This window comes from Duganella sp. (assembly GCF_039595735.1).
In the GTDB taxonomy this organism is placed as follows: Bacteria; Pseudomonadota; Gammaproteobacteria; order Burkholderiales; family Burkholderiaceae_D; genus Rugamonas.
Window position 1 is genome coordinate 115,344 of record NZ_JBCNLB010000003.1, and the last position, 54,065, is coordinate 169,408.

61 protein-coding genes and 1 pseudogene (2 of these 62 cut by a window edge) are annotated in these 54,065 nt (G+C 64.0%); 41 read left to right on the plus strand and 21 right to left on the minus strand.

The genetic code is table 11. The features are described 5' to 3' along the window. Positions 1 to 532 carry the beginning of a flavodoxin family protein gene (locus tag ABDW57_RS07950; RefSeq protein ID WP_343729668.1) on the minus strand. The gene continues 539 nt to the left of window position 1, outside the view, so 532 of the gene's 1,071 nt are visible here — the first part of the coding sequence; the start codon lies at positions 530 to 532; its stop codon lies off the left edge, out of view. Positions 533 to 677: 145 nt separating this feature from the next. Between ABDW57_RS07950 and ABDW57_RS07955 the strand changes: the two genes are divergently transcribed. From ABDW57_RS07955 to ABDW57_RS07995, 9 genes are all read left to right on the plus strand, one after another. Beyond that, on the plus strand, positions 678 to 938 hold the full coding sequence (locus tag ABDW57_RS07955; RefSeq protein WP_343729669.1) for a hypothetical protein: 261 nt from the start codon (positions 678 to 680) through the stop codon (positions 936 to 938). A 54-nt stretch (positions 939 to 992) separates the two neighbouring features. Further along, the gene (locus ABDW57_RS07960; protein ID WP_343729670.1) at positions 993 to 1,577 is read left to right on the plus strand and encodes an XRE family transcriptional regulator; all 585 of its coding nucleotides are present in this window, start codon (positions 993 to 995) and stop codon (positions 1,575 to 1,577) included. After that, positions 1,574 to 2,113, plus strand: coding sequence for a GNAT family N-acetyltransferase (locus tag ABDW57_RS07965; RefSeq protein WP_343729671.1), 540 nt, complete (start codon positions 1,574 to 1,576; stop codon positions 2,111 to 2,113). The genes ABDW57_RS07960 and ABDW57_RS07965 overlap by 4 nt, the downstream gene beginning before the upstream one ends. Before the next feature lie 8 nt (positions 2,114 to 2,121). Beyond that, entirely contained in the window at positions 2,122 to 2,763 is a 642-nt protein-coding gene (locus ABDW57_RS07970) for a phosphohydrolase (RefSeq protein WP_343729672.1), read from the plus strand. A 461-nt stretch (positions 2,764 to 3,224) separates the two neighbouring features. Next, the gene (locus ABDW57_RS07975; RefSeq protein ID WP_343729673.1) at positions 3,225 to 3,848 is read left to right on the plus strand and encodes a response regulator transcription factor; all 624 of its coding nucleotides are present in this window, start codon (positions 3,225 to 3,227) and stop codon (positions 3,846 to 3,848) included. A gap of 75 nt (positions 3,849 to 3,923) precedes the next feature. Beyond that, positions 3,924 to 4,856 carry an MBL fold metallo-hydrolase gene (locus ABDW57_RS07980; protein ID WP_343729674.1) on the plus strand — a complete coding sequence of 311 codons (933 nt, stop codon included), beginning with the start codon at positions 3,924 to 3,926 and terminating at the stop codon, positions 4,854 to 4,856. Positions 4,857 to 4,945: 89 nt separating this feature from the next. Next, positions 4,946 to 5,791 carry an alpha/beta hydrolase gene (locus ABDW57_RS07985; RefSeq protein ID WP_343729675.1) on the plus strand — a complete coding sequence of 282 codons (846 nt, stop codon included), beginning with the start codon at positions 4,946 to 4,948 and terminating at the stop codon, positions 5,789 to 5,791. Between the two features lie 108 nt (positions 5,792 to 5,899). Then, a complete protein-coding gene (locus ABDW57_RS07990) occupies positions 5,900 to 6,610 on the plus strand; it encodes an ATP-binding protein (RefSeq protein ID WP_343729676.1) in 711 nt (236 codons plus the stop codon). Further along, positions 6,589 to 7,212: a response regulator transcription factor gene (locus ABDW57_RS07995; protein WP_343729677.1), complete on the plus strand. Its 624-nt coding sequence runs from the start codon at positions 6,589 to 6,591 to the stop codon at positions 7,210 to 7,212. The genes ABDW57_RS07990 and ABDW57_RS07995 overlap by 22 nt, the downstream gene beginning before the upstream one ends. Here ABDW57_RS07995 and ABDW57_RS08000 read toward each other — a convergent pair. Continuing rightward, on the minus strand, positions 7,209 to 7,904 hold the full coding sequence (locus ABDW57_RS08000) for a hydrolase (RefSeq protein ID WP_343729678.1): 696 nt from the start codon (positions 7,902 to 7,904) through the stop codon (positions 7,209 to 7,211). The genes ABDW57_RS07995 and ABDW57_RS08000 overlap by 4 nt on opposite strands. A gap of 113 nt (positions 7,905 to 8,017) precedes the next feature. Between ABDW57_RS08000 and ABDW57_RS08005 the strand changes: the two genes are divergently transcribed. Then, positions 8,018 to 8,392 (plus strand): hypothetical protein, encoded by a 375-nt coding sequence (locus tag ABDW57_RS08005; protein WP_343729679.1) that lies wholly within the window; start codon positions 8,018 to 8,020, stop codon positions 8,390 to 8,392. 17 nt (positions 8,393 to 8,409) lie between these two features. Here ABDW57_RS08005 and ABDW57_RS08010 read toward each other — a convergent pair whose 3' ends face one another. Further along, positions 8,410 to 11,460 (minus strand): two-component regulator propeller domain-containing protein, encoded by a 3,051-nt coding sequence (locus ABDW57_RS08010; RefSeq protein ID WP_343729680.1) that lies wholly within the window; start codon positions 11,458 to 11,460, stop codon positions 8,410 to 8,412. 120 nt (positions 11,461 to 11,580) lie between these two features. Between ABDW57_RS08010 and ABDW57_RS08015 the strand changes: the two genes are divergently transcribed. From ABDW57_RS08015 to ABDW57_RS08025, 3 genes are all read left to right on the plus strand, one after another. Then, entirely contained in the window at positions 11,581 to 11,934 is a 354-nt protein-coding gene (locus tag ABDW57_RS08015) for a hypothetical protein (RefSeq protein ID WP_343729681.1), read from the plus strand. A gap of 41 nt (positions 11,935 to 11,975) precedes the next feature. Then, positions 11,976 to 12,149: a hypothetical protein gene (locus ABDW57_RS08020; protein WP_343729682.1), complete on the plus strand. Its 174-nt coding sequence runs from the start codon at positions 11,976 to 11,978 to the stop codon at positions 12,147 to 12,149. 110 nt (positions 12,150 to 12,259) lie between these two features. Next, complete coding sequence (locus tag ABDW57_RS08025; protein ID WP_343729683.1) at positions 12,260 to 13,156, plus strand: PAS domain-containing protein; 897 nt, start codon at positions 12,260 to 12,262, stop codon at positions 13,154 to 13,156. A gap of 255 nt (positions 13,157 to 13,411) precedes the next feature. Here the strand turns inward: ABDW57_RS08025 and ABDW57_RS08030 are convergent, their stop codons facing one another. Further along, a complete protein-coding gene (locus tag ABDW57_RS08030) occupies positions 13,412 to 13,639 on the minus strand; it encodes a hypothetical protein (RefSeq protein WP_343729684.1) in 228 nt (75 codons plus the stop codon). 115 nt (positions 13,640 to 13,754) lie between these two features. Here ABDW57_RS08030 and ABDW57_RS08035 point away from each other — a divergent pair, with 115 nt between their 5' ends. Both ABDW57_RS08035 and ABDW57_RS08040 read left to right on the plus strand, forming a co-directional pair. Next, positions 13,755 to 14,333 carry a chromate transporter gene (locus ABDW57_RS08035; RefSeq protein ID WP_343729685.1) on the plus strand — a complete coding sequence of 193 codons (579 nt, stop codon included), beginning with the start codon at positions 13,755 to 13,757 and terminating at the stop codon, positions 14,331 to 14,333. Next, positions 14,330 to 14,917, plus strand: coding sequence for a chromate transporter (locus ABDW57_RS08040; protein WP_343729686.1), 588 nt, complete (start codon positions 14,330 to 14,332; stop codon positions 14,915 to 14,917). The genes ABDW57_RS08035 and ABDW57_RS08040 overlap by 4 nt, the downstream gene beginning before the upstream one ends. Positions 14,918 to 14,938: 21 nt before the next feature. Here the strand turns inward: ABDW57_RS08040 and ABDW57_RS08045 are convergent, their stop codons facing one another. The 7 genes from ABDW57_RS08045 to ssuE all read right to left on the minus strand — a co-directional run bounded on the left by ABDW57_RS08045 (position 14,939) and on the right by ssuE (position 22,027). Next, entirely contained in the window at positions 14,939 to 16,705 is a 1,767-nt protein-coding gene (locus tag ABDW57_RS08045; protein ID WP_343729687.1) for an amidohydrolase, read from the minus strand. An 85-nt stretch (positions 16,706 to 16,790) separates the two neighbouring features. Next, entirely contained in the window at positions 16,791 to 17,357 is a 567-nt protein-coding gene (locus ABDW57_RS08050; RefSeq protein ID WP_343729688.1) for a YceI family protein, read from the minus strand. A 365-nt stretch (positions 17,358 to 17,722) separates the two neighbouring features. After that, complete coding sequence (locus ABDW57_RS08055; protein WP_343729689.1) at positions 17,723 to 18,538, minus strand: ATP-binding cassette domain-containing protein; 816 nt, start codon at positions 18,536 to 18,538, stop codon at positions 17,723 to 17,725. A 9-nt stretch (positions 18,539 to 18,547) separates the two neighbouring features. Next, positions 18,548 to 19,309 (minus strand): aliphatic sulfonate ABC transporter permease SsuC, encoded by a 762-nt coding sequence (gene ssuC, locus ABDW57_RS08060; RefSeq protein ID WP_343729690.1) that lies wholly within the window; start codon positions 19,307 to 19,309, stop codon positions 18,548 to 18,550. Position 19,310: 1 nt separating this feature from the next. Next, the gene (gene ssuD / locus ABDW57_RS08065; RefSeq protein WP_343730005.1) at positions 19,311 to 20,456 is read right to left on the minus strand and encodes an FMNH2-dependent alkanesulfonate monooxygenase; all 1,146 of its coding nucleotides are present in this window, start codon (positions 20,454 to 20,456) and stop codon (positions 19,311 to 19,313) included. A 17-nt stretch (positions 20,457 to 20,473) separates the two neighbouring features. Next, positions 20,474 to 21,430, minus strand: a complete 957-nt coding sequence (locus tag ABDW57_RS08070; protein ID WP_343729691.1) for a sulfonate ABC transporter substrate-binding protein — start codon at positions 21,428 to 21,430, stop codon at positions 20,474 to 20,476. A gap of 9 nt (positions 21,431 to 21,439) precedes the next feature. Then, on the minus strand, positions 21,440 to 22,027 hold the full coding sequence (ssuE, locus tag ABDW57_RS08075; protein WP_343729692.1) for an NADPH-dependent FMN reductase: 588 nt from the start codon (positions 22,025 to 22,027) through the stop codon (positions 21,440 to 21,442). Between the two features lie 193 nt (positions 22,028 to 22,220). Here ssuE and ABDW57_RS08080 point away from each other — a divergent pair, with 193 nt between their 5' ends. The 5 genes and pseudogenes from ABDW57_RS08080 to ABDW57_RS08100 form a co-directional block, all read left to right on the plus strand. Continuing rightward, positions 22,221 to 23,417, plus strand: a complete 1,197-nt coding sequence (locus ABDW57_RS08080) for an acyl-CoA dehydrogenase family protein (protein ID WP_343729693.1) — start codon at positions 22,221 to 22,223, stop codon at positions 23,415 to 23,417. Continuing rightward, positions 23,417 to 24,208 carry an ATP-binding cassette domain-containing protein gene (locus tag ABDW57_RS08085; protein WP_343729694.1) on the plus strand — a complete coding sequence of 264 codons (792 nt, stop codon included), beginning with the start codon at positions 23,417 to 23,419 and terminating at the stop codon, positions 24,206 to 24,208. Before ABDW57_RS08080 ends, ABDW57_RS08085 begins: the two co-directional genes overlap by 1 nt. Continuing rightward, a complete protein-coding gene (locus tag ABDW57_RS08090) occupies positions 24,201 to 24,893 on the plus strand; it encodes a methionine ABC transporter permease (RefSeq protein WP_343729695.1) in 693 nt (230 codons plus the stop codon). Before ABDW57_RS08085 ends, ABDW57_RS08090 begins: the two co-directional genes overlap by 8 nt. A 15-nt stretch (positions 24,894 to 24,908) precedes the next feature. Beyond that, positions 24,909 to 25,721 carry a MetQ/NlpA family ABC transporter substrate-binding protein gene (locus ABDW57_RS08095; protein ID WP_343729696.1) on the plus strand — a complete coding sequence of 271 codons (813 nt, stop codon included), beginning with the start codon at positions 24,909 to 24,911 and terminating at the stop codon, positions 25,719 to 25,721. Beyond that, positions 25,721 to 26,932: pseudogene (locus ABDW57_RS08100) on the plus strand (LLM class flavin-dependent oxidoreductase); the annotation flags it as partial. The gene ABDW57_RS08095 and the pseudogene ABDW57_RS08100, both read left to right, overlap by 1 nt. Positions 26,933 to 27,044: 112 nt before the next feature. Here the strand turns inward: ABDW57_RS08100 and epsC are convergent. Continuing rightward, the gene (gene epsC / locus ABDW57_RS08105; protein ID WP_343729697.1) at positions 27,045 to 27,968 is read right to left on the minus strand and encodes a serine O-acetyltransferase EpsC; all 924 of its coding nucleotides are present in this window, start codon (positions 27,966 to 27,968) and stop codon (positions 27,045 to 27,047) included. 52 nt (positions 27,969 to 28,020) lie between these two features. Here epsC and ABDW57_RS08110 point away from each other — a divergent pair, with 52 nt between their 5' ends. Next, positions 28,021 to 29,205, plus strand: a complete 1,185-nt coding sequence (locus ABDW57_RS08110) for a multidrug effflux MFS transporter (protein WP_343729698.1) — start codon at positions 28,021 to 28,023, stop codon at positions 29,203 to 29,205. Here ABDW57_RS08110 and ABDW57_RS08115 read toward each other — a convergent pair whose 3' ends face one another. Beyond that, positions 29,206 to 29,457 carry a hypothetical protein gene (locus ABDW57_RS08115; RefSeq protein WP_343729699.1) on the minus strand — a complete coding sequence of 84 codons (252 nt, stop codon included), beginning with the start codon at positions 29,455 to 29,457 and terminating at the stop codon, positions 29,206 to 29,208. 116 nt (positions 29,458 to 29,573) lie between these two features. Between ABDW57_RS08115 and ABDW57_RS08120 the strand changes: the two genes are divergently transcribed. The 3 genes from ABDW57_RS08120 (at position 29,574) to ABDW57_RS08130 (ending at position 31,792) form a co-directional block, all read left to right on the plus strand. After that, positions 29,574 to 30,026 (plus strand): Rrf2 family transcriptional regulator, encoded by a 453-nt coding sequence (locus tag ABDW57_RS08120; RefSeq protein ID WP_343729700.1) that lies wholly within the window; start codon positions 29,574 to 29,576, stop codon positions 30,024 to 30,026. A gap of 109 nt (positions 30,027 to 30,135) precedes the next feature. Then, positions 30,136 to 31,290 (plus strand): zinc-dependent alcohol dehydrogenase, encoded by a 1,155-nt coding sequence (locus ABDW57_RS08125; protein WP_343729701.1) that lies wholly within the window; start codon positions 30,136 to 30,138, stop codon positions 31,288 to 31,290. A gap of 10 nt (positions 31,291 to 31,300) precedes the next feature. Continuing rightward, positions 31,301 to 31,792, plus strand: a complete 492-nt coding sequence (locus ABDW57_RS08130; protein WP_343729702.1) for a hypothetical protein — start codon at positions 31,301 to 31,303, stop codon at positions 31,790 to 31,792. Here ABDW57_RS08130 and ABDW57_RS08135 read toward each other — a convergent pair whose 3' ends face one another. Further along, positions 31,793 to 32,464, minus strand: a complete 672-nt coding sequence (locus tag ABDW57_RS08135; RefSeq protein WP_343729703.1) for a GntR family transcriptional regulator — start codon at positions 32,462 to 32,464, stop codon at positions 31,793 to 31,795. Between the two features lie 113 nt (positions 32,465 to 32,577). Between ABDW57_RS08135 and dctP the strand changes: the two genes are divergently transcribed. Genes dctP through ABDW57_RS08185 form a run of 10 tightly spaced genes read left to right on the plus strand, consistent with a single transcriptional unit; the run spans position 32,578 to position 41,696 of the window. Then, positions 32,578 to 33,600 carry a TRAP transporter substrate-binding protein DctP gene (gene dctP / locus ABDW57_RS08140; RefSeq protein ID WP_343729704.1) on the plus strand — a complete coding sequence of 341 codons (1,023 nt, stop codon included), beginning with the start codon at positions 32,578 to 32,580 and terminating at the stop codon, positions 33,598 to 33,600. Next, entirely contained in the window at positions 33,597 to 34,154 is a 558-nt protein-coding gene (locus tag ABDW57_RS08145; RefSeq protein WP_343729705.1) for a TRAP transporter small permease, read from the plus strand. The genes dctP and ABDW57_RS08145 overlap by 4 nt, the downstream gene beginning before the upstream one ends. After that, entirely contained in the window at positions 34,151 to 35,500 is a 1,350-nt protein-coding gene (locus ABDW57_RS08150; RefSeq protein WP_343729706.1) for a TRAP transporter large permease, read from the plus strand. The genes ABDW57_RS08145 and ABDW57_RS08150 overlap by 4 nt, the downstream gene beginning before the upstream one ends. A 1-nt stretch (position 35,501) precedes the next feature. Then, a complete protein-coding gene (gene mdcA, locus ABDW57_RS08155) occupies positions 35,502 to 37,154 on the plus strand; it encodes a malonate decarboxylase subunit alpha (RefSeq protein WP_343729707.1) in 1,653 nt (550 codons plus the stop codon). 10 nt (positions 37,155 to 37,164) lie between these two features. Further along, positions 37,165 to 37,479 carry a malonate decarboxylase acyl carrier protein gene (gene mdcC, locus ABDW57_RS08160; RefSeq protein ID WP_343729708.1) on the plus strand — a complete coding sequence of 105 codons (315 nt, stop codon included), beginning with the start codon at positions 37,165 to 37,167 and terminating at the stop codon, positions 37,477 to 37,479. Next, positions 37,476 to 38,378, plus strand: a complete 903-nt coding sequence (locus ABDW57_RS08165; RefSeq protein ID WP_343729709.1) for a biotin-independent malonate decarboxylase subunit beta — start codon at positions 37,476 to 37,478, stop codon at positions 38,376 to 38,378. The genes mdcC and ABDW57_RS08165 overlap by 4 nt, the downstream gene beginning before the upstream one ends. Before the next feature lies 1 nt (position 38,379). Then, positions 38,380 to 39,093 carry a biotin-independent malonate decarboxylase subunit gamma gene (gene mdcE, locus ABDW57_RS08170; RefSeq protein ID WP_343729710.1) on the plus strand — a complete coding sequence of 238 codons (714 nt, stop codon included), beginning with the start codon at positions 38,380 to 38,382 and terminating at the stop codon, positions 39,091 to 39,093. Further along, positions 39,080 to 39,730, plus strand: coding sequence for a malonate decarboxylase holo-[acyl-carrier-protein] synthase (gene mdcG, locus ABDW57_RS08175; RefSeq protein WP_343729711.1), 651 nt, complete (start codon positions 39,080 to 39,082; stop codon positions 39,728 to 39,730). Before mdcE ends, mdcG begins: the two co-directional genes overlap by 14 nt. After that, the gene (locus ABDW57_RS08180) at positions 39,727 to 40,791 is read left to right on the plus strand and encodes a triphosphoribosyl-dephospho-CoA synthase (protein ID WP_343729712.1); all 1,065 of its coding nucleotides are present in this window, start codon (positions 39,727 to 39,729) and stop codon (positions 40,789 to 40,791) included. Before mdcG ends, ABDW57_RS08180 begins: the two co-directional genes overlap by 4 nt. Further along, complete coding sequence (locus ABDW57_RS08185; protein ID WP_343729713.1) at positions 40,788 to 41,696, plus strand: acyltransferase domain-containing protein; 909 nt, start codon at positions 40,788 to 40,790, stop codon at positions 41,694 to 41,696. The genes ABDW57_RS08180 and ABDW57_RS08185 overlap by 4 nt, the downstream gene beginning before the upstream one ends. Here ABDW57_RS08185 and trxC read toward each other — a convergent pair whose 3' ends face one another. Next, a complete protein-coding gene (trxC, locus tag ABDW57_RS08190; protein WP_343730006.1) occupies positions 41,697 to 42,155 on the minus strand; it encodes a thioredoxin TrxC in 459 nt (152 codons plus the stop codon). A gap of 110 nt (positions 42,156 to 42,265) precedes the next feature. Here trxC and ABDW57_RS08195 point away from each other — a divergent pair, with 110 nt between their 5' ends. Further along, positions 42,266 to 43,219, plus strand: coding sequence for a DUF4351 domain-containing protein (locus ABDW57_RS08195; RefSeq protein ID WP_343729714.1), 954 nt, complete (start codon positions 42,266 to 42,268; stop codon positions 43,217 to 43,219). A 61-nt stretch (positions 43,220 to 43,280) separates the two neighbouring features. Here ABDW57_RS08195 and ABDW57_RS08200 read toward each other — a convergent pair whose 3' ends face one another. Both ABDW57_RS08200 and ABDW57_RS08205 read right to left on the minus strand, forming a co-directional pair. Next, positions 43,281 to 43,922 carry a phasin family protein gene (locus tag ABDW57_RS08200; protein ID WP_343729715.1) on the minus strand — a complete coding sequence of 214 codons (642 nt, stop codon included), beginning with the start codon at positions 43,920 to 43,922 and terminating at the stop codon, positions 43,281 to 43,283. A gap of 128 nt (positions 43,923 to 44,050) precedes the next feature. Then, a complete protein-coding gene (locus ABDW57_RS08205; RefSeq protein ID WP_343729716.1) occupies positions 44,051 to 45,682 on the minus strand; it encodes an OFA family MFS transporter in 1,632 nt (543 codons plus the stop codon). Positions 45,683 to 45,947: 265 nt separating this feature from the next. Between ABDW57_RS08205 and ABDW57_RS08210 the strand changes: the two genes are divergently transcribed. The 3 genes from ABDW57_RS08210 (at position 45,948) to ABDW57_RS08220 (ending at position 48,878) form a co-directional block, all read left to right on the plus strand. Next, positions 45,948 to 46,247, plus strand: a complete 300-nt coding sequence (locus ABDW57_RS08210) for a flagellar basal body rod C-terminal domain-containing protein (RefSeq protein WP_343729717.1) — start codon at positions 45,948 to 45,950, stop codon at positions 46,245 to 46,247. A 34-nt stretch (positions 46,248 to 46,281) separates the two neighbouring features. Beyond that, on the plus strand, positions 46,282 to 47,769 hold the full coding sequence (locus tag ABDW57_RS08215) for an AMP-binding protein (RefSeq protein WP_343729718.1): 1,488 nt from the start codon (positions 46,282 to 46,284) through the stop codon (positions 47,767 to 47,769). A 200-nt stretch (positions 47,770 to 47,969) separates the two neighbouring features. Next, entirely contained in the window at positions 47,970 to 48,878 is a 909-nt protein-coding gene (locus tag ABDW57_RS08220) for a LysR family transcriptional regulator (protein ID WP_343729719.1), read from the plus strand. Here the strand turns inward: ABDW57_RS08220 and ABDW57_RS08225 are convergent. Both ABDW57_RS08225 and ABDW57_RS08230 read right to left on the minus strand, forming a co-directional pair. Further along, a complete protein-coding gene (locus tag ABDW57_RS08225) occupies positions 48,853 to 49,317 on the minus strand; it encodes a YetF domain-containing protein (RefSeq protein WP_343729720.1) in 465 nt (154 codons plus the stop codon). The genes ABDW57_RS08220 and ABDW57_RS08225 overlap by 26 nt on opposite strands. Positions 49,318 to 49,388: 71 nt before the next feature. Continuing rightward, positions 49,389 to 49,781, minus strand: coding sequence for a KGG domain-containing protein (locus ABDW57_RS08230; protein ID WP_343729721.1), 393 nt, complete (start codon positions 49,779 to 49,781; stop codon positions 49,389 to 49,391). Positions 49,782 to 50,060: 279 nt separating this feature from the next. Here ABDW57_RS08230 and ABDW57_RS08235 point away from each other — a divergent pair, with 279 nt between their 5' ends. From ABDW57_RS08235 to ABDW57_RS08245, 3 genes are all read left to right on the plus strand, one after another. Further along, entirely contained in the window at positions 50,061 to 50,225 is a 165-nt protein-coding gene (locus tag ABDW57_RS08235; RefSeq protein WP_343729722.1) for a hypothetical protein, read from the plus strand. Positions 50,226 to 50,326: 101 nt separating this feature from the next. After that, positions 50,327 to 51,319 (plus strand): type 1 glutamine amidotransferase, encoded by a 993-nt coding sequence (locus ABDW57_RS08240; protein ID WP_343729723.1) that lies wholly within the window; start codon positions 50,327 to 50,329, stop codon positions 51,317 to 51,319. Positions 51,320 to 51,411: 92 nt separating this feature from the next. Further along, positions 51,412 to 52,140 (plus strand): transporter substrate-binding domain-containing protein, encoded by a 729-nt coding sequence (locus tag ABDW57_RS08245; RefSeq protein WP_343729724.1) that lies wholly within the window; start codon positions 51,412 to 51,414, stop codon positions 52,138 to 52,140. On the opposite strand, the gene ABDW57_RS08250 is transcribed toward ABDW57_RS08245, so the two are convergent. Both ABDW57_RS08250 and ABDW57_RS08255 read right to left on the minus strand, forming a co-directional pair. After that, on the minus strand, positions 52,141 to 53,259 hold the full coding sequence (locus tag ABDW57_RS08250; protein WP_343729725.1) for a YbdK family carboxylate-amine ligase: 1,119 nt from the start codon (positions 53,257 to 53,259) through the stop codon (positions 52,141 to 52,143). It abuts the gene before it with no gap. Continuing rightward, positions 53,259 to 54,065, minus strand: partial view of a cation:proton antiporter gene (locus ABDW57_RS08255; protein WP_343729726.1) — the 3' portion only. It continues 378 nt past the right edge of the window; the window shows 807 of its 1,185 coding nt (coding positions 379-1,185); its start codon lies beyond the right edge, outside the window; its stop codon occupies positions 53,259 to 53,261. The genes ABDW57_RS08250 and ABDW57_RS08255 overlap by 1 nt, the downstream gene beginning before the upstream one ends.

Genomic DNA, 54,065 nt, shown 5'->3' on the forward strand with positions numbered 1-54,065 from the left:
CGTGGTTGGGATAGCAGCTGCACGGCCAGTGGCACAGCGGCATGGCGGTCGAAACGCAGCCCTTGCAGGGATGGATGTGCAGATCGTAGCTGGAGGTGAGCAGGCTCAGATCCAGCACATCGGTCTCGATGCCGGCTTGCGCCAGCGTTTGCTGCGCCCACTGGCTCATGCGCCAGGTCTTGGAGACTTCGCCGGGGCAGCTGCCGTCGTTGCGCGCGGCGCCGATAATCAGCAGCACGCGCGAGCGCGTGGCCGGGTCCTGCTGCCGCTGCTGGGCGGCGGTCAGGCGGTCGCGCGTGGCTTTCCACTCGACCGACAGGTCGTAGTCGGGATCGGCAAATTCCGGCCCGGCCTTTTGCGTGCGCGGGGCCTTGCGGCCGGCATCGTAATTGCGCCACGCGACCTCCTCCACCTGCGCCAGCGCGGCTTGCACCGGCTCGAACGCCGGGTCGGCAAAGGACCGCATGAATTGCAAATGGAATTCTTCGCGCTGCAGCGGCTGCGGCGCCTGACCTGTCCTGACCTCTGCCATATCACCTCCTGTTTGCGCCCAGCTTGACACGCGGCCGGGCTGCGCTCCGTTCGCTGACGCACACTCCTACAAGGCCACGGCGCGTGCTCCTACTCACCCATCCACGGGCCGGGCTTAGCATGACATTTTCGAAAGGAGACCCATCATGAGCCAGCCCAACAAACCAAGCGAAAAAGGCTTCAAACCCGGCGCCAACATGCCGCACCAGGGCTATGATCCCAAGCAGCACGGCATGTCGGAAAGCGGCAACCATGCCAGCGGCGATGCGGCCAACGACACGCCGACCGGCAACCAGCAAAGCGCCGCCAGCGTGGCCAAGCAAGTGACGCACCGCGACCGCCAGGCCGGCGCGCGCGGCGACGACTACAGCGACAGCAATCGCAACAAGGGCAAAGACAAAGGCTGACCCCACGTCAATTTCCAGTTTACCGGACATGGATTTCCTGTAAAATGGAAATCCATGGACATCAATCTTTTGATCGCCCGCCGCGTGCGGGCATTGCGCGACGCCCAGAGCCTGTCGCTGGACGCGCTGGCCGCGCGCAGCGGCGTGGGCCGCTCCACCATCTCGCTGATTGAGCGCGGCGAGAGCAGCCCCACTGCGGCCGTGCTGGACAAGCTGGCCAGCGCACTGGGCGTGGCCTTGGCCGCGCTGTTTGAGGACAAAGCGGCGCCGGATCGGGCGCCATCGCCGGTGGCGCGCGTGGCCGACCAGCCAGTGTGGACCGATCCCGGCTCCGGCTACATGCGGCGCAGCCTGTCGCCGGCGGCGCCGTCGCCGCTGCAGCTGGTGGACGTGGTGTTCCCGGCCGGCCAGCGCGTGGCCTACGACAGCGTGCCGCACAATGCCGACATCTACCAGCAGGTGTGGATGATCGAGGGCGCGATGGACATCAGCCTCGGCGAGCAGCACTGGCGGCTGGAAGCCGGCGACACCCTGGCCATGCGCCTCGACCGCCACATCGTCTACCACAATCCCACCCGCCAGCAGGCACGCTATCTGGTTGCGCTCACCACCCAGCCCCCCGGCAGGAGAACCGCATGAACATCACCGTCCGTCGCATCACTGCCGACGAAGCCCGCACCCGCGCCGACGAACTGGCGGCGGCATTGGCCGATGTCCTGATCGATTGTGTGGAAGGCGGCGCCTCGGTCAGCTTCATGCTGCCGCTGCCGCGCGCCAGGGCGCTGGCGTTCTGGCACGGCGTGCTGGAAGGCGCGGCGCGCCATGAACGCGTGCTGCTGGTGGCGCACAGCGCCGCGGGGCGCATCATCGGCACCGTGCAACTGATCACCGCCCTGCCCGACAATCAGCCGCACCGCGCGGACGTGGCCAAGATGCTGGTGCACCGCGACGCACGCCGGCGCGGCGTGGCAGCGCAGTTGCTGGCCGCGGTCGATCAGGCGGCGCGCGAGGAAGGCAAAAGCGTGCTGGTACTGGACACCGTCACCGGCGGCGACGCCGAGCGCCTGTACCAGCGCGCCGGCTGGCAGGCGGTCGGCAGCGTACCGAATTACGCCCTGATGCCGGACGGCGCATACTGTGGCACCACCTTCTTCCACAAGCAGCTTGCAGTGTAAAATGCCGCATGGCCCGAACACCAAAAGAACACCGCGCCTGGGTGCGCATGCCATCCGGCCGCCGGCTGGATCTGCTCGACCCGACGCCGTTTGACTGGGACGACAGCGACCTGGCGCTGGGCCTGGCGCGCACTTATCGCTGGGGCGGACACTCGGCCTGGCCGCTGCCGCTGTCGGTGGCGCAGCACTCGCTGACCGTGATGCAGGTGCGCGCAGCCGCCTGCGCGGCGGCCGGCCTGCAACTGTCACCGCTTTCCGCGCTGCGCGAACTGCTGCACGATGCCGAGGAAGGCTTGCTCGGTTTCGACTGCGTGTCGCCGCTCAAGCCCTTCATGGGCGAGGCCTTCAAGACCCTGACCCTGAAACTGGAGGCGGCCGTATTCCTGCGCTACGGCCTGCCGCGCTGGACCGCCAGGGAGCACGCGGCCCACAAGCTGGCCGACCGTCTGGCAGCCGCCAGCGAGGCGGTGCACATCGCCGGCTGGTCGGCGCAGGAAGTCCAGCAGACGTTGAAGATCAGCGTGCCGCCACTGAGCGACGATCCACTCCACGCCATCTACGGCGGCACCCCATGGGAGCCATGGCCGCCGGCCCTGGCCGCCGAGCGCTTCCTCGCCGAGCTGGAGCGGCTCAAGGCGCTGGCCGGATAACCAGCTAGTACGCCACATCCTCCAGACGGTAGCGAAACTTGCGACGCTCCGGCAAATCCCATCCTTGCTGGCCGGAGCGCTCCCCTTGCTCAATTTGGCTTGTTCGCGCATCCACAATTCGATCGCGCTGGTAATCGCGGAAGACAAGTCCTGCGCGCCGCCGCGTACTTGCAGTTGAGAAACGAGTCGGAGCAGGACATCGGTGTCTCCCTGCAGATTCATTGTGGATTTCATTCGATTTCTCCTTCTATTTTGTTCTGCTTTCCTCTATTTAGACCTGCTCCGCGGCTAGAAGTTCAACTTGCGAGGAAAATAGGAGGAAATAGAGAAAAATAGAGCCTAAAATCGAAGGAAATACACAAGGAGTCGCGGCGCAATCCCCAGCCTATACCTTCGTATAACTATACGAAACGGCCAAGGTTGACGAGAATGGATTCATCAACCTCATCTGGAGCCCGACCATGAATACTGCATCCGTCGTTATTGCCGATGTCCACCCGCTGATCCGCGCCGGCATGGCTGCTTTGATCGAGTCCGATGGCAAGTTCACGCTGCTGGGCCAGGCCGCCAACGGCAGCCAGGCGGTCGAAATGTGCGAGCGCCTGCAGCCGGACCTGCTGTTGATGGACCTGAACATGCCCGACTGCGACGGCGTCGAAGCCATCGGCCGCATCCGCGCCCACCATCCGGACGCCAAGGTCATCATCCTCAGCGGCCACGACGGCGAGGACGACGCCGACCGCAGCATGCGCGCCGGCGCCCACGCCTACATGCTGAAGAGCGCCCCGCTGGACGACCTGATGACCTGCATCCACGCCGTGCTGCAAGGGCGCAAATTCATGATGCCGGAACTGGCGCTCAAGCTGGCCAGCCGCATCCACGGCAACCAGCTGACGCCGCGCGAGCGCGACATCCTTGGCCACCTGGCCAGCGGCATGAGCAACAAGGTGATTGCGCGCGCGGCCGGCATCGGCGTCGGCACCGTCAAGTTCCATGTCAAGAGCATCATGTCCAAGCTGAACGTGTGCACCCGCACCGAGGCGGCCATGGTGGCGGCCCGGCGCGGGCTGGTGCATCTGAACTAGGCAGCCTATCTTAAGGCGGGCGCGCGCGCTGGCGCCTTCCGCTACCATCGGCGCTTCCGTATTGCGAGGAGCGCCATGAACTGCCTGAAGACCGTATGGCTGGCGTGCGCGCTGGCTGCACCGCTGGCCCACGCCGCCGCGCCGATGGCGCACACGCAGGCGCCCGGCTACTACCGCATCATGCTGGACACGTTTGAAGTGACCGCGCTGTCGGACGGCACCCACCCGTTCCCGGTCGACACGGTGATGACCAACATCAGCCAGCAGCAGGCGCTGCAAGACCTGGCCGAGGCCGAGCTCAAGCTGCCGGTGCAAGGCTCGATCAACGCCTTCCTGATCAACACCGGCAGCAAGCTGATCCTGATCGACACCGGCGCCGGCGCGCTGTACGGCGATTGCTGCGGCAAGCTGGTGCGCCATTTGCGCGCCGCCGGCTACCAGCCCGAGCAAGTCGACGAAATCTACCTCACCCACCTGCACAAAGACCACGCCGGCGGCGTCGCCGCCTTCCCCAACGCGGTGCTGCGGCTGTCGCAAGCCGAGGCCGATTACTGGCTGACGCCGGCCAACAAGGCCACGGCGCCGGATTTCCTGGCCAGCTTCTTCGATGCCGCGCAAGCCGCCGTCGCGCCCTACCAGGCCGCCGGCCGCTTCCAGCCCTACCGCGACTTCGGCCCGCTGGAAGCCGGCATCGCCGCCCTGCCCGCGCCCGGCCACACGCCCGGCCACGCCAGCTACCTGATCCAGAACAAACTGCTGGTGTGGGGCGACATCGTCCACGTCGCGCCGATCCAGCTGCCGCATCCGGCCGCCACGGTCAAGTACGACAGCAGCGCGGCCAGCGCCCAGGCCACGCGCAGCCAGCTGCTGCAACAGGCGGCCGGGCAACACTGGATCATCGGCGCCGCCCACATCGCCTTCCCCGGGCTGGGCCACATCCGCCGCCAGCAGGGCGCCTACCAGTGGCTGCCGCTTAACTACGACGAGGCACCGGCAGCTCAGCCCTAAGTCGGAGCCAGACTTTTGGCAGGGGTGTTTCAAGCGCGCGCTGCTTACACTGCAAGCGCAGTTCTTAACCACTCACACAGGAGCACCTTATGTCGAACAGCAAACTGGCGGTCGATCACGTCATCACCGAAGATGGCACCCGCATTCACTTCAAGGACTGGGGCACCGGCCCGGCCGTGGTCTTCAGCCACGGCTGGCCGCTGCAGGGCGACGCCTGGGAAGACCAGATGATCTTCCTGGCCAGCAAGGGCTACCGCGTGATCGCCCACGACCGCCGCGGCCACGGCCTGTCCAGCCAGCCATGGCAGGGCAACGACATGGACACCTACGCCGACGACCTGGCCACCCTGCTCAACGCGCTGGACATCAAGGACGCCACCCTGGTCGGCCACTCCACCGGCGGCGGCGAGGTGGCGCGCTACATCGGCCGCCACGGCAGCGCGCGCGTGAAACAGGCGGTGCTGGTGGGCGCGGTGCCGCCGCAGATGGTGGTCTCGGCCACCAATCCGGACGGCCTGCCGATGTCGGTGTTCGACGGCATCCGCGACGGCGTGCTGAAGGACCGCTCGCAATTTTTCCAGGACCTGACCATCCCGTTCTACGGCTACAACCGTCCGGGCGCCAGGGAATCGCAGGGCGTACGCGATACCTTCTGGCTGCAGGGCATGCAGTGCGGCATCAAAAACGCCTATGACTGCATCAAGCAATTCTCGGAAACCGACTTCACCGCCGACCTGAAGAAAATCGACGTGCCGACCCTGTTCGTGCACGGCGACGACGACCAGATCGTGCCGATCGGCGCCTCTGCCAAGGCCGCCGTCAAGCTGGTGAAAAACGCCACCCTGCTGGTGTACGAAGGCGCGCCGCACGGCCTGCCGACCACCCACAAGGAACGCCTGAACGCCGACCTGCTGGCCTTCCTGCAGTCCAACTAACCCGATCGGGTAATCCGGCGCTTGCAACTATGCCGGATTTTCCGCGCCGGCCCTATCCTGCATGATGTGTGCTGTCCTGACTTCATTGTGGATTGCCAGATGGCCAGCATGCAGCTTCCTCCCGACCTGCGTCCCGCGCGCCTCAACGCGCTGGGCGCCTTTGCCGCCTCGATCGCGCATGAAGTCAAGCAGCCGCTGGCGGCGGTCAAGCTGCACGCCGAAGCCTGCCTGGCGCTGCTGGAGCACGATCCGCCGCGCATCGACGACGCCCGCGCCGCCCTGCGCGTGCTGATGCAAGCCAGCGTGACAGCTGGCGACCTGCTGCGCAGCCTGCACGGCATGGCCTGCCGGGCCGAACCCGCCCCCCGCCTGTTCGACATCGACGACGCCGTGCGCGAGGTGCTGCAGCTGACCCGCGCGCAACTGCGCCAGCACGGCATCGCGCTGCACGAGCACTACGGGCTGGACGGCTGCCAGCTGCAGGCCGACCGCGTGCAGCTGATGCAGGTGATCATGAATCTGGTACTGAACGCCATCGAGGCGCGGCCGCGCACGCTGACGCTGCGCACCACCCTGCGCCACGGCGCGGTGCGCATCGTGGTGGCCGACGACGGCGCCGGCATCCCGGCCGGGCTGGCCGGGTCGATATACGAACCGCTGTTTTCCACCAAGCCGGGCGGCACCGGCATGGGGCTGGCGATCTGCCGCAGCATCGTCCAGGCCCATGGCGGGCGCCTGTGGCACAGCGGCAGCGCCGGCAACACGGCTTTTCACCTCAGCTTCAAGGAGTACACCTTATGGACCCCATCTCGATCCTGATCGCGGACGATCATCCCCTGATACTGGCAGGCTTGAGCGCGCTGCTGGGCGCCATGCCGGAATTCCGCGTGGCGGCGCAGGCCGCCGACGGCGAACAGGCGGTGGCGCTGTACCGCCAGCACCGGCCGGACCTGGTCATGATGGACCTCAACATGCCGCGCCTGCACGGCCTGGCCGCCATCGAGCAGATCCGCGCCGAGGATGCCAGCGCCAGCATCGTCATCCTCACCACTTATCAGGGTGACGAAGACGTTTACCGCGGCCTGCAGGCCGGCGCCAAGGCCTACCTGCTGAAGGACGGCGAACCGGCCCAGCTGCTCGACTGCCTGCGCACCGTCGCCAGCGGCAAGCAATACCTGCCGCCCACGGTGGCCAACAAGCTGGCCGAACGCATGGCCAGCAGCCAGTTGTCGCGGCGCGAGCTGGACATCCTGGCCCACCTGGCCACCGGCAAGAGCAACAAGATGATTGCGCGCAGCGCCGACATCGAGGTCGGCACTGTCAAATTCCACGTCAACAACATCCTGGCCAAGCTCAATGTTGCCAGCCGCACCGAGGCGGCCACGGTGGCGGCCCGGCGCGGCTTGCTCAGCGTGTTTTAGTTCACGACCTTGGCCGGCACCGCCGGCAGCACCTTGTGGCTGCTGTGGGTGCGTTCCGGCGCCTTGTGCACCATGGTGTAAGCGTAGTCCACGCCCATGCCGTAGGCGCCCGAGTGCTCGCGCACGATGGCCATCACGGCATCGTAGGTCTCGCGGTGGGCCCAGTCGCGCTGCCATTCGAGCAGCACCTGCTGCCAGGTCACCGGCACCACGCCAGCCTGGATCATGCGCTGCATGGCGTAGTCGTGCGCTTCCTTCGAGGTGCCGCCCGAAGCGTCGGCCACCATGTAGATTTCGTAGTCGCCTTCCAGCATGGCGCACAGGGCGAAGGTGGTGTTGCACACCTCGGTCCACAGGCCGGCCACGATGACTTTTTTCTTGCCGTTGGCTTTCAGCGCGTCGCGCACTTTCTGGTCATCCCACGAGTTCATCGAGGAGCGTTCCAGGATCTCTTTTTCCGGGAACACGTCCAGCAGTTCCGGATAGGTGTGGCCCGAGAAGGCTTCGGTTTCCACGGTGGTGATGGTGGTCGGGATGCCAAACACCTTGGCCGCCTTGGCCAGCGCCACGGTATTGTTCTTCAACACCTGGCGGTCGATCGACTGCACGCCAAACGCCATTTGCGGCTGGTGGTCGATGAAGATCAGCTGGCTGTTACGCGGGGTCAGGACTTCGAGTTTCGGATTGCTCATGATGGGTTCCATGTGGTGTAAAAGGAAACGCCATCTTAGGCGGCGCTCCGCTGAAAAACCACTCATCCAAATATAGGCTTTTCTCTTACCCCGGCTCTGCTAAGATGCATGCCATGAAAACACAACTGACCGAACTGGCGCGCGGCCTGCGCGACCTGCACAAACAATTGATCCACCTGGAAACCCAGTACTTCGGCGCCGTCGGCAGCCCGCTGGAGCATTTGCAGCTGATCACCAATCACCCGCATTTCGCCTGGCTGCAAAAGCTGTCCGGCCTGATGACCCAGCTCGACGAACGCCTCGACGACGCCGAGCCGGTCACGCTGGAGGAAGCCAAGGCCTTCCGCCAGTCGGTGGAAATGCTGATCGGCCCGTGCGCGGAAGGCGATACCGCCTTCCGCGCCAAGTACAACGCCCTGCTGCACGATGGCCCGGAACTGGTGATGGCGCACGGCGCCGTGCGCAAGCTGCTGGCCGCGCTCGCCTGATCGTCGCCTGGCGCCGCCTAGCGCCGCAGCCAGCGCGGCAGCCAGCGCTTCCAGCGCGCCTGCCCGGCATAGGCGCAGGCGGCCGGCACCGTCAGCAGCACGCGCGTGCCGCCGCCCGCGCGCGGCTCCACCCGCACCTGGGCGCCGATGCGCGCCCCCCGCTCGAACAAGCCGGTCAGGCCCCAGTGGCCGGCGCGGCCCTGCTGCACCAGCTCGGGTGCGATGCCCTTGCCATCATCCAGCACCTGCAGGCAAAACTGGTCCGGCTGATAATGCAGCTCGACCTGCACCGTGGCCGCCTCGGCGTGGCGGAAGGCATTCATCATGGCCTCGCGGCCGATGGCATACGATTCGCAGGCAGCCTGCTCCTCCAGCGCGCGCGGCTGCCCCACGCTGCGCAGGCTGAACACGCTGCGATGGCTTTCCTGCAGCACCTCGCCAATCAGCGCCAGGCTGCGCGCCAGGTCGCCGTCGCCCATGGCGCCCGAGCGCAGATCCAGCACCTCGTCGCGCCCCTCCTCCATCACCTTGTCGGCCATCAGCAGCACGCGTTCAATCTTCTGCCGGCCGGCCGAATCCGGCGGCAGGCTGCGCAGCGCCGACTGGAAACTCAGCGTCAGCCCATGCACGCTTTGCAGGAAACTGTCGTGCAGGGCGCGCGCGATGCGTTCGCGCTCGGCCATGCGGGTGGCGATCCGCATGGTTGCCTGCCGCAGCCACAGCCGGTACAGCAGATACAACAGCCCGGCCGCCGCCAGCGCGCACAGCGCATAAAACAGCGGCGTCTGGGTAAAGGTGGGCAGGATGCGCAGCGCCACCACCGCCTCCCGCTCGCTCCACTGGCCAAACTGATTGACCGCCGCCACCCGGAAGCGGTAATCGCCCGGCCCCAGCTTGGTGTAGGACACGGCGCGGCGCGGGCCCGGCTCCTGCCATTCCTCCTCCACGCCCTCCAGCCGGTAGCGGAAGCGCACGCCTTCCGGCATGGTGTAGCTGAGCGCGGTGTATTCGAAACGCAGCGAGGTGGTACCGGCCGGCAGCACCACCGGCTGGCTGAAGTCGAGATAGCGCTTGCCCCGCGCCACCAGCGTTTCGATCTGCGCCTGCGGCGCATGCGGCAACGGCACCTGCCTGGTGCTGTCGAGCCGGGCAATGCCGCTGACGCCGGCAAACCACAGCTGGCCGGCGCCATCCGCGATCGCGCTCGGCAACCGGATGGCGGTGGCGGCAAAGTCCGGATAGCCATCCAGCACGCCGTACAGCACGTAGCGCAGCGGCTGACGCGGATCGGCCAGCACCGCCTGCCAATCGGCGGCGCGCACCTGCACCACGCCCTTGCTGCCGTTGAACCAGCGATCGCCATCGGACGTGACCACCATGCCGGACACCCGCGCCAGCACATCCGGATCGGCCGCCGTCAGCCGGTGGAACTGGCCGCCGTGCAGCACCGCCAGCCCGGCATTGCCGGCCGCGATCACGTCCTTGCCGCCATGCAGATAAGTGATGGCGCCAATCTCGTGCGCGCCCTGCGCCGCATAACGCGTGATGCGGCCGTCCTCAAAGCGCAGCACCTCGCCATCGTTATAGCCGAACCACACCGGCGCCGCGCCGCCCGCCGCATTAGCGCTGCGCTCGCCGGCCGCCACAAAGAAGATTCCCGGCGGTAAGCCCAGCTCGGACTGGGTTTGCCATTTACCTTCATGCCGGCGGAACGTGCCGCGCCCGCCGATGGTAATCCACAGGTCGCGCCCATCGTCGAGGACGCGGGTGATCCGCACCGCACCGGCCTGGCCGTCCGGCGCCGGCGGATAGGCGATGCGCTCCACCTTGCCCGCCTGACGGCGCTCGATATACTCGGCGCCGGCCAGCAGCAGCGCACCATCGGCAGCATTGGCCAGCACCCCAAACAGGCCAGCCGGATGGCGCTCCAGCACCCGCGCCGGCGCATCGGCGCGCAGCTGCCACAGCTCGCCGGTGGGCCGCGCCCAGGCCAGCACCTGACCATCGGCATCGCGCGCAAAGCTGAACATGCGTTCGCCGCCGTTCAGGCGCGCCGGCGTCAGCCGGTTGTTGCGGAAGCGCTCGACGCCGGCCTGGGTGCCGACCCAGATATTGCCGTCGCGGTCCTCAAACAGCACATTGCCGGTCAGGCTGCTGACCTGCCACGCCTGATCCAGCTGGCTGTCCGGCCGCGCGGTCGGCCGCTGCACGGCGGACGGTCCCAGCCCGATGCCATCGCTGCGGCACACGCCGGGACAAGCCAGCGTCCAGTAATTGCCGTCGCGGTCGAACAAGCCATTCTCCTGGCCCTCGGCCTGCGCCTGCCAGCCGGCGCGCGGCCGGTCCGGCCCGGCGTGCTGCGGCGGTACCGGCACCAGTTGCTCGTGGGTGTCCAGCCACAGGCGGCCGTCCGGCGAGGCGCTCAGGTTGACCGTGCTGTAGCCGCTCAACACCACGCGAAAGCGCGCCGCGCCGCGCGGCAGCACCAGCAATTGCTCGCCGGCCGCCACCCACAATTGCTCATACTGGTCGAGAATCAGATTGGAGGCGCGTCCCGGCGGCAGCCCCAGCGCCTTGCCGACATTCTCCCAGACGCCGTTTTTCAGTTGCAGCAAACCGTTATTGGTCGCCGCCCACAACACGCCATCCTGGTCGCGCACCGTGCTGGTCACCGGCCCCACCAGCACCTTGCCCAGCATGGCGGGCGCGTGCCGCAGATGGCCCTGGCTCAGCACGCTGACGCCGCCATAGATATAGCCGATCAGCAGGTCGCCATTGCGCAGCGCGGTCAGCGCTGTGATCGGCCGGCGCGGCAACGCCTCGCCCTCCAGCGCCTCAAAGCGACGGAAACGCACGCCGTCAAAGCGGTACAAGCCGTTGCTGCTGCCGATCCACAGCCAGCCGTCGCTGGTCTGCGCCATGGCCGCAATCTCGCCGGGGGCGCCATCCTTGCCGGTCCAGATATTGTGGTGGTAATCGCTGAGAGCAACCTTGCTGTCCAGCGCCCAAGCGCTGGGGGCGCCGATCAGCAAAGCTAACAGGCACAGGAAAATGGAAACGTTAGGCATGCCCGCATCATAGACGAAAATGCAAAATGTAAAAACCTATCAATCAGATAGAAACAATAAAATTTACCAATGTTGCCGCAAACGTTAATCTGACTCTCATCGCAACCGGAGAGCACCACCATGAAACGCCTGCACAACTTGCCATTGCCCGTCAGCGCCCTGGCCCTGCTGACCGCCTTCGTCCTTGGCGCCCTGGATTTCCACACCGCCGGCTGGGGTTTCTTCGGCGTCGGCGTGATCGCCTGGGTCAGGCTGGACGCCGCGCAGCTGCTGCGCTCGGACCGCTACGGCCTGCCGCCAGCACTGGCCCTGCTGGCCTACCCGGCGCTGGCCGGCGCCCAGGCCAGCACCGCGGTCACCTTTGCGCTGGCGCTGCACGCGCTGGTGGTATGCCTGATACTGCTGAGCCGCCACCTGGCGGACGACCTGGCGCAAGGACTTTCTCAGCAAAAAGGGATAAGTCAGCGTATCTAAAGTGGTTTTCTCAGATATCCACATCAACTGTGGATAAGGGTGTGAATAACGCCCTCTTGACAGCCGAGAACGCCTTTAACGGCGGGCGCTATAACAAATTGCCTAATCCACAGGCAGATTTTTTATCTCATAAAATCAAGCACTTACGAAAACCAAAAAGTCGCCGCCCGGCGGCTTGGGCGCCGCTTGAAAAAATAATTTATGTGCATAAGTGAGAAGCGCGACACCGTTGTTGCGCCGCACAGGGAATCCTTTGACAAAAGTGCTGGCGAGGAATAGTGTCACTCTGGCGTTCGACCTGTTCGACTTACCTGGGACTAGCTGCATGAATCAGAACGACGACGATACCGATTGGATGATAGAAGACGAGGCGCAGCCGGGCACCCAGGCGCGCGCCAACGCCAGCGCCAGCGCCACCCCGGCGCCGGCGCCCTGGCGCGTGCTGATCGTGGATGACGACGTCGACGTCCACGTGGTCACCAAGTTCTCCCTGAGCAATGCCTGCTTCCAGGGCCGCCGGCTCAGCTTCCTGCACGCCTACAGCGGCGAGGAAGCCCTCAACGTGCTGCGCAACACCCCCGACATCGCGCTGGTGCTGCTGGACGTCATCATGGAAACCAGCGACGCCGGCCTGCACGTGGCGCGCCAGATCCGCGACCAGCTGCACAACCAGCTGGTGCGCATCGTGCTGCGCACCGGCCAGCCGGGCCAGGCGCTGGAGCACAGCATCATCCTCGACTACGACATCAACGACTTCTGGTGCAAGACCGACCTCACCACGCGCAAGCTGTTCACCACCGTGATCTCTTCGCTGCGCGCGTACGCCGGGCTGGAGGAAGCGCACCGCCACACCGTCACCCTGCAAGCCGAGCTGGACGCTGCCCGCAAGCTGCTGGCGGCGGTCGACCAGCACGCGGTGGTGCTCACCCTGGACCCGCGCGGCCGCATTGCCAGCGTCAACGACAAGTGCTGCGCGGTGTTCCAGTTCAGCCGCGAAGAATTGCTCGGCGCCGACCCGCGCCTGCTGCACGCCCCGCCCTACCCGCAGGACCAGCTGGCCGACGCCCTGCAGGCGCTCAAGGACGGCGAAGCCTGGACCGACGTCATCACCACCTGGCGGCGCGACGGCCAGGAGGTGCGCCTGCGGGTGACCGCCACCGGGGACGATGGCGGCGTCATCCTGGTCGGCAGCGTCTTGCAGGCGCTCAAGAAACCACTTTAAGTTTCGCTTAAGTGACGGATCCGTAAGCGTTTTTTGGGATATCCACAAATGCTGTGGATATCTATGTGGATATACCCCCATTGACAACGAATACCGCCTGCAACGGCGCGGTTTCCTACAAACTGCCCATCCAAGAGGCAAAAACAAAACCCTTAAAAATCAACGACTTGGAGTTTCACGGATTGTAACGCGAAAACTTTTCAAAAAAATTCTTGCCAACATGATTTGTGCATAAGTAAACCGGGCCGGCGCCCCTCAATGCGGCGCTTTTCGGCGCTGATCGGGGTGCAATAACACCCGTTCGATGACTTTGGGATGGACGTTGTGCGACTTCAGGTACTCGATCGCACACACGGTATTAAAGCTGGACTGCACGGTCAGGCCGCGCTCGACAATGGCACTGCTGTGTTCATCATGGCGCTGCTGGAACAACATCAGCGGCGGCGCCGATTCCAGGCTCTGGACTAGCGTAACGTTCATCATGATCCTTGGTAAGAAGTGAGGGCTGCCGCCCGATCGGTGATGCGCTCAAGGAGTATGGTCGACGGTGGCGGAAAGTCAATGTCAGCCTCCTATCATTTCGCAATTATAATGAGGCATGACTCCCGACATTGCCCGCCCCCGCCCCACCTCGCTGCTGGACCTGTTTATCTCGTTCACCATCCTCGCCCTGCAAGGCTTTGGCGGCGTGCTGGCCGTGGTGCAACGCGAACTGGTGGAACGCAAGAAATGGCTGACGCCGGAGGAGTTTGTTGAAGACTGGGCGGTGGCGCAGATCATGCCGGGACCGAACGTGGTCAACCTGTCGCTGATGATCGGCGACCGCTACTTCGGCCTGCGCGGCGCGCTGGTCGCGCTGGCCGGCATGCTGTGCGTGCCGCTGCTGGTGGTGCTGGGGCTGGCCCTGCTGTACGCGCAGTACGGCAGCCATCCGGGCGTGGCCGGCGCCCTGCGCGGCATGGCCGCCGTCACCGCCGGCATGATTGCCGCCACCGGCCTCAAGCTGGCCTCGGCCTTGCGCAGCCATCCGCTGCCGCGCTGGCAAAATGCCCTGATCGCGCTGGGCTGCATCGGCTTCGTGCTGGGGCTGCGCCTGCCGCTGGCCTACACCCTGCTGATACTTGGCGGCCTCGGCTACGTGCTCACCTACCGCAAGCTGAAAGGGGCGGCCGCATGAACGAGGCGCCGATCCATATCGTGCTCAGCTTCAGCGACTGGCTGAGCTTGTTCGGGCACTATCTGCTGCTGTCGCTGATGTCGATCGGCGGCGCCATCTCCACCACCACCGAGATGCACCGCTACCTGGTGGTCGAGCACCACTGGCTGACGCAGGCGCAGTTCAACAACGCCATCGCCATCGCCCAGGCCGCGCCGGGGCCGAACGTGCTGTTTGTGGCGCTGATGGGCTGGAATGTCGGCCTCAACGCCGGCAGCTATACCCTGGCCCTGGCCGGGGTGGCGGTGACCATGCTGGGCATCCTGATCCCCAGCACCACCCTGACCTACCTGGCGGCGCGCTGGGGCCACCGCAACCGCGAGCTGCTGGGCGTGCGCGCCTTCAAGCAGGGCATGGCGCCGGTGGTGGTGGGCCTGATGGTGTCGGTGGGCGTGATCCTGGCCGCCAGCAACGACCAGCCGGCCACCGACTGGCCCTTGTGGCTGGTGTCAGGCGTGGCCGGCCTGCTGATCTGGCGCACCCGCATTCACCTGCTGTGGCTGCTGGCGGCGGGCGCGGCGATCGGCTGGTTCCTGCCGGCCTGACGCCGGCCGGCGCCGCGCGGCTTACTTGTTCTGGTAGCCGCCGTAGTAGTTGACCGGGCTCCAGTCCGGCTGCACCTCCAGCCTGGCCGGCGCAAACTGCCGATACTCCGGCGCCGCATACACCACCTTGCCGTTGACGATGGTCAGGCTGGCCTCCAGGTTTTTGATCTGCTCCAGCTCCATGGTGAAGTAGTCCTGCGGCAGGATCACCACGTCAGCGTACTGGCCCTTGGCCAGCGTGCCCTTCAGCTTTTCCTCGCCGCTCATCCAGGCGCTGCCCTGCGTCATCAGCTTGAGCGCCTGATAGCGGCTCAGCACGTCCTTGTCCTGCCAGATCTTCAGGCCGCCGGCGGTCTTGCCGCTGACCGCCCAGTAAATCGATGGCCACGGGCCGTAGCTCGACACGCGCGTGCCGTCGGTGCCAAGACCGACCGGGATTTTCATCTCCAGCATCTTCTTAATCGGCGGCATCTGGCGCGTTTGCTGGCCATACTGTTTCCAGTACAACTCGCCCTGGAAATACATGCGGTCCTGCACCGCAATGCCGCCGCCCAGCGCCCTCACGCGCGCCAGCTGTTTGTCGCTGATGGTTTCAGCGTGGTCGAAGAACCAGCGCAGGCCATTGAGCGGGGTGTCACGGTTCACTTTCTCGATTACCGCCAGGTCGCGGTCGATGCTTTCGTCGTAGGTGGCGTGGATGCGGAATGGCCAGCGGTTCTTGATCAGCAGGCGCAGCACCGGTTCCAGCTCGCTCTCCATCTGGGCCGGCATGTCGGGACGCGGCTCCAGGAAGTTCTCAAAGTCGGCCGCGCTCCACACCAGATTCTCGCCGCCGCCCTCGGTGTTGTAGCCATTGGCGTAGAACAGGTGATCGTTCTTGTCCGGATGCGTCTGCGCCAGCCAGCGCTGATAGTCTTCCAGTTCCTTGCCCGGCTTCTGCGCGAACAGATAGTAGGACGTACGCACCGTCAGCTTGCCGTTCCTGGCCAGCTCCAGGCTGACCGCGTAATCGTCCGGATAGGCCTGGCCGCCGCCGCCGGCGTCAATCGCGCTGGTCAGGCCGAGGCGGTTCAGTTCGGTGTAGTACTGCTGGGTCGAGTTCAGTTGCTGCTCGCGCGACAGCGCGCCGGTCTTGGCCAGCGTGGTGTACAGGATCATGGCGTTCGGCTTGGCGATCAGCTTGCCGGTCGGCTTGCCGTCCGCGCCCAGCTCCACCACGCCATCCTTGAATTTGGTGTTGGCGTCGTAACCCAGGGTCTCGATGCCCTTCTTGTTCAGGAAGCCGAGGCCGTACAGGTACAGCAGGAATACCGGCTTGTCCGGCACCGCCTGGTTGATTTCTTCCAGCGTCGGCAGGCGTTTTTCTTCGAACTGGTATTCATTCCAGCCGCCCACCACCTTGACCCAGGCGCCGTCCGGCGTGCGCGCGGCCTGTTCCTTCAGCATCTGCAAGGCGCGCTTGAGCGAGGTCACGCCATCCCAGCGCAGCTCGGCGTTGTAGTTCAGGCCTTCGCGGATGATGTGCAGGTGGGAGTCGTTCAGGCCGGGAATCACGGTCTTGCCGGCAGCGTCAATGACCTGGGTGTTGGCGGTCTTGCGTTTGAGGATATGGGCGTTGCTGCCCACGGCGTCGATCTTGCCGTCGGTGATGGCGAGGGCTTGCGCGTAGGCGCCCTCTTTGGTCATGGTGGCGACCTTGCCATTGGTGATGATGATGTCGGTGGCGTGCGCGTAGCCAAAAGGCGCGCAGGCGATCGCCGCCGCGAACGCGAGCTGCTTCAATTTCATAACTACTCCTGGAAAATAAAAAACCGGCGCGGTGGTGGCCGCGCCGGCGGCGTCAGAGAATTGAGGCGAGCTCAGTTCTCGTGGATTAGTCTTTCAGCGCTTCGATGGCGAAGGTCAGGGTCACGTCATCGCCCACGTGCGGTGCGTATTTGCCGGCGTTGAACTCAGTGCGCTTGATGGTGGCGGTGGCGTTGGCGCCGCAAGCCAGCTTCTTCATCATCGGGTGGTCCATGCACTGGAAGTGGGTGACGGTCAGGGTGACTGGCTTGGTTACGCCCTTGATGGTCAGGTTGCCTTCCACGGTCGACGGCACGTCGCCCTTGAAGTTGACCTTGGTCGACTTGTAGGTGATGGTTGGGTACTTGGCGGTGTCGAGGAAATCTTCGCCCTGGATGTGCTGATCAAACAGCTTGGAGCCGGTGTCGACCGACTTGGCATCGATGGTCGCTTCCACCGAACCGGTCTTGGCGGCGCGGTCCAGCGTCACTTTGGCGGTGGTGTTATTGAAGCGGCTTTGCTGGGTCGAGTAGCCGAAGTGGCTGTAGCTGAAGCTGGAGAAGGTGTGGTTGGCGTCCGACGAGAAGGTCTCAGGGGCGGCAAAGGCGGACAGCGACACACCAGCGGCGATCAACAGGGCAACGATTTTTTTCATTTAGAAACTCCTAATGTAGGGAACAAGATTGTTCGAGTGAGGACGATTATGCTCGCGACATCTAAAGTTGTAAAACGAAAAATTTACCGCTTTACTATCGATAAAATCGATCATTCCCGCATGCCGTTATGATAACGGCGCGATCAGAAAAGCGTATCTGCCTTAAGGCGTGTGAAGGGATTACCCGGCCGGGGAAGTGGGCATCTATCGAAACACTTGCTGCAACGTTTGCGCCTCCAGCATCCGCTCGCTCCAGGCTGCATGGCCGATGGCGGCTTTCCAGGGCGAGTCGTAGCGGGCGGGTGGCGAGGGATGGGGCATCCCTCCAGTATCGGCTCAGGCCACCGGGCACCTGTTGATGACGATCAGGCCGCGATGGCGGCGTCGGTGGCCGAGGGGTGGTTGAGGATGCGGCTGAGCAGGCGTTGTTCCAGCGCGGCGAAGGCGGCGCTGCCGCGCGCGCGAGGGCGCGGCAGGTCGACTTTCAGGTCCAGCGTGATACGGCCTTCTTCAATCAGTACCACGCGGTCGGCCAGCGCGATCGCTTCCTGCACATCGTGCGTCACCAGCACGGCAGTGAAGCCGCGTGACAGCCATAAAGATTCGATCAGCTGCTGCATCTCGATGCGGGTCAGCGCGTCCAATGCGCCCAGCGGTTCATCCAGCAGCAGCAGTTGCGGCTCGTGCAGCAACGCGCGCGCCAGGGCCACGCGCTGACGCTGGCCACCCGACAACTCGGAAGGCCAGTCATTCGCGCGCTCGGCCAGGCCGACCGTCGCCAGCGTGGCCGCCGCCGCGTTCAGGGAGCGCGGCAAGCCGATCGCCACATTCTCCAGCACCGTCTTCCACGGCAGCAGACGCGCTTCCTGGAACATGATGCGGATACTGGCCGCGATGCTGCCCTTGCCGACCGCAATCGTGCCCTGCTCCGCCGTCTCCAGCCCCGCGATTGCGCGCAGCAGGGTGCTCTTGCCGCAGCCGCTGCGGCCGACGATGGCCACGAACTCGCCCGGCGCCAGCGCCAGCTGCACATCCTTCAGCACCTGGCGCGAGCCGAACGACTTGCTGACCTGGTCCAGTGCCAGCGACACGCCCTGACGGCGCGGCGGCTGCGCCGCGGTCCAGGTGGCGCCTTCACGCGGCAGCGCGCCCGTATCGAATAAAGCGGTGGATATAAACATGCGTTCTCCTTAACGGTATGCGGGATTCCAGCGCAGGAAGTGCTTCTCCATGCCGCGCGAAACCAAATCAGCCAGCTTGCCCAGCAAGGCGTACAACAAGATCCCCACCAGCACCACGTCGGTCTGCAGGAACTCGCGGGCGTTCATGGTCATGTAGCCGATGCCGGCCTGCGCGGAAATGGTCTCCGCCACGATCAGCAGCACCCACACCAGACCCAGTGAAAAGCGCACGCCAACCAGAACCGATGGCAGCGCCGCCGGCAAAATCACATCGCGATACAGCGGCCAGCCGGACAAGCCATAACTGCGCGCCATCTCGATCAAGCCCTGATCGGCCGCACGGATGCCGTGGAAGGTATTCAGGTACACCGGGAAGAACACGCCCACCGCCAGCAGGAACAGCTTGGCCGTCTCATCAATGCCGAACCACAGGATCACCAGCGGGATCAAGGCCAGCGCCGGGATATTGCGGATCATCTGCAGCGTGGTGTCCAGCAGCGTCTCGGCGCCGCGGAAGCTGCCGGTCAGCAGGCCAAGCGCCAGCCCGAGGCCGGCACCGATGGCAAAGCCGCTGGCCGCGCGCCACAAGCTGGTACGCAAATGCGTCCACAGCTCGCCGGATTCCGCGAGCGACCAGAAGGCCTTGGCCACCGCCCACGGTTCCGGCAGGATGCGGCTGGACAGCCAGCCCAGTTGCGACGACACCTGCCACAGCGCGATCAGCAGCACCGGCAGCACCCACGGCATCCATGCGCTCTGCTTTTTCCTCATCTCACGCCGCCTTCTTCTTCGGGATGATATCGCTGGCCATGATCTCGCCGAAAGGCCCGGTCAGCGATTGCTCGCCATGGTCCTTGCCCTTGCCCAGCAGCGGGAACACCAGCTCCGCAAAGCGGTACGACTCTTCCAGATGCGGATAGCCCGAGAAGATAAAGGTCTCGATGCCGAGCGCCTGATATTCCCGGATGCGCGCCGCCACGGTTTCGGGGTCGCCCACCAGCGCGGTCCCGGCGCCACCACGCACCAGTCCCACGCCGGCCCAGAGGTTGGGCGATACTTCCAGCTTGTCGCGACGGCCACCGTGCAAGGCCGCCATGCGCTGCTGTCCAACGGAATCCATTTTTGAAAACGCCGCTTGTGCCTTGGCGATGGTTTCATCGTCCAGATGGCTGATCAGCTCATCGGCCGCGCGCCACGCTTCCTCATTCGTCTCACGCACGATCACATGCAGACGGATGCCGAACTTCACGCTGCGCCCATGTCTGGCGGCGCGCGCGCGGATATCATCCAGCTTGGCCGCCACCGCTGCCGGAGGCTCGCCCCAGGTCAGATACACGTCCATCTGCTCGGCCGCCAGTTCGTGCGCCGGCTCCGACGAACCGCCGAAGTACAGCGGCGGATATGGCTTCTGCACCGGCGGATACAGCGTCCTGGCGCCTTTCACCGTAATATGCTTGCCCTCAAAATCGTAGCCCTTGTCGCCGCCCTCGCCGGCCAGCGAGGCGCGCCACACGCGGATAAATTCATCCGAGATTTCGTAGCGCCTGGCGTGATCGGCAAACAGGCCGTCCGCTTCCAGCTCGCCCTGATCGCCGCCGGTGACGACGTTGATCAGCAGGCGGCCGTTGGACAGGCGGTCGAAGGTCGACGCCATGCGCACCGCCAGCCCTGGCGTGGTCAGGCCCGGACGGATCGCCACCAGGAATTTCAGCTTCTGCGTCACATGAATCAGCGACGAGGCCACCACCCACGCATCCTCGCAGGAACGGCCGGTCGGCAGCAGCACGCCGTCGTAACCCAGCGTATCGGCGGCCACCGCCACCTGTTTCAGATAATTGGCGTCGATGGGACGCGAACCCTTGGACGTGCCGAGATAGCGGCTGTCGCCATGGGTCGGAATAAACCAGAAAATATTCAGAGACATCTTGTCGGTCCTTATTGCGCGTCCTTGACGGCGATCGGTTTCGGTATCAGTTTCAGGCTGGCGAAGGTATCGGCCAGCTTTTGCTGCTGCGCCAGCACCTCGCCGGTGATCGGCTTGACGCCGTAGGAATAGCGCGATGCGGCCAGCGCCACCACGTCCACATCGAGCCCGGTCTGCGCCGACAGGATTTGCGCGACTTCCTTCGGATTCTTCGCGCCCCATTCATCCACCTTGGCGATTTCCTCCAGCAGGATGCGAATGATCTCGCCATTCTTTTCCGCATAGGGCCGCGAAGCCAGATAGAACTGGTGATTCGCCACCAGCCCTTTGCCATCGGCCAGCACACGCGCGCCCAGCTGCTTCTCGGCGGCGGCCAGGAACGGGTCCCAGATCACCCACGCATCCACGCTGCCGCGTTCAAACGCCGCGCGCGCGTCGGCCGGGGTCAGGTACAGCACTTCGATATCCTTGTAAGCCACGCCGGCTTTCTCCAGCGCCTTGACCAGCAGATAATGCACATTGGAGCCTTTGTTCAGCGCGACCTTCTTGCCTTTCAACTCCGCCACGCTGCGCAGTCTGGAATCCTTGGGCACGACAATCGCCTCGCTGCCTGGCGATGGCGGCTCGTTGCCGACATAAACCAGATTGGCGCCAGCCGCCTGCGCGAAGATCGGCGGCGCTTCGCCCACCGTGCCGAAATCCACGCTGCCGACGTTCAGCCCTTCCAGCAGTTGCGGCCCGGCCGGGAACTCGGTCCACTTGACCGTGATATTGCGGGCAGCAAGGCGCTGCTCCAGCGTGCCGCGGCCTTTCAGCAGCGTCAGCGTGCCGTACTTCTGATAGCCGATGCGCACCTCCTGCCTGGCCTGCGCCTGCGCCTGGCCGGAACTGGTGGCCGCCATTACGCCCGCCGCAAACAACAGACCCAGCGTGTGGCGGCGCGCCGCACGTTTTTGATCGATCCCCATCCTGACTCCTTAACGTGCCAGGCGCACCGGCTGCGCGCTGGCGATAAATACTTCGTCCGGCTGCTGACGCTGCGCCTGCAGCGCGTCCGACAGTGCATCGACGCCGGCCTGCACACGCCAGGCAATGGCCGGATCCACCGTCAGGCCGCTGACATCATTCCAGGTCAGTTGCTGCGAGGTGGCGTAAATACTGGTGAATACCTGACGCGCATCCAGCGCGTGCAGCACAGGGCGCAGCGCATAATCCAGCGCCAGCATGTGGGACTGGCTGCCGCCGGTGGCCAAGGGCAGCACCAGCTTGTCCTTCAAGCCGTCTTGCGGCAACAGGTCGAGGAAGGCTTTCAGCACGCCGGTATAGGCAGCTTTATAGATAGGGGTGGCGATCACAATAGCCTCCGCTTCAGCCACGGCATCGACCGCGCGCTTGAGCGTCAGGTCAGCGAAGTCCGCGTGCAGCAGCGCCTTGGCCGGCAGATCGCGCACATTCAGCCTGGTATTGCGGTGGCCGAGGGCAGCCAGCTTGTCGCCCACGTGATCCAGCAAACGGCCGGTGCTGGAAGGCGCGGCCGGGCTGCCGCTCAATAAAAGAATGCTCATGGTCTGTCCCTGTCTTGATGGTGGCAGTCAGCTTAAGTCCGCGCGATTGAAATCAAAACGAATAGTTTTACGTTTTGATATGCAAAAACCTCAGCATGATTTTTACGCATATCAAAAGCCGGAATTCTTCGTGTACTGCGTTTAGGGGTGAATGCAATACTAAAAAAACCGATACCAGGACGACGGACATACCATGTCTCAAGCACTACTAAAAACGTCGCACAACCGTGCGCACGATCCGCTGCAAGTCGCGGCCGAACTGGCGCAGCGGCTCGCAGCCAGCGCCAATGCGCGCGACCAGGCCGGCGGCCATGCGGCGCAGGAACGCGAATGGATACGCGCGTCCGGCCTGCTTACCCTGTCCATCCCTGCCGCCTATGGTGGCCAGGGTGCGGACTGGCCGACGGTCTATCAGGTGATACGCATCCTGGCCCGCGCCGACAGCGCGCTGGCCCACATCTTCGGCTTCCATCATCTGCAACTGGCGGGCATCCAGCTGTATGGCACGCCCCAGCAGCAGCGCCGCTTCCTGACGCAGACGGTGGAGCAGAATCTTTTCTGGGGCAACGCCCTCAATCCGCTCGACAAGCGCACCATCGCCACCGATGCCGACTATGGCTTCCAGCTGGATGGCGTCAAGAGTTTTTGTTCCGGCTCAGTGGGATCGGACTGGCTCACCATCTCGGCATGGCACCACGAGACGCAGTCAGCGCTGATCGGCGTAGTGCCAACGCGCCAGCATGGCATTGCGGTGCAGGCCGACTGGGATGCCTTCGGCCAGAAGCAGACCGACAGCGGCAACGTGCAATTCAATCAGGTGTCGCTGCCATCGACGCAGGTGCTGCAGGCGCCGGGCGTGAAGCCGACCGCGCAGGCCACGCTACGCTCGCAGGTGGCGCAGCTGATCATGGCCAATGTTTACCTCGGCATTGGCGAAGGCGCGTTCGAGGCCGCGCGCGGCTACCTCACGCAAGAGGCGCGGCCGTGGTTCGCGTCCGGCGTCGCCTCTGCCGGCGCCGATCCGCTGGTGCAGCACCGCTTCGGCCAGTTGTGGCTCAAACTGCGTCCTGCCTCGGTGCTGGCCGATCAAGCGGCGCAGGAGCTGGAGCGCCTGTTCCGTCTCGGCGCGGCGGTGACTGCGCAGCAGCGCGGCGAGCTGGCGGTGTCCGTAGCCGAGGCCAAGGTGCTGGCGCATCAGGCGGGGGTCGACGTCAGCAACCAGATCTTCGAACTGACAGGCGCCCGCTCGACTTCCGCCAAATTTGGCTTTGACCGCTACTGGCGCAATGCGCGGGTGCATACCCTGCACGATCCGGTCGACTACAAGATCCGCGACCTCGGACGCTATGCGCTCGACGGCACGCTGCCTGAACCTACTGCCTATTCCTGATGACTACTCCCCTGATTCGCATCGAGCATGCGAGCAAATCATTTGGCGATTTTCACGCGGTGCGCGACGTATCGCTGGACGTCGGCCAAGGCGACATCTTTGGCCTGATCGGCAAGAGCGGCGCCGGCAAATCGACGCTGCTGCGTTTAATTAATCTGCTGGAGCGCCCGGATCAAGGCGCGATTACGGTCGATGGCCGCGAACTGACGTCGCTGTCCAAGCGCGACCTGCGCGATGCGCGCGCCAACATCGGCATGATTTTTCAGCAGTTCAATCTGCTGCAGAATGCCAGCGTATCTGAGAATGTGGCTTTTCCTTTACGTATCCACGGCGGACAAAACAAGCAGCAGATCGCTGCACGCGTGGCGGACTGCCTGCAGCTGGTCGGCCTGAGCGACAAGAGCGCCAGCTATCCGACACAGCTTTCGGGCGGGCAGAAACAGCGTGTCGCCATCGCCCGCGCACTGGCCAGCAAGCCGGCGGTGCTGCTGTGCGATGAACCGACTTCCGCACTGGACGCAGAAACCACACGCGCGCTGCTGGCGACGCTGAAGGACATCAACCACCGTCTGGGCGTGACCATCGTGATCGTCAGCCATGAGCTGGACGTGATTGGCGAAATCTGCAACCGCGTTGCCGTCATCGAAAATGGCGCCATCGCCGAACAATTCGCCCTCGACGACGCCAGCAGCCTGGCCGCCCCGCGCCTCACCGCCCTGGGCCGCGAACTGGCCGCCGCCGTCGCCACCAGCGCCGCCCTTGCACCGCTCCCGGAGACCGCCCATGTCTGAACTCATCTCCTCGCTGGCCGCGTCGGCCAATACTGTCATCGCCATGCTGCCCGAGATGTGGGACGCGCTGGGCCAGACCTTGCTGATGCTGGGCATTGGCCTGTCGTCCGCATTACTGATCGGCGGTCCGCTCGGCATCCTGCTGTTCCTGGTCGCGGACGGCCAATCCCTGCAAAACCGCCCAGCCGCGCTGATATTGGGCTGGCTGGTGAACACCGTGCGCTCCTTCCCCTTCATCATCCTGCTGGTGGCGCTGGTGCCGTTCACCCGCATCATCGCCGGCACCTCCATCGGCCCGCTGGCCGCCGCCGTGCCGCTGTCCTTCGCCGCCATCCCCTACTTCGCGCGCCTGGTCGAACAAAACCTGCGCGAAGTTCCGCGCGGCGTGATCGAAGCCGCACACGCCATGGGCGCATCGGAATTCCAGATCATCCTGCGCGTGCTGCTGGTCGAAGCCCGCTCCGGCCTCGTACTCGCGCTGACCGTACTGTCCATCAGCTTCCTGTCCTACTCCGCCGTGGCCGGCGTGGTGGGCGGCGGCGGCATCGGCGACCTCGCCATCCGCTATGGCTACTACCGCTTCGAAACCGACATCATGGTCGCCACTGTGGCACTCCTGATCTTGATGGTGCAGCTGATCCAGTTCACCGGCAACCGCATCGCCAGACGCATCGACAAACGTTAAATAAGGAATCACCGCATGAACATCTGCCGCAACCTGCTGCTGGCCACCGTCGCCGCCGCCATCAGCATCGCCGCCTACGCCAAAGACCCGAAAGAGCTGGTGATCGGCACCAGTTCCGGTCCGTACGCCGATCAGGTGAAACTGGGCATCAAACCTATCCTTGAAAAGCAGGGCTACAAAGTCAAACTGGTGGAATTCAATGACTACATCCAGCCCAACTTCGCGCTGGCCGAAGGCGCGCTGGACGCCAACATCTTCCAGCACATCACCTACCTGAACAAATTCTCGGCCGACCACAAACTGGCCCTGTCGGAACTGATCAAGATTCCGACCGCGCCGATCGCCATCTACAGCAAAAAGCACACGACGCTGAACGACGTCAAACAAGGCACCACGGTCGCCCTGCCGAACGACCCGACCAACCAGGCACGCGCGCTGGTACTGCTGGACCAACTGGGCTGGATCAAGCTGAAACCGAACACAGACCCGATCAAGGCCTCGGAAAAAGACGTCGCAGCCAACGTTAAAAAAATCAAACTGCTGCCGCTGGAAGCCGCGCAACTGCCACGCTCCTTGCAGGATGCCGACTACGCCTTCGTCAACGGCAACTACGCACTGGCCTCCGGCCTGAAACTGAAAGACGCGCTGATCACCGAGAAAATCTCGCCAGCCTACGCCAACCTGGTAGCCGTGCGCACCGCGGACAAGGACAAGCAATTCGCCAAAGACATCGCAGCCGCCTACCGCTCGCGTGAATTCCTGGCGATCACCAACAAACACTTTGCCGACTACGCCAAAACCGACTACCAGCTCGCGCTGGAAAAATAATGTCCAAACTCATACGCTTCAACGCATTCCAGATGAACACCGTGAGCCACCAGTCACCCGGACTGTGGACGCACCCGCGCAACGACAGCCACCGCTACACCGATCCTGATTACTGGACCGAACTGGCGCAGTTGCTGGAGCGCGGCCGCTTCGACGCCATCTTCCTGGCCGACGTGCTGGGCGCCTATGACGTCTACCAGGGCAGTGCCGACGCGGCCTTGCGCCACGCGGTGCAAGCGCCACTCAACGACCCGCTGGCGCTGGTGCCGCTGATGTCGCAGGCCACCACGCACCTCGGCTTTGGCGTCACCTGTGCGCTGACGTATGAGCATCCCTACACCTTCGCGCGCCGCATGTCGACGCTGGACCACCTGACGCGCGGACGCATCGGCTGGAACATCGTCACCGGCTACCTCGACAGCGCGGCGCGCAACCTGGGCCTGAACCAGCAACTCGGCCACGACCAGCGCTACGACCTGGCTGACGAATACATGGAAGTGGTCTACAAACTGTGGGAGCAAAGCTGGGATGACGACGCGGTGGTCAACGACAAGCAGCGCGGTGTGTACGCCGAGCCGTCGCGCATCCATCCGATTGCGCACGAAGGCAAATACTTCAAGGTGCCCGGCTTTCACCTGTGCGAACCGTCGCCGCAGCGCACGCCCTTGCTGTAACAGGCCGGCACCTCGCCGCGCGGCACGGCGTTCGCGGCCAAGCATGCCGAATGCACCTTCGTCAGCGGCCCGAGCATCCGCGTGGTAAAGAAATACGCCGACGACCTGCGCGCCGCCGTGGATGCCACCGGGCGCAATGGCAACGATCTGAAAATCTACGCGCAAGCGCTGATCGTCACCGCCCCCACCGAAGCCGAAGCGCGCGCCAAACTGGCAGAGTACCAGCGCCACGTTGACATCGAAGCGGCGCTGGCCCTGCTGTCCGGTTGGACCGGCGTCGATTTCAGCCAATTCGCACTGGACGCCACCATCGACTACATCGACTCCGACGCCGGCCGCTCGGCGCTGGCCTCCTTCAGCGCGGCGGACCCGGACCGTCAATGGACCGTGCGTGAAGCGGCCGAATTCATCGGCCTTGGCGGCCGAGGCCCGGTACTGGTGGGCGATCCGAAGCAAGTGGCCGACCAACTGGAACTGTGGCAGGACGAAACCGGCATCGACGGCTTCAACCTTGCCTACGCTATCGCCCACGAAAGCATGCGCGACGCGTGAAAAACTCCGGGGTCAGGTCCGCCATTTCTACACGAGCCCTGCCGTAGCCTTGGCTACGGCAGGGCTCGTGTAGAAATGGCGGACCTGACCCCGGAGTTTAGTCGTTGCGCATTTGCGCCTGGGAGACGTTGCTGGCTGGCGGCACGCTTTGCGTCAGCCATACGTTGCCGCCAATGGTGGAGCCGGCGCCGATGGTGATGCGCCCCAATATCGTGGCGCCGGCGTAGATCACCACGTCGTCTTCGACGATGGGATGGCGCGGCACGCCTTTGATTAACACGCCCTGCTCGTCCGATGGGAAGCGCTTGGCGCCCAGCGTCACGTGCTGGTACAGCCGCACGCGCTGGCCTATGATGGCAGTCTCGCCGATCACCACGCCAGTGCCATGGTCGATGAAGAAGCTGCCGCCAATCTGCGCCGCCGGATGGATGTCAATCCCCGTCAGCGAATGGGCGATGTCGGAAATCAGCCGCGCCAGAAACGGCGAGCCAAGCCGGTGCAGGCTGTGCGCCAGGCGGTAGTACAAGATCGCAATCGTGCCCGGATAGCACAGCATGATCTCCGCCACCGAGGTCGCCGCCGGATCGCCGGAAAACGCCGCCAGCACGTCAGACACCAGCAAGGCCCGCACCTCCGGCAAGCCCGCCGCGAACCGGCGCGTGATGTCGTGCGCCTGCCTGGTCAGTACCTCTTCATCCGGCACTGCCTCCCCGGCGGAAAACTGCAAGCCGCGCCGTACCTGCTCGGCCAGCCGGTTCAAGGTGGTGTTCAAGGTATCGCCAACAAAGAAATCGATGCTCTCGTCGGTCAGGTTGGGACGGCCGTAGTGGGTCGGGAACAGCACCGCCTGCAGGCCGTTGACGATGGTGGTCAGCGCATCGCGCGACGGCAGTTCGCGTATACGGCCATGATGGCGGATGTTGTGGGTCGCCTCGCGCGACACGCGCAGTTGCTCAATCACGCTGCCCAGGTTCCAGTGCGAGGGCTTGACGGCGGTGCCGTCAAAGGTATCTATGGTCATGATTTGTTGATTATCGCGTAAAATGCCGGGTCCTACGAAGAATACGCTATTCATGAATATTTTGCTGACGCTGCTGCTGGCCGGCCTGTCCATGGTCGGCCCGCTGGCCATCGATACCTATCTGCCCTCCTTCCCCGCCATCACGCAGGCGTTTGACGCCAGCCCGATGCTGGTGCAGCAGACGCTATCGATGTTCCTGTTCTGCTTTGCCTTCATGATGCTGTTTTATGGCACGCTGTCCGATTCCTTCGGCCGCCGCCCGGTGATTATTATTTCGCTGGTGCTGTACATCGCCGCATCGGTGGTGGCGGCGATGGCGCCGTCGATCGGCGTGCTGCTGGCCTGCCGCATCGTGCAGGGCCTGGCCGCCGGCGCCGGCTCGGTGGTGGGCCGCGCCATCGTGCAGGACCGCTTCAGCGGCGCCGAGGCGCAGAAGATCCTGGCCAATATCATGATGGTATTCGGCCTGGCGCCTGCCATCGCGCCGGTGCTGGGCGGCTGGCTGCAGGTGAGCTTCGGCTGGCGCTCGATCTTCTGGTTCCTCAGCGCCTTCGGCATCCTGATGCTGGTGGCCGTGCAGCGCGCGCTGCCGGAAAGCCTGCCGGCCAAGGACCGCCATCCCTTCCATCTCGGCGTGATCGCGAAAAACTACTGGAAGGTGCTGTGCCATCACCACTTCCTGCTGCTGTCGGTGGCAGTCGGCATGTGCTTTGCGGGGGTGGCGCTGTACATCGGCTCCGCCGCTTACTTCGTGATGAACATCCTGCACCTGCCGGAAACCGCGTTCGCGTGGATGTTCGTGCCGCTGATCAGCGGCATGGTGATCGGCTCCGCGCTGTCCGGCAAGTTCGCCCACAAATTCTCGCGCAAGACGCAGGTGTGGCTGGGCTTTGCGGTGATGATTACCGCCGGCGTGATCAACGTCGCCTACAACGCGGCCTTCGTGGCGGCGGTACCGTGGGCGGTGATGCCGCTGTTTATTTACTCCTTCGGCCTGGCGCTGGCCATGACGCCGCTGTCGCTGATCGCGCTGGAGTACTTCCCGAACAACAGCGGCCTGGCCGCCTCGATGCAGTCCTTCATCCAGATGCTGTTGTTTGCCCTGGTCTCCGGCCTGGTGGCGCCGCTGCTGTTCGACAGCGCGCTGAATCTGGCGTGGGGCGTGCTGGCCAGCCTGATATTGAGCGTGATCGCCTGGCTGCTGGCGCAAGCCGGCAAGCCAGTGATTCACGACTGACTAGGGCCAGGGCGCGGGATTCAGGTCGATATACTGCGGCCCGCCCTGTTCCGGCTCGCGCTCCGCCGGCGCCCCGGCCGGCGCCTGCGCCGGATTGCGCAAACCAAGTATCTCCTTGCGCGATGCGACAAAGTCCGCGCTCGACAGCGGATGCTCCTTGTCCGGCCAGTTCTCCACCGCCCATGCCTGCAATTGCTCGAACCGCTGCCACAATTCGCTGATGAAGCGGCGGCGCTCATCTTCGTTATCCATAATGCCTCCTTCGGTCTCCCCACAGTGTGCGGCCGGCCGCCGATGCCGTCGGTACGCAAGATAACGCCCAACCATGTAGAATGGCGCATTAATCTGCTTTAAGTATCATCCACCGCATGCGCCTTACCTCATTTACCGATTACTCATTGCGCACGCTGCTCTATCTGGCAGCCAATCGGGATCGGCTGGTCACCATCCAGGACATCGCTGATTTGCACGTGATATCAAAAAATCATCTGATGAAGGTGGTGTATCAACTGGGCTTGTCCGGTCTGGTGGAGACGGTACGCGGCCGCAACGGCGGCTTGCGGCTGGCCAAGGAGCCGAAAGAAATCAATATCGGCGCCCTGGTACGCTCGACCGAGACCGATTTCTTCATGGCCGAATGCTTCGACCGCGCCAGCGATACCTGCCCGCTCACCTCCAACTGCAAGCTGAAACACACGCTCAACGACGCCACCCGCGCCTTCCTGGCGGTGCTGGACCAGCAAACGCTGGAAGACATGCTGCCGGCCACCGGACCGGAAAGCAAGCCGGTACGCATCATGCGCAATTCGGTCAAAAACTAATTGCCCGTTGTCCTACGGGATCAGATAACCGCGTCCTACATGGCCGCCTCCCCAAGGCGCGCATCATAGACTTCCTGGCGCCGTCGCCAGGAACTGAGCGGGAGGTCCCATGCTGGCCATGAATTACCGCGGGCCGTACCGCATCCGCGCGGCCTACAAGCCCGATCCACAGATCGAACACCCGGGCGACGCCATCGTGCGCGTCACCCGCTCCTGCATTTGCGGCTCGGATTTGCACCTCTACCATGGCATGGTGCCGGACACCCGGGTTGGCTCGACTTTCGGCCATGAGTTCGTGGGCGAGGTGGTAGAAGTCGGTGACGCCGTGCACAAGCTGAAGGTGGGCGACCGCGTGCTGGTGCCGTTCAACATCTTTTGCGGCAGTTGCTACTTTTGCGATCGCGAACTGTACAGCAATTGCCACAACGTGAATCCGGCAGCCAGCGCGGTCGGCGCCATCTATGGCTATTCGCACACCACCGGCGGTTACGACGGCGGTCAGGCCGAGCTGGTGCGCGTGCCGATGGCCGATGTCGGCCCCATGGTCATCCCGGATGACCTCGACCAGGACGACGCCGTGCTGCTGACCGACGCCGTGCCCACCGGCTATCAGGCCGCCGAGATGGGCGACATCAGCGCCGGCGACACGGTGGTGGTGTTTGGCGCCGGACCGGTCGGCATCTTTGCCGCCAAATCGGCCTGGCTGATGGGCGCCGGCCGCGTCATCGTGGTCGACCATGTCGACTACCGGCTGGACTTCGTGCGCCGCTATGCGCAGTGCGAAGTGGTCAATTTCAAGGATGTGGAAGACATGGCGCTGCACATCAAGAAAATGACCGACTGGCTGGGCGCCGACGTCTGTATCGACGCGGTGGGCTGCGAAGCCGCTGGCAACGCCATGCAGTCGCTGACCGGACGCTACGCCATGATGCAGGCCGGCTCGGCCACTGCGCTGCACTGGGCCATCAATTCCGTGCGCAAGGGCGGCAACGTCTCCATCGTCGGCGTGTACGGCCCGACGTTTAATGCGGTTCCGATCGGCAATGCACTGAACAAAGGGCTGACCTTGCGCATGAATCAGGCCAGCGTCAAGCGCCACCTGCCGCGCCTGCTGGAACATCTCCGTGCCGGCCACCTGAATCCCAAGGAAATCATCACCCACCGGGTGCCGCTGGCCGAGGTGGCGGACGCTTACCAGATTTTTTCCGGCAAGCTGGACAACTGCATCAAGACCGTGCTGATTCCATCCGGCCCCAGCGACTGAGGACAACGCCATGCCAAACGAATCCCTACCATCCGCGCCGCCGCGGCGCGACGACATTCCGGGCTGGGGCAGCGATCTCGATCGCGCCAGCCGGCCGGCGGTGCCGATGGAACGCATGCCGGCCCGGATAGCGCGCCCGCCGCATCCGCCAGAGCAGCAGCACAGCCATGCTGAAGTGCTGGTATCGCCCGAACGTCCGGGCATCACGCCCATCTACGGCACCACCGCCCCGCCGCGCGGTCTCAGCGGCGTGCTGCGCCGCACCGCTTACCGGCAAACGGAAAACGACATCCGCCACTGGCTGCTGTTGCTGCTGGCGGATCGGGTTGACGCGGTGGAGGGCATTGGCGACGACCTGCGCCACGGGCACATCCCCAATGTGTTCAGCGAAATGGGCTTGCCGGCCGCCTGGAAACACAATCCGCGCGGCGTGGTGCGCAAGGCCGCCATCGGCGCGGCGGTGCTGGGCGTGAGCTACTGGCTGCTGCGACGCCGCAAATAATCAGGCGGCATCCTGCCGCAGCTGCGGCAGGGAAGCCATCAGGTCAGAGAAGCGCTGGCCCTGAATCATGACGTGCTCGCGCAGCAACTGCGCGGCCAGTTCGCCATCGCCTTCCAGTATCGCTTTTACCACCCCGTCATGCTCATGGTACGACGTGGCCAGGCGGTTGCGCACCCGCAGCTGCAGACGGCGGTACGGACGCAGGCGGCGGTACAAGGCGCGCGTCTGCTCGATCAAAAACTGATTGTGGCTGCCGGCGTAAATGGCCTCGTGGAAAACTTCGTTGCGATAGTAATAAACGTCCGGCTCCTGCGCCTCCAGCGCTTCCTGACAGGCCTGATGCGCCGCCAACAAGGCCTGCTGCTCCTCCGGCGTCATGCGGCGCGCGGCCAGGCGGCCGCAGGTCGACTCCAGTTCCGACATCACCTCAAACATTTCCACCAGCTGCTGCGGCCCCAGCTCGGCCACGATGGCGCCGCGCCGTGGGCGGATCACCACCAGCCCCATCGAGGCCAGCTGGATCAGGGTTTCCCGGATCGGCGTGCGCGAGACGCCAAAGCGCGTGGCGAGCTCAGTCTCGTCCAGATGCTGGCCGGGCTTGAGTTCGCCGACAGCAATCATTTCTTCGATCTGCTCGCGGAGGGTGGCGGAGTGCGTGGTCATGGTTTGCATTATATCGCTTGACAATGTATTCGCAACCGCTATTCTTGTATACACAAAACAAATTATTGCATATCGAATGCGAATTAGATAATATTTCCTGACATCAACCCCTTGGAGGACGTATGACCGCTATCACCCGCAGGTCCGCATTGGCTGCCATCGGCGCTTTGGCCGCTAGTCCGTTGTTGTTGCAACCCGCTTGGGCGCAGACCTCGCTCAAGATTTCCCACCAGTTCCCCGGCGGCACCCTCACGGAAGGTGATTTCCGTGACCGCCTGACCCGCATGTTTGCCGCCGAAGTCGAGAAGCGCTCCAAGGGCGCCTTGAAATTCGCGATTTATCCGGGTTCTTCGCTGATGAAGACCAACGCCCAGTTCTCCGCCATGCGCAAGGGTGCGCTGGACCTGTCGCTGGTGCCGCTGTCCTACGCCGGCGGCGAAGTCCCGGAAGTGAACATCGGCCTGATGCCTGGCCTGGTCACCTCCTACGACCAGGCTTACGGCTGGAAGAACGCGGAGGTCGGCAAGGAACTGGCGCGCATCCTGTACGACAAGGGCATCGTGATGCTGAGCTGGATCTGGCAAGGCGGCGGCATGGCCTCGCGCGGCAAGCCGGTGGTCGATCCGGACGACGCCAAAGGCATGAAGATCCGCGGCGGCTCGCGCGAAATGGACCTGATGCTGAAGGCCGCCGGCGCCGCCGTGGTGACACTGCCATCGAATGAAATCTACGCCGCCATGCAGACTGGCGCCATGGAGGCGGCGCTGACCTCCTCCACTTCGCTGATCTCGTTCCGCCTTGAAGAAGTCTCGAAAGCGCTGACCACCGCGCGCGCCGGCTCCTACTGGTTCATGCTGGAACCGCTGATGATGTCGCGCTCCGTGTTCGACCGCCTGCCGAAAGACCAGCAGCAAATCCTGCTGACCGTGGGCGCGGAACTGGAAGCCTTCGCTCTCAAATCGTCCAAGGAAGACGACCAGCAAGTGGCCGCCGTCTATCAGAAAGCCGGCGCCAAAGTGGTCGACATGAACCCGGGAGCGCTGAAAAAATGGCAGGACATCGCCAAGGCCACCGCATGGAAGGACTACGGCGAGAAAAACGCCAGCTGCGCCAATCTGCTCAAGCTGGCGGAGAAAACGCTGTGAGCCACGGCGTGGAACTGACGCCATCGCGCGGCCCCGCGCCGCCGGACAACGCCGTCATCGCGGCGCTGACGGCGGCGCTGGACAAGCTCAATCGCGGGCTGATGGTGCTGTCCATGATCGCGGTGGTGCTGACCGCGATCGTGCTGACTTACTCGGTGGTGTCGCGCTACTTCTTCCACGCGCCCACCGACTGGCAGGATGAAGCCTCGGTGTTCATGCTGGTTGGCGTGACCTTCTTCTGCACCGCCTACGTGCAGTACCATCGCGGCCATATCGGCATTGAAGCGATTGCCGGCCTGCTGCCGCGCCGCGTGAACGCCATCCGCCTGCTGTTGGTGGATCTGGTGTCGACCTTGTTCTGCGCTTTCTTCACGTGGAAATCGTGGCTGCTGTTCCATGAAGCGTGGGTGGACGGCCAGACCACGTCCTCCACTTTCGCGCCGCCGCTGTGGATACCCTACTCCATGATGGCCGCCGGCATGACGCTGCTGTCGCTGCAATTGCTGTTGCAGACGCTGGCCCGCCTGACCAACAAACCGGAGCAAGCAGCATGAGTGAATTGACCCTGGGCGCGCTGTACGGCGCCGTAACGCTGGTGGTGATGTTCTCCGGGATGCCGATCGCGTTTGCGCTCGGTGTCGTGGCCACCGCTTTCATGTACTTCTTCATGCCGGCATCGTCGCTGGACACCATCACGCAGAATGTCTACGAAGAGATGGCGTCGATCACGCTGCTGTCGATTCCCCTGTTTATTCTGAAGGGTGCGGCCATTGGCAAATCGCCGGCGGGCCGGGACTTGTACTCGGCGATCCACACCTGGATGCACAAGATCCCCGGCGGCCTTGGCATCGCCAACGTGTTTGCCTGCGCGCTGTTTGCGGCCATGGCCGGTTCCTCGCCTGCCACCTGCTCGGCCATCGGCTCGGCCGGCATTCCGGAAATGCGCAAGCGCGGATACTCGCCGGGCTTCGCGGCCGGCATCATTGCCGCTGGCGGCACACTGGGCATTCTGCTGCCGCCGTCGATCACCATGATTCTGTACGCGGTGGCCGCCGAGCAGTCGCTGGGCCGTCTGTTCCTGGCCGGGATCGGACCCGGCATCCTGCTGGTGGTGCTGTTTGCCGGCTACGCCGTCTACCGGGCCCGCAAGGAATATCACATGGCGCTGGACATCTATCAGAAAGGCGGCGAGAAATCGGCCTATCTGGAGGACGAGCATTTCACTCTGCGTGAAAAAGTCGAGATGCTGCCGCGCGTGCTGCCCTTCATCGTGCTGCTGATCGGCGTGATGGTGGCGCTGTACGGCGGCTTCGCCACGCCATCCGAAACCGCCGGCCTCGGTGCGCTGCTGGCGCTGGCCCTGCTGGCCGTGATCTACGGCGTGTGGAAGCCGAAAGACCTGTCGCCGATTCTCGGTTCGTCGATCAAGGAATCGACCATGCTATTGCTGATCATCGGCATGTCGCTGCTGTATTCCTATGTGATGAGCTACCTGCACATCAGCCAGTCGGCCGCCGCGTGGGTGGTCAGCCTGCACCTGTCCAAATGGGTGCTGCTGGCGGTGATACTATTGATGGTGATCGTCTTCGGCTTCTTCCTGCCGCCGGTGTCGATCATCCTGATGACGGCGCCGATCATTCTGCCGCCATTGCGCGAAGCCGGCTTTGACCTGATCTGGTTCGGCATCGTCATGACGGTGGTGATGGAAATGGGCCTGATCCATCCGCCGGTGGGACTGAATATTTTCGTCATCAAGAACATTGCGCCGGACATTCCGCTCAAGGATGTGGTCTGGGGCGTGTTCCCCTTCCTGTTGCTGATGGTGGTGGCGGTGCTGCTGCTGTGCGTCTTCCCATCGATTGCAACCGGTCTGCCTGACATGATTATGGGAGCAAAATAAAATGTCCTGGAACACCTTGCAGCAAAATCGCGCGGCGCGATTGCAGCGCGCCCGCGCGGCGCTGGGCGCAGAGCTGGACGGCAAAAGCCTGCCGGCCGCGCGCATCGCCGATCTGCTGCATGCGGTCATTGAATGCGGTGACCGCGTCTGCCTTGAAGGGAACAATCAGAAGCAGGCTGATTTCCTCGGCCATGCGCTGGCCAATCTGAATCCGGAGCGTGTCAACAACCTGCACATGCTGCAGTCGGTGCTGGCGCTGCCGGAGCATCTGGATGTCTTCGAGCGCGGCGTCGCTGCGCGGCTGGACTTTTCGTTTTCCGGCCCGCAGGCGGCGCGGGTGGCGCGGCTGGCGTCCGCCGGCAAGCTGAATATCGGCGCCATCCACACCTACCTGGAGCTGTTCAGCCGCTACTTCATCGACCTGCCGCCACGCGTTTGTTTAATTGCGGCGGAAGCGGCGGACCGCCACGGCAACCTGTACACCGGGCCAAATACCGAGGACACGCCGGCCATCGTCGAAGCCACCGCCTTCAAACAGGGCATCGTCATCGTCCAGGTGAACAAGGTGGTGGACACGGTGCCGCGCGTGGATGTGCCGGGCGACTGGGTCGACTTTGTGGTGCAGTCGCCGCGGCCTTACTACATCGAACCGCTGTTCACACGCGACCCGGCGCAGATTTCCGAGATCCAGGTGCTGATGGCGATGATGGCCATCAAAGGCATCTACGCCGAGTACGAAGTGCAGCGCCTGAACCATGGCATCGGCTTCGATACGGCGGCCATCGAGCTGCTGCTGCCAACCTACGCCGAGTCGCTCGGCCTGCGCGGCAAGATCGGCAAGCACTGGGCCCTGAATCCGCATCCGGCGCTGATCCCGGCGATCGAGGCGGGCTTCGTCAGCTCGGTGCATTCCTTCGGCTCGGAGCTGGGCATGGAAGAATACATCCATGCGCGGCCGGACGTGTTTGCGATCGGCCCCGACGGCACCATGCGCAGCAACCGCGCCATGTGCCAGGCGGCCGGGCACTATGCCTGCGACATGTTCATCGGCTCGACCTTGCAGATCGATTTGCAGGGCAACTCGTCCACCGCGACAGCCGGCCGCATCTCGGGCTTTGGCGGCGCCTCCAATATGGGCGCGGATGCGCGCGGACGCCGTCACGCCAGCCCGGCGTGGCTCAAGGCCGGCGAGCAGGCGCGCGCCGGCCGCAACACCATCCCGCGCGGCCAGAAGCTGGTGGTGCAGATGGTCGAAACATTCCGCGAACATATGCAGCCCGCCTTTGTCGAAAAGCTTGATGCCTGGGTGCTGATGGAGCAAGCCAAAATGGCGATCCCGCCGGTAATGATTTACGGCGACGACGTCACTCATATCCTGACCGAGGAAGGCATCGCCAACCTGCTGCTGTGCCGCACCGACGAGGAGCGCGAACAGGCCATACGCGGCGTGGCCGGCTACACGCCGGTCGGCCTGGGACGCGACAAGCGCATGGTGGAGAACCTGCGCGACCGCGGCGTCATCACGCGCGCCGAGGATCTGGGCATCGACAAGCGCCTCGCCACGCGCGACCTGCTGGCAGCCCGCAATATGAAAGACCTGGTGCGCGCATCGGGCGGTTTATACAACCCGCCCAAGCGTTTCCGCAACTGGTAAGGAGCACACGATGGAAACCCTGAATTATCGATTTGAACAAGGCACGCGCCGCCTGGCCGCCGCACCGGAAGTGGTGGGCGTGGTCGGCTCGGGCAATCTGGAGGTGTTGATCGAACCAGCCGCGCTGGATGGCGCTTGCACCATCGAGATCAGCACCGCCGCCGTCGGCTTCGGCCCGATCTGGGAGGCGGTGATGCGCGACTTTCACGCGCGCTGGGCATTGGCCGACACCCGCATCTCGATCAACGACATGGGCGCCACGCCGGCCGTGGTCAGCCTGCGCCTGGACCAGGCCGTGCAAACCATGCTGGGAGACGCAGCATGAACCGCGCGATCAGCTATCAGGAAGCCACTGCGCGCGAACGCCTGCAGCATCTGTTCGACGCCGGCAGCTTCAAGGAATGGCTTCCGCCGGCGGCCCGCGTCACCAGTCCGCACCTCGCGCAGCTGAATGCGCCGGTGGCGTTTGATGATGGCGTCGCCATCGGCAGCGCCTTGCTGGGCGACGTGCCGGTTTACGTCGCGGCGCAGGAAGGCGCCTTCATGGGCGGCGCGGTTGGCGAAGTGCATGGCGCCAAGCTTGTCGGCCTGCTGCGCAAGGCGATTGTGGACAAAGTCACGGCTGTGGTGTTGCTGGTGGAGTCGGGTGGCGTGCGTCTGCACGAAGCCAATGCCGGTTTGATCGCCGTGTCGGAAGTCATGCGCGCCCTGCTCGATGCGCGTGACGCCGGCGTGGCCGTGATCGCGCTGGTAGGCGGCGCCAATGGTGCGTTTGGCGGCATGGGCATCGTGACGCGCTGCGCCAACGTGGTCGTCATGTCGGAGGAAGGCCGCCTGGCCATGTCCGGCCCGGAAGTGATCGAGACCGCCAACGGCGTCGAAGAATTCGATTCGCGCGACCGCGCGCTGGTCTGGCGCACCTCGGGCGGCAAGCATCGCTACCTGCTGGGTGACTGTCAGCGCATTGTGGCGGACGATATCGCTGCCTTCCGTGCGGCGGCGCGGGAAGCGGTGGCTGCACTGGCCGGCGGAGCGACCGGCCTGACGCTGGAATCGCTGGAAGCCGAGCAGCGCATGCTGAAAGCGCGCCTGAACAACTACGGCGCCCTGCCCGACCCGGTCGATATCTGGAACGCGATGCAGATGCCGGATGCGGCCAGCATCCCCATGCTGGATGTGGACAGTTTTATCGCGGCGTCGGCAACGCGCCGTCAGGGAGTGTGAGATGGACTGGAAAAAACTGGCGGCTACGCTGTTCCCTGAAGGGCACGCCATCGTTGAGCAAAATGAGTTCTTGTGCGGCAGCGCTCAGGTGGACGGTCAGGCAGTGGCGGTGATCGGCACCACCAATCACACGCCGATCGGTGTGGAGATCGCGCTGGCGCAGGCGCAGGCGATACTGCGCACGGTGCGCGACCACCCTGGCATGCCGATCCTGATGCTGATCGACACACAGGGCCAGCGCCTGCGGCACCGCGATGAGATGCTGGGCATTAACAGCTACATGGCGCACCTGGGCAAATGCGTGGATCTGGCGCGGCGCAAGGGACACAAGATTATCGGTCTGGTGTACGACCAGGCTTTGTCGGGCGGCTTTATCACCAGCGGCTTGATGGCGGATGCCTGCCATGCGCTGCCCGATGCGGCGATCCGCGTCATGGGGCTGCCCGCAATGGCGCGCATCACCAAGGTGCCGGAAGAGCTGTTGACCGAGCTGGCGCAAAGTAATCCGGTGTTCGCGCCGGGACCGGAAAACTATTTGCGCATGGGCGGACTGGAATCGATCTGGCATGGCGACCTGGCGGCGCATTTGCGTGCGGCGCTGGCGCACAGCAGCGATGGCGATCAGCGCAGCGCACTGGGCTTGCAGCGCGGCGGGCGCCGTCTGGCGCAGCCGGTGATTGATGCCGTGGTCTCGGGCGGCCATGTCCAGCGTTGAACGTCATGCGCTGGTGTGGCTGACGAACGCCGGCTGGTCGGCGGCAATTGCTGCCGCGCGGCCGGAGCATCAGGCTGCGCTGACGCAATGGCAGCGCCAGGACTGGCCTGCCGTGGCACGCCGCCTCGACGCCGACGTGGCGCCGGATGAGGTTTGCCTCGGCCTGCCGCTGCCGCCGGACGCCAATGGCATCAAGGTACGCATTCCATTGCGCGCCCGTTCCGCGCACGTCGTCCGCACCTCCGATGCGATTGCATTGCGGTCCACGCTGGCTGCTGCCGGCATCTGGAGCGAGCGTCTGATGGCGCTGTGCGATGCGGCGCCGGGGCTGCGCGCGTTCGGATCGCTGGCCATGCAGACCTTGACTGGCCTGCAGTATCTCTCGTCGAGCTCCGACATCGATGTCTTGTTCCGCCCTGCCAGCCGTCAGCAATTGGCGAATGGCGTTGCGCTGTTGTCGGAACATGCCGCACATCTTCCACTGGACGGCGAAATCGTCTTCCCTGGCGGCGCGGCGGTATCGTGGAAGGAGTGGCAGTTAGCGACCGCGCATCCGGCCAAGGTCATGGTCAAGGAACTGCGCGCTGTGCGTCTGGCCGAAACGGCATCGCTGCTGGCGACGCTGGAGGAGCAATGATGCGCGCCACGCCCCTCGCAAACATGCCGGCCGTCGCGCGCGGCGTCGCTGGTCGCATCATCGCGGGCAGCGAAGTTTGCGCCGCCCAAGCCGCACCACTGGTGGTTCTGGTGCCGCGCGCCGGCAGCGCAGCGCGGAGCGCATTTGCACGCGAGGTGGCGCGGCTGGCCGTGCGCAGCCTACACGCGGAGTTGTGCCTGTATCCCAAGCCGGGGCTGGTGTCGCCGGTGGACAGCGGCAGCCATGACGATATGGACGCCGGCACTTTCATGCGCAGCATGTTCGCGCTGCGCCACTACTTCCGTCAAATCTGCCTGGCAGGATGGGATGATGCGCCGTTTGCGCAGCTCAAGCAGCTCGGCATTGCGGCCGAAGCAGCGATGCTGAAAGCCACGCACGGCATCAACACGCATCGCGGCGCCATCTTCAGCCTTGGCATGCTGTGCGCCACCGCCGGCCGCGCCCGCGCGCAAGGCACATCATTGAGGCCGGCCGCCCTGCGCGCCGCCATGCTGATACGCTGGGGCGAGGAGCTTGCCGCCCACGCTGCCGGCCCGGCAGCCGGTCCCTTGCCGTCCGTCGCGCCGCCTGCGCAAGCGGCACCGGCGGTTGCATCCGCGCGCGACGATGGCAAGGCAGCAGTTGACGAGGGCCTGAGCAACGGCTTACGCGTCGCGGCACGCTACGCAGTGAGCGGTGCGCGCGAGGAAGGTGCGCTTGGCCTGCCCTCGGTATTCGAAATCGGCATCCCCGCCCTGCTGGCCTCGCGCGCACGCGGCGCCACCGTGACCGAGGAACGCGTCGACACACTGTACGCCCTGATGGCCCACATCAGCGACAGCAACGTCTATCACCGCGCCGGCCCGCCCGGTGCGCAGATCGTGCGCGATCACGCCGAGCGGTTTCTCGCGCACGGCGGCACCGCCAACGTCAACTGGTATGCGGACGCGCTGCACAGCCATCACGTCTTCATGCAGCACCGCCTCTCGCCCGGCGGCGCGGCCGACCTGCTCGCTGCCTGCTGTCTGGTGCAATCACTGGCCACGCTGGACGACAAATGAGCCGCGCGCGCCTGCTGCTGCTCTGCCCCGGACAAGGCGACCAGCATCCCGACATGTTCACCCTGGCCCGCACCAGCCCTGCAGCCAACGCGTTGGCCGACCGTCTGCTCAGCGGCGCAAACCACGATGGCGACATCTACGCCAACCGCATCGCCCAACCGTTGATCGTGGCCGCCACGCTGAGCATGTGGCAAGCCATCCGCGACTTCGCCCCTTCGCCGGCACTGGTGGCGGGCTACAGCATCGGCGAACTAGCGGCCTACGGCGTCGCCGGCGCCATCATGCCCGAACAGGCCCTCAAGCTCGCCGGCCAGCGTGCGCTGCTGATGGACGACTGCCAGCGCACCACACCCGGCCAGGCGCTGGTCACCATCACCGGTCTGCCGCTCGCCAGCGCCAGCACACTGGCCGCCGCGCACGGCTACCATGTCAGTATCGAAACCGGAGAAGATACCTGCATCGCCGGCGGCCCCGCCGAACAAGCCGACCAGCTGCAGCAGGCGGTGGAAAGCAGTGGCGCGCGCAGCAAACGGCTGCCGGTGGCAGTGGCCTCGCACACGCCGTACATGCAAAGCGCGGTAGCGCCATTTGCGGCGGCCTTGCGGGCGACCACTTTCCAGGCGCAGCAAGTGCCGGTCCTGGCTGGTGTGGATGCAACGCCGGTCAACGACAAAGCGCGCGCAGTCGACACGCTATCTCACCAGCTGGCAGAATCGATCCGCTGGCTCTCCTGCATGGATGCCGCCGCCGAAGCCGGCATCACGGTCGCTCTGGAACTCGGTCCCGGAGCGGCGCTATCGCACATGCTGCAAAATCGCCATCCACAGATCGCTACGCGCTCGGTGGCCGACTTCCGCACGCTGGACGGCATCCGCAAATGGCTGGAGCGCGCTTGCGAGGTCTGATCAGCGATTATTCTGCGTGGCCCATGCGACGATATTCTGCGCATCCATCGCGCCTGGCTGGCGCGCGACTTCGCGGCCATTCTTGAACAGCGCCAGCGTCGGAATACTGCGGATCGCATAACGTGCCGCCAGATCCTGCGCCTGTTCGGTATCGACCTTCACCACACGGAACCGGGGCTCCAGGCGCTGGGCGGCCTGCGCATAGAACGGCGCCATCGTGCGGCACGGACCGCACCACGGCGCCCAGAAATCTACCAGCACCGGAATATCGCTACGCTCGATATGCTTCTGGAAGCGCGCACTGGTGAGATCAACCGGACCGCCAGTGAACAGCGCCTTCTGGCACTTGCCGCACACCGGCTCGGCCGCCAGCTTGGCCGCCGGCACGCGATTCACGGCATCGCAATGCGGGCAAACAATATGCAGCGACTCCGGCTGCGCATTCGTGGAACCACTCATCATCGACCTCCATCCATCAAGCCCAGCATGATAATCCAAGCCCGCAAAAATTGCCTCGCCCTTGCCTTAACTCAACGCGCCCGTACGCGTCCCAACCGTAGACTGGCTCGATGCATGCCCACACTCCTCCCGCCCGCTACGACATTCCGTGGAAAATTACGATCACCCACGCCTTCCGCGCTTTCACGGCATTCTTCTTTACGGGCATTCACGCCAGGATCGACTGGTCGAAACGCCCGCGCTTCCGCGACAAAGAGCTGGCAAAAATCGGCTTTGGGGATGCACCGGACCACATGATTGCCGATAAGCTGGCAGAGGTCTGCCTGCGCGACGGTAGCGCAGAATGGATTCTGCTTCACATCGAAGTGCAGTCGCAACGCGATACCAGACTGACTCAGCGCGTGCTCGACTACAACTACCGCATTTCCAACGAATACGGCCGGCCTGTGACCAGCCTGGTATTGCTTGCCGATGACGATCCGAATTGGCGCCCGCAAGCGTTCCATCGTGAGCAGCTGGGCTTGGTGCAACATCTCTCTTTCGGCACAGCCAAACTGCTTGATCACGCTGGCCACAATGACGCTTTGCTGGCGTCGCACAATCCGTTTGCGTGGCTCACTCTGGTTCACCTGTCTACCCAGCAATCCCGCCACAATCCGCGGCAACTCTACGCGGACAAATTGCGGCTGACAGCTTTACTTTTCAAGCACCGCTGGCATAGAAAGCGGATAATCACCTTGTTCAATGCGATGAACTGGATGATGGTCCTGTCGCAGCCGCACCAACGGCGGTACTGGCAGGCCATCCTTCAACTGGAAGAGGAGCAAAAGATGAAATTGATGAATCCATTAGAGCAGATGTTCTTCGACGATGGCGTGGAACAAGGTCTGGAACAAGGCCGGAAAGAAGGCGCGGTGATGCTGCTGGAACGGCAGCTCACGCAGCGCTTTGGTCCACTGCCGAAGGCTATACACAATAAATTGCTCAAGGCCAGCATGACACAACTGACCGCCTGGGCCGTGGCGCTGCCGGCTGCGCAGTCGCTGAAGCAGATTTTCCAATAAAAAAACCGCGCCACGCGAAGAGACTTCGCGTGGCGCGGCAACTCAAAGCTGACAATGTCAATCAGGTCTCTTTACGAGCGCCAGTCTGCTTGCCGCTCTGACTGGCGGCTTGGGCTGCGGTCTGGGCCTGGGTGGCCTGGCCGCCTTGCATATGGCCGCTTTCACGGCCTTCGGTGCCGTTCTGACCGCTCTGCAGGGTCTGGCTGCCGCGGCTTTCATTGCCGCGAGAACGCTGGGCGCCGTCGCCGCGGAACGAGAACGGATCGGTAAAGCGCTCCACCGCGTCCTGATGGCTGCGCAAGGTTTTTTCCGTTTCCTCGGAAGTCACGCGCGCCACCTCGTCGGCCAGGGCCTTGGCGGTGCGGCTGGTTTCCTGCACATGTTCTTCCGCCACCTTGGACAGGTCGACCTGGGTGTCGGCGGCAATGCGCGACAGGTGTTGTTGATACGCGCGCAGCTTTTCAGCGGTTGGCTGGGCATGGGCTGCGGCGGCGGCCAGCGCCTCGGTCGGGCGATGGGCCGTGATGACCTGCTGGCCGGCCTGCGTGGTTTCTTCCAGCAGGGTTTGCGCCAGTTGGATGTTCAGATCGCTGTACTGCTGGACGGTGCGGAACAGAGACTTGGACATGTCGTTGAAGAACGACAGTTGCGCTTCCATGTGCGTTTTTGCTGCAGGGGTGACAGTTTGGGTGAATGGGTACATAGATTTGCCTCGATAGTTAAGTGCCGGAGCGTTGTCGTCGCCGCGATTGCAGCGCGAACGTCAAGGCTACGTTAACCCCACCTGGCACGTTTGATCTGGATCAAACGTGCCAGCATCCCAGACTTTTCCTACTTAAACAGTACTGCGGCTTTCTGCACCGTGATGGCAATCCCGATCGCCAGCGGAATGCCGACCGCCAGCCAGCCGAAGGCCACCGCCGCCGGGCTGGTCACGCCATTCGACGCCACCGCCGTGCCGGTCGCGGCGGCCGCATCGCGCTCATGCGCCAGCTTCTTCTCGGCCACCAGTTCGGCGTCGGTCATGAAGTGCTTGTCGGCCACCGGACGCACCAGCAGGTTGCAGATCAGGCCAATCACCAGCAGGCCAGCCAGCACGTACATGGTGATGTCGTAGGCCTGCGCCCTCGGCACGCCGGCCGCGATCTGGTACTCGCGCACGTAGTTGACCAGGATGGGACCAAACACGCCAGCCGCCGCCCACGCCGTCAGCAGACGGCCGTGGATCGCGCCCACCATCTGCGTGCCGAACAAGTCGGCCAGATAGGCCGGCACGGTGGCAAAACCGCCGCCGTACATCGACAAGATGATGCAGAAGAAGCCGACGAACAGCGCCAGATGGCCGCCGTGCGCCATCGACGGAATCGAGGCGTACAAGGCAAAGCCCAGCACGAAGAAGATGCCGTAGGTAACCTTGCGGCCCAGGAAGTCCGAGCACGAGGCCCAGGCAAAACGGCCACCGATATTGAACAGCGACAGCAGGCCGGTGAAGCCGGCCGCAATCGCGGCGATCTGCGCTTTCTGCGCGGTATCCAGTTCATTGAAGGTCTTGGCCACGCCCAGCAGCTGGCCGCCAAAGATTTCCTGCAGCAGCGGCGAGGCCATGCCCAGAATGCCGATGCCGGCGGTCACGTTCAGGCACAATACCCACCACACCAGCCAGAATTGCGGAATGCCCCACACCTTGCTGGCGTGCACGTGACGGGTGGTGATCATGGCGTTGGCGTTGGTGGCCGGCGGGGTCCAGCCCGCTGGCTTCCAGCCGGTCGGCGGTACGCGGTAGGACAGCGCGCCGGCCATCATGAACACGAAGTAGATCGCCGCCATCACCAGGAAGGTCTGCCACACGCCCACCGAATCCGGGGTGGCGAAGAATTTCATCAGCTTGTCGGCCAGCGGCGCGCCGATCATGGCGCCGCCGCCGAAGCCCATGATGGCCATGCCGGTGGCCATGCCGCGACGGTCCGGGAACCATTTAATCAGGGTCGATACCGGCGAAATATAGCCCAGGCCCAGGCCGATACCGCCGATCACGCCCGAACCCAGCCACATCAGCCAGATCTGGTGCTGGTACACGCCCAGCGCCGAAATCACCAGGCCGCCGCACCAGCACAGCGCCGACACCACGCCGGCCTTGCGCGGACCGGCATGTTCCAGCCAGCCGCCAAACAGCCAGGCCGACAGGCCCAGGAATACGAAGAACATGGTGTACATCCAGCCCAGCATCGAAATCTGCCAGTCGCAGCTGGTCGACAGGATGCGCTCCAGCAGGCCGATATCAGCCGCGCAAGCGATCGATTCCTTGATGCCCAGCGCCTTGGACAGCGGCAGCCAGAACACCGAGAACCCGTAAGCCATGCCGATGCACAGGTGAATGGCCAGCGCCGCCGGCGGCACCAGCCATCGATTGAAACCCGCACCGGCGACAGTGCGTTCCTTTTCTAAAAAATCAAACAAAGCCATGCAGTTTTTCCCCAATAAGTGTTTCTTGTGAACAATATCGGGCGCAAGAATAGCACAAATATAATTCCTATGGGATACGTTTCAAATCGTCCAGGTGAACCGCAAAGCCTTGCGGCCGCGCGGTTTGTTGCATCCGCACGGCAACATTTCGGCCTGGTAGCCGCCTAAAATTTAATCAATGCGTGCATTCCTATCGTGCGGGGTGTAAACTAATGACTTCTTGCTGGAGGGAAATGCCATGGCCATTGCTGCGCTTAGTTCTGGAGTGTCTGGTCTCAACGCCGCCGAGCGCGCGTTGGGCAATAGCGCCAACTCGATCGCCAATCTGAACACGCAGGGCTTCCAGCCGGCGCAGGCGGCGTTCCAGGAAAGCGCACCGGCCGGCAGCGGCGTATCGCTGTCCCTGCGCGGCCAGCAGCTGTCGCAGGCGGATGCGCCCAGCGCCACCAACCTTGCCACCGAAACCACCAACTCGCTGGTGTACAAGGCCCAGTTCGACCTGTCGGCCAAGGTGGTGCAGGCCGCCGACCAGAATCTCGGCACCCTGATCGACATCAAGGCTTGATGACCGCCGGCCACATCGGCCACAATGCGCGGTAATGGATCTCCTCGACACCCTCCCCGCACGTATTTCCGACATTCCGCGCCGCTGGGCGCAACGCACGCCGCACGCCCACGCGCTGCACGACGGCCAGCGCCACTGGACTTATGCCGAGCTGGACACGGCCGTGGCCCAGGCCGCCGAACTGCTGCGGCGCTGGCAGCTACGGCCCGGCGACCGCCTGGCCATCGTAGGTGAAAACTGCGTGGCGCAGGTGGCGCTGACGTTTGCCGCCGCGGCGCTGGACGCCTGGATCGTCCATATCAACGGCCGCCTGTCGGGGCGCGAAGTGGACGTCGTGCTGCGCCACAGCGGCGCGCGGCTGGCGATCTACCTGCCCTTGTCCATGTCGCCGGAAACCAGCGCGCATGCCGCGCGCAACCAGGCTGTACCGATGCCCACCCCGCTGGGCACCTGGCTGGTCGGTGCGCTGAATCCGCACTGCGTACCGGAACCGGTGCACGCCGCATCGGAGCAGCAAGTGGCCGCGCTGCTCTACACCAGCGGCACCACCGGCGCGCCCAAGGGCGTGATGCTCAGCCACCGCAATCTGCTGTTCATTGCCGCCGTGTCGAGCAGCCTGCGCGGTCTGACGCCGGACGACCGCGCCTACGGCGTGCTGCCGATCACCCACGTCTACGGCCTGACCTCGGTCATGCTGGGCACTTTGTACGCGGGCGCCTGCCTGCACCTGTGCCCACGCTTCACGCCCGACGCCCTGCTCAACGCCTTGCACGACGAGCGCCTGACCATCGTGCAAGGCGTGCCGGCCATGTACGCTCGCCTGCTGGAAAAACTGGGCGGCGCGCAGCGCAAGCTGCCCAATCACCTGCGCTTCGCCTACGCCGGCGGCTCGCCGCTGGCGCCAACGCTGAAAGCCCAAGTGGAAGCATTGCTGGGCGTGCCGCTGCACAACGGCTATGGTCTGACCGAAGCCGCCCCGACTGTCAGCCAGACACGGCTCGACACGCCACGCAGCGACAGCTCGGTCGGCTATCCCATCCCTGGTGTGGAAGTGCGCGTGGACAATGGCGAGCTGTGGGTGCGCGGTCCCAACGTCATGCGCGGCTACTACCAGGAGCCAGCCCTGACGGTGGCCGTGCTGCGCGACGATGGCTGGCTCAACACCGGCGACATGGTTCGCCAGGATGCCGACGGCGCGCTGTTCATCATCGGCCGCAGCAAGGAGCTGATTATCCGCTCCGGCTTCAACGTCTATCCGCTGGAAGTGGAGACCGTGCTCAATGCGCATCCGGCAGTGACACAATCCGCAGTGCTGGGCCGTGCCCGCGCAGACGGCGACGAAGACATCATCGCCTTCGTCGAACCAGACCCGCGCCACCAGGTCACCCCGGCCGAACTGGCCAGCTATCTGGCAGACCATCTGGCGCCGTACAAGCGGCCATCGGACATCATCCTGATGCCGGCCCTGCCGGCCGCGGCCACCGGCAAGATTCTCAAGAGCCAGCTGCGGCAGATGGTTTAATCCTCGTGCTGCTCGCCGCTGGCGCCGGCAATCTGGACGTAAATCAGTTTTACTGCAATACTCAGCACCACGCCGACGATGCCCAATAATTCCAACATGGCAGGCTCCGTAAATGAAGAAGAGACGCTTCACTTTAACGGCCGGGCCGGATTTGATCCAATAGCAAAAACGGCGGCCATCTATCTCGAAACGGCATAACGGTGATTTCGCTCAAACAGTTCAAGTATTTCATAGAGATCGTGGAGGCCGGCAGTTACTCGCGCGCGGCCGAAAAACTGTACATCGCCCAGTCGGCGCTGAGCCGGCAAATCAAGGAACTGGAAGACGCGCTGCAAACGCCGCTGCTGGTGCGCGACGCCCGCCAGTTCGAGCTGACGCCGGCCGGCCAGCTGTTCTTCGAGCGCGGCAAGCGCATCCTCGAAGACATTGACGACACCCTGCTGCAGGCGCGCCACGTCGGCAAAGGTGCGCAAGGCGTGATCCGCCTGCAGCATTCCAGCTCGGTTATCCTGACGCCGCGCATCAGCAACGCGCTGGCGCAAGCGCTGGATGACCATCCGGGCGTGACGCTGGACGTCTCGATGCTGCCTTCCGAAAACCAGACCCTGGAAATCGAGGAAGGCCGCGCCGACATTGGCCTGCTGCGCCTGCCGACCTTGCGCCGCCATCCGCACATCCAGATGCGCGAGATCGGCAGCGAGCGGCTGATGGTGGCGGTGCCGCAGCACTCGCCGCTGGCCGCGCTGGACAATATCGACCTGGCCGACCTGAGCGAGCAAACCTTCATCTCGATTCCGCACCAGGACCGCGGCGGCCTGAGCTACCTGGTCGCCAACCTGTGCCTGGAACTGGGCTTCTTCCCCAAGCCGGCACGCGCGCTGTCGCGCAAGTCGTCGCAACTGAATCTGATCGAGGCTGGCCTCGGCATTGCCATCGTCCCCGACTGCATGCGCCTGACGGCGCCGGCCGGCGTGCGTTTCGTCACCCTGTCGCACGGCAGCCTGCACAGCACGGTGGGCCTGGCCACGCGGCGCCAAGCCGATGCGCTGGTCACCGCCTTTGCCGATGCGCTGGTGAGCCGGCTCAGTCCTTCTGTTCCAGCACCGTGATGCTGCCGTCGGCCTCCAGGAAAATGCAGCGGGCTTTTTCCAGCGGCACATCGGCCTCGCGCAGCGCCTGTTCGACATCGCTGACGGCGATGCGGTTTTGCTTGATTACGTCGCGGTAAATGCGGCCGTCGCGGCCAAGCAGCACCGACTCGCCATCAATCATGGTGGCCAGCTTGGAGCTATGGGAAGATAGATAGGCCAGCAGCATGTTAAGCGCGATCAGCGTGATGGCAATCAGCAAGCCACCGGCCACCGAATCGTCGCCGCCGGACAGCGAGTTGGACACCGCTTCGCTCAGCAGCATCACCACCAGCAAATCGAACGGCGTGAACTGGCCCACGGTCCGCTTGCCGGACACGCGCACCAGCACCAGCAACGCGCAATAAACGATAACGCCGCGCAGGATGAATTCCCACCACGGCAAGCTTAAATCAAACATGGAGGCTCCTAAAACGAGCCTCCACCGTACTACTTTATGGCGCGCAACAATGTACGCGCCCTAACGCTGCATCAGCGATCGTTTTTGTGGCTTTGACGACCGGCTTCAGCATGCTGCTCCGGAGTGCCGCCACGGGTGCCGCCGCTGCCGCCACCGCTGCGCGAGCCCGAGCCGCTGCCGCTTTGCTGGCTGCCGCTGCCACCGCTGCCGCCACGCGAGCCGGAGCTGCCCGAACCGCTTTGCTGGTTGCCATCGTTTTTATGGCTCATGCTGCCAGCCTTGCGGGCTTCTTCCGAAGTGAACTCGTGCGCATTGCCGGAAGCGTGCGCGGCGCGGCCGCCTTCAGCAGCGATCTCGCGTTGACGTTCTGGATCCATCGACGCGAAACCGCGGTTGCTGGTGTCGCTCTGCTGGTTCTTACCACCTTGGTTACCTTGATTGTTGCCTTGATTCGAGTTGGCCATGATATGGTCTCCTTAAAAGTGAAACCTAGTGCAGATGCGCTAGGGAGTGGCCATCGTAAGGCCAGCACTGCAATGCGAGTAGAGCTACACGGCCGTCGTCGCGTAGGACATTCCTTGCTTGTTTAAACCCGTAGTCACATACAGCTCAGCCCAGCGGTTTTACTGTGCCTGCCTACAGCAGCACGGGCAGCAATCCTACACGCCTGCCCTGACGCCAGCGTTACGATAAGCCGCAACGCGCCAGCAATTGCGCGCCCCTCACAACCCAAGGAGAACATCATGACCAAACCAAGCCAAGGCGGCAAAAACGGCGGCAATAGCAGCTTGCAAGAAGCTAAAGGCAGCAAGTCCTCAAGCACTGGCAATAGCAGTGGCGCCAAGGGCAGCAAGCAATCCGCCGCCGCCGGCAACAGTGCCGGCAAGTCTGGCGGCAAGTCGAAGTAAGCGGTCGCTGAGGGGCGTGCCTGCGCCCCCTCAGCGAAGCGGGCGACTGCTGACTTTGACGTGTGGCACACTAGCACCATCCGAGTCAGACAGGAATCAGCATGAGTGCCGGACCAGAAGAGCCAGATCCACAACAGCAAGCGCAACAACGCCGCGCCTCAGATCACGGCGAGCGCCGCAAGCAAGACCGCAAAACCCGTCACGACAACAGCACGCCACGCTACCTCGATCCCGGCGACACCGTATTCACGCTGTGGGGCCGGGTCATCATGGCGCGCTACCGGCGCTTTGCCGCCGCGGCCACGCGCCACATCATCCAGCGGCCGCTGCACATCGGCGTCTCGGCGCGCATTTTCCACCCCGAACCCGGCGCGACCGGCCTGCGCAGCAAGAACCTGCAATACCTGGAAGAGTCGATCGCGCAATGGGTGATGTCGCGTGACGTGCTGGTGTTCATGATCCCGACCGTCAACACGGAAGGCTTGCTGCACCCGTCCAACATCCGCCTGCGCGACTACGCCAAGCACCTGGACGGCCTGGTGCTGCAAGGCGGCGCCGACGTCTCGCCGCAAAGCTATTCGGAAGTGCCGACCCGCCCCGAGTGGTCGGGCGACCGCGCGCGCGACATGTACGAGCTGGAACTGCTGCATGAATTTGTCGAAGCCGGCAAGCCGGTGCTGGGCATCTGCCGCGGATGCCAGCTGATCAATGTTGCCTTCGGCGGCACGCTGTTCCAGGACATCGCCACCGATGTGCCGGAGTCCCTGGCCCACGTCAACGACGACTACGACCGTAACCGCCACGAAATCACCTTCCCGGCCGGCTCCTCGCTGGCGCGCATGTTCAAGGGCAAGCAGACCGGGCTGGTCAATTCCATCCACCACCAGGCCGTGAAAACGCTGGGGCGCGACATGTCGGTCGAGGCGCTATCGGTGCCGGACAATATGATCGAGGCCATCCGCTACCGCAAGGCGCCGTTCGTGATGGGCCTGCAGTGGCACCCGGAATTCCACCGCGCCGGCGGAGTCGAACTGCTGGACTGCACTGGCATTCTCGACAACTTCCTGCGCGTGGCCCGGGAGACACGTTTTTAAGCAAAAAAAATAATGCCATAAATAAATGTATTTTGAATATATGCCATCAAAAGGTGTAGACTGACGGTCTTCCAGAACCCGGATAGATCCTCATGAAATGCCCGCGTAGCGCCGCCGTGTTTGCCAGTTTGCTGCTTGCGCCGCTGACCAGCTCGGCGCAAGACACCATCCACGTCGCCTATAGCGAACGCCCGCCCTATCTGATGCCGCAAGCCGACGGCACGCCGACCGGCCTGACCGGCACGCCGGCGCTGGCCGCCTTCACCGGCGCCGGCATCAAGGTGCAATGGCACAAGGTGCCCAGCAACCGCCAGCTGGCCATGGTGAAAGACCCCAAGGCCCTGAATTGCGCGGTCGGCTGGTTTGCCGTGCCGGAGCGCATGAAGTATGCCAAGTTTACCAAGGCGATCTACCGTGACAAGGGCTGGCTGCTGCTGGTCAACAACGCGTTTGCCGCGCGCGGCATCAGCAGCATGGACGAGCTGTCGCGCCAGCAGGATATCCGGGTGCTGGTCAAGGATAATTATTCCTACGGCGGACTGGATAAATTTGTCGCGCGCTGGCACCCGGTGGTGGCGGTATCGACCGCCGCCACCGTCAAGATGCTGCAGTCCGTGGCCAAGGGCGCGGTGGACATGATGTTTGTGTCCGAGGAAGAAGGCAACTACATCCTCAGGAACGAGGCCGGCCCGCACGCCGCCAACCTGCGCCTGCTGTCGCTGAAAGACATGCCGCGCGGCCCCGAGCGTCACATCATGTGCAGCAAGGCCGTGCCGGACGACATCATCAACCGCCTGAACAAGGCCATCACCTTCAAGTAATCAGTGCCCGCGGAAACGCTGGATGGCGGCGTCCACCACGCCTTCCACGCTGCCGCTGCGTTCGAACTGCTGGCGCAGATAATGCGCGTCGCTGCCCTCATGCGTGACCTGCATCAGATGGTGCAGGCCGGCGCTGCTGCCAAGTGCCGCGCCGTGCGGCTCCATCTTGCGCAAGGTGGTCAGGATATCCTCGCGTAGCGACAGGCTCTCGTAGGTTTTCGGATGGACCACAGTGCCGTCGAGGCCAAAGCGGCAGGCCTGGAAACGGTTGTAGTTGTAGACCAGGTAATCGTCTTCCGCCGGCGGTTCCTCGCGCCGCTCCAGCAGATAGCGGCACAGCGCCTGCAGGTACACCGCCAGCGCCGCCGCCCGTTCCACCGTCAGCGGCGTGTCGCACACGCGCAGCTCGATGGTGCCGTATTCCGGCTTGGGACGGATATCCCAGTAAAAGTCTTTCATGCTCTTGATCACGCCGGTGTGTTCCATCTTGGCGAAATACTCGTGTTCGAAAGTGTGCCAGCTTTGCGTGAACGGCGCGCGGCCGCTCATCGGGAAAGCAAACACGGAATTCAAGCGCGCCGAGTTGAACAGCGTGTCATTGCCCTGCACATACGGCGACGACGACGACAACGCGATAAAGTGCGGCACGTAGCGGCTCAGCGCGTGCAGCAGGAACAGCGCATCGTCGCCGGACGCGCAACCGATGTGCACGTGCTGGCCGAAGATGGTGAACTGCTTGGCCAGGTAGCCGTACAGCTCCGACACTTCCTTGAAGCGCGGCTTGGAGAAAATCCGCCGGTCCGACCATTTCTGGAACGGATGCGTGCCGCCGCCGCAGATGCCAATGTTGAGCTGTTCGCCGGCCTGCACCAGCGTATCGCGGATCACTTGCAGCTGCTTCACCAGCTCGGTGTGGTTGGTGTGCACATCGCTGTTAATCTCGATCATGCTTTCAGTGATTTCCGGCGTCACGTTGCCGGGGAAAGGCTTGCGGCTCAACAGGTGCAGCAAGTCCGGGCTGGACGCCGTCAGATCATAATCGGACAGGCTGACCAGTTGCAGCTCCAGCTCCACCCCCATGGTGAGCGGCTGCGAATTCTTAAATGCTTCCAATGCCATTATTTTTCCTCCTGCGGGGTTTCCTTCGCCCAGTGCAGCGCGCGCTGGGTAATGACGGGGCCGACCACCTCCAGCAGCAGCGTCATTGCCGCCAGCGCGGCCAGTTCATCGACCAGCACGATCCCCATGTATTTGGTTTGCTCCAGCAGCAGCGTGACAAACACCGACATTGGCGACAAGGCGATGCCAGTCAGCAGGCCCTTGCGCCACGAGATGCCGCCAACGTGCGCAAACGCCGCCACGCTCAGCGCCTTGACCACAAAGCGCGCCAGCAACAGCACGGCCGCCAGCGCGGCGCCATCGACCACGCGCTCCCACTCCAGGGTGGACACGGCAAACACGAACAGCAGCACGGTCAGCAATTCACCGATGCCGCCGAAGTTGCGCTCGGTGCGGCTGAACGCCACGCGCTTGTGACGCGCCACCAGGCCAAAGGTCAGCGTGGCCAGCACCGGCGACACATCAAACGCGCGCGCGGCCGCCACCAGCAGGATCACGCCCAGCGCAAAGGCGATGGTGCCATCCTGCGCCAGCGCGCCCAGGCGGCGCAACAGGCCCGGCACGATAAAGCCCATCACCGCGCCCATGGCGGCCGACCCCAGCAACTCGATGCCGCTGTGCGACATGGCTTGCGTCAGGCTGCCCGAGGTCTGGAATACCCAGAAGCCCACCACCACCTTGAACACGAACAACGCAATCACGCTGTTGATTGCGACCAGGTGCAGCACGCGTTCGGTCACCTGGCCGGAACTGTCTTCCTCGTTAATCACGCGTAGCACACCGGCCGGCGAAGTGGACATCGCCAG

Coding starts and splice junctions, on each gene's coding strand:
- ABDW57_RS08050 (WP_343729688.1), bottom strand. CDS start 17,357: ATGAAAAAAATCGTTGCCCTGTTGATCGCCGCTGGTGTGTCGCTGTCC.
- ABDW57_RS07995 (WP_343729677.1), top strand. CDS start 6,589: ATGGACCCCATCTCGATCCTGATCGCGGACGATCATCCCCTGATACTG.
- ABDW57_RS08025 (WP_343729683.1), top strand. CDS start 12,260: ATGAATCAGAACGACGACGATACCGATTGGATGATAGAAGACGAGGCG.
- dctP (WP_343729704.1), top strand. CDS start 32,578: ATGACCGCTATCACCCGCAGGTCCGCATTGGCTGCCATCGGCGCTTTG.
- ABDW57_RS08130 (WP_343729702.1), top strand. CDS start 31,301: ATGCCAAACGAATCCCTACCATCCGCGCCGCCGCGGCGCGACGACATT.
- ABDW57_RS08000 (WP_343729678.1), bottom strand. CDS start 7,904: ATGAGCAATCCGAAACTCGAAGTCCTGACCCCGCGTAACAGCCAGCTG.
- ABDW57_RS08150 (WP_343729706.1), top strand. CDS start 34,151: ATGAGTGAATTGACCCTGGGCGCGCTGTACGGCGCCGTAACGCTGGTG.
- ABDW57_RS08235 (WP_343729722.1), top strand. CDS start 50,061: ATGACCAAACCAAGCCAAGGCGGCAAAAACGGCGGCAATAGCAGCTTG.
- ABDW57_RS07965 (WP_343729671.1), top strand. CDS start 1,574: ATGAACATCACCGTCCGTCGCATCACTGCCGACGAAGCCCGCACCCGC.
- ABDW57_RS08180 (WP_343729712.1), top strand. CDS start 39,727: ATGATGCGCGCCACGCCCCTCGCAAACATGCCGGCCGTCGCGCGCGGC.
- ABDW57_RS08165 (WP_343729709.1), top strand. CDS start 37,476: ATGAACCGCGCGATCAGCTATCAGGAAGCCACTGCGCGCGAACGCCTG.
- ABDW57_RS08110 (WP_343729698.1), top strand. CDS start 28,021: ATGAATATTTTGCTGACGCTGCTGCTGGCCGGCCTGTCCATGGTCGGC.
- ABDW57_RS07975 (WP_343729673.1), top strand. CDS start 3,225: ATGAATACTGCATCCGTCGTTATTGCCGATGTCCACCCGCTGATCCGC.
- ABDW57_RS08240 (WP_343729723.1), top strand. CDS start 50,327: ATGAGTGCCGGACCAGAAGAGCCAGATCCACAACAGCAAGCGCAACAA.
- ABDW57_RS08185 (WP_343729713.1), top strand. CDS start 40,788: ATGAGCCGCGCGCGCCTGCTGCTGCTCTGCCCCGGACAAGGCGACCAG.
- ABDW57_RS08015 (WP_343729681.1), top strand. CDS start 11,581: ATGAAACGCCTGCACAACTTGCCATTGCCCGTCAGCGCCCTGGCCCTG.
- ABDW57_RS07985 (WP_343729675.1), top strand. CDS start 4,946: ATGTCGAACAGCAAACTGGCGGTCGATCACGTCATCACCGAAGATGGC.
- mdcE (WP_343729710.1), top strand. CDS start 38,380: ATGGACTGGAAAAAACTGGCGGCTACGCTGTTCCCTGAAGGGCACGCC.
- ABDW57_RS08195 (WP_343729714.1), top strand. CDS start 42,266: ATGCATGCCCACACTCCTCCCGCCCGCTACGACATTCCGTGGAAAATT.
- ABDW57_RS08045 (WP_343729687.1), bottom strand. CDS start 16,705: ATGAAATTGAAGCAGCTCGCGTTCGCGGCGGCGATCGCCTGCGCGCCT.
- ABDW57_RS08135 (WP_343729703.1), bottom strand. CDS start 32,464: ATGCAAACCATGACCACGCACTCCGCCACCCTCCGCGAGCAGATCGAA.
- ABDW57_RS07980 (WP_343729674.1), top strand. CDS start 3,924: ATGAACTGCCTGAAGACCGTATGGCTGGCGTGCGCGCTGGCTGCACCG.
- trxC (WP_343730006.1), bottom strand. CDS start 42,155: ATGAGTGGTTCCACGAATGCGCAGCCGGAGTCGCTGCATATTGTTTGC.
- mdcG (WP_343729711.1), top strand. CDS start 39,080: ATGTCCAGCGTTGAACGTCATGCGCTGGTGTGGCTGACGAACGCCGGC.
- ABDW57_RS08080 (WP_343729693.1), top strand. CDS start 22,221: ATGTCTCAAGCACTACTAAAAACGTCGCACAACCGTGCGCACGATCCG.
- ABDW57_RS08095 (WP_343729696.1), top strand. CDS start 24,909: ATGAACATCTGCCGCAACCTGCTGCTGGCCACCGTCGCCGCCGCCATC.
- ABDW57_RS08030 (WP_343729684.1), bottom strand. CDS start 13,639: ATGATGAACGTTACGCTAGTCCAGAGCCTGGAATCGGCGCCGCCGCTG.
- ABDW57_RS08225 (WP_343729720.1), bottom strand. CDS start 49,317: ATGTTTGATTTAAGCTTGCCGTGGTGGGAATTCATCCTGCGCGGCGTT.
- ABDW57_RS08040 (WP_343729686.1), top strand. CDS start 14,330: ATGAACGAGGCGCCGATCCATATCGTGCTCAGCTTCAGCGACTGGCTG.
- ABDW57_RS08215 (WP_343729718.1), top strand. CDS start 46,282: ATGGATCTCCTCGACACCCTCCCCGCACGTATTTCCGACATTCCGCGC.
- epsC (WP_343729697.1), bottom strand. CDS start 27,968: ATGACCATAGATACCTTTGACGGCACCGCCGTCAAGCCCTCGCACTGG.
- ABDW57_RS08085 (WP_343729694.1), top strand. CDS start 23,417: ATGACTACTCCCCTGATTCGCATCGAGCATGCGAGCAAATCATTTGGC.
- ABDW57_RS08090 (WP_343729695.1), top strand. CDS start 24,201: ATGTCTGAACTCATCTCCTCGCTGGCCGCGTCGGCCAATACTGTCATC.
- ABDW57_RS08230 (WP_343729721.1), bottom strand. CDS start 49,781: ATGGCCAACTCGAATCAAGGCAACAATCAAGGTAACCAAGGTGGTAAG.
- ABDW57_RS07960 (WP_343729670.1), top strand. CDS start 993: ATGGACATCAATCTTTTGATCGCCCGCCGCGTGCGGGCATTGCGCGAC.
- ssuC (WP_343729690.1), bottom strand. CDS start 19,309: ATGAGGAAAAAGCAGAGCGCATGGATGCCGTGGGTGCTGCCGGTGCTG.
- ABDW57_RS08035 (WP_343729685.1), top strand. CDS start 13,755: ATGACTCCCGACATTGCCCGCCCCCGCCCCACCTCGCTGCTGGACCTG.
- ssuE (WP_343729692.1), bottom strand. CDS start 22,027: ATGAGCATTCTTTTATTGAGCGGCAGCCCGGCCGCGCCTTCCAGCACC.
- ABDW57_RS08010 (WP_343729680.1), bottom strand. CDS start 11,460: ATGCCTAACGTTTCCATTTTCCTGTGCCTGTTAGCTTTGCTGATCGGC.
- ABDW57_RS08245 (WP_343729724.1), top strand. CDS start 51,412: ATGAAATGCCCGCGTAGCGCCGCCGTGTTTGCCAGTTTGCTGCTTGCG.
- ABDW57_RS07955 (WP_343729669.1), top strand. CDS start 678: ATGAGCCAGCCCAACAAACCAAGCGAAAAAGGCTTCAAACCCGGCGCC.
- ABDW57_RS08200 (WP_343729715.1), bottom strand. CDS start 43,922: ATGTACCCATTCACCCAAACTGTCACCCCTGCAGCAAAAACGCACATG.
- ABDW57_RS08070 (WP_343729691.1), bottom strand. CDS start 21,430: ATGGGGATCGATCAAAAACGTGCGGCGCGCCGCCACACGCTGGGTCTG.
- ABDW57_RS07990 (WP_343729676.1), top strand. CDS start 5,900: ATGCAGCTTCCTCCCGACCTGCGTCCCGCGCGCCTCAACGCGCTGGGC.
- ABDW57_RS08205 (WP_343729716.1), bottom strand. CDS start 45,682: ATGGCTTTGTTTGATTTTTTAGAAAAGGAACGCACTGTCGCCGGTGCG.
- ABDW57_RS08125 (WP_343729701.1), top strand. CDS start 30,136: ATGCTGGCCATGAATTACCGCGGGCCGTACCGCATCCGCGCGGCCTAC.
- ABDW57_RS08005 (WP_343729679.1), top strand. CDS start 8,018: ATGAAAACACAACTGACCGAACTGGCGCGCGGCCTGCGCGACCTGCAC.
- ABDW57_RS08115 (WP_343729699.1), bottom strand. CDS start 29,457: ATGGATAACGAAGATGAGCGCCGCCGCTTCATCAGCGAATTGTGGCAG.
- ABDW57_RS08120 (WP_343729700.1), top strand. CDS start 29,574: ATGCGCCTTACCTCATTTACCGATTACTCATTGCGCACGCTGCTCTAT.
- ABDW57_RS07970 (WP_343729672.1), top strand. CDS start 2,122: ATGGCCCGAACACCAAAAGAACACCGCGCCTGGGTGCGCATGCCATCC.
- ABDW57_RS08055 (WP_343729689.1), bottom strand. CDS start 18,538: ATGTTTATATCCACCGCTTTATTCGATACGGGCGCGCTGCCGCGTGAA.
- mdcA (WP_343729707.1), top strand. CDS start 35,502: ATGTCCTGGAACACCTTGCAGCAAAATCGCGCGGCGCGATTGCAGCGC.
- ABDW57_RS08250 (WP_343729725.1), bottom strand. CDS start 53,259: ATGGCATTGGAAGCATTTAAGAATTCGCAGCCGCTCACCATGGGGGTG.
- mdcC (WP_343729708.1), top strand. CDS start 37,165: ATGGAAACCCTGAATTATCGATTTGAACAAGGCACGCGCCGCCTGGCC.